The organism is uncultured Methanobrevibacter sp., from assembly GCF_902769175.1.
Classification (GTDB): domain Archaea; phylum Methanobacteriota; class Methanobacteria; order Methanobacteriales; family Methanobacteriaceae; genus Methanobrevibacter.
In genome coordinates this window covers 39,825-93,146 of the sequence record NZ_CACXNW010000021.1, presented here as the reverse complement: position 1 = coordinate 93,146, position 53,322 = coordinate 39,825, and the positions used below count along the sequence as shown (strand labels likewise).

The following is a 53,322-nucleotide window of genomic DNA, read 5'->3' as shown; positions in this document are numbered from 1 at the left end:
AGATTTTTTTTTTTGGGATTTTGGAAAAAATTAAAAAAAATTTGGGGTCATGGATTTGATTTTTTTTTTTTTTAAATTTGTGACACCCTCTCAATTTTTATTAAAAAAATTTTTGGGGATGTGTATGGATTTTAAGGTAAAGGATTTTAATGTAAGATTGAGAACAATCACTCTTTTGGAAGCAGCAATAGCCATTATTATAGCTATTTTCTTATCTGGATACATCTATAATTTTATTGGTTTTCGAAATGAGGAGTTCTTTTCAATAATCTTTGATGTATTGATAATGCTCTTTTTTGTCATAGCTTGTAGTGGAACTCGAGGATTTTCAAGGGATTTGGATCAGGTCTTTGAATTTTCAAGCATTTTTAAAATAGTAGGGCTTGCTATAGTGGATTTTCTTTTTTGTGGGATTTTAATGGGATTTTGTTCCGCTTTAGGACTTGGCTTTCATATTGACTATTCCAGTTTTCTCATGGCAGCAGGACCTGGGCTTGGAGATCCAATCAGCTTATTCCTTGGATTTATAGCAGCAGTATTCATTGCTCCTATTGCGGAGGAATTGATGTTTAGAGGTGTATTATTCAATAGATTGAAAATCAGAATGGGAGCGCCATGGGCTATACTCATATCTTCAGCCATATTCGGTTCCCTTCATTTTTATGGTGGAGCTCCATTTTTGCATGTTTTAACTGCAACCACATTTGGTATGCTGATGTGCGTATTTTTCATGAGATACGATAATATATTAATGAACATTGCAGTTCATTTTTTAGGAAAACCTAATGGTTTACATTAATGATTACACTCCTTTAATGTCTATTATAAATTATTATCCATTTTCAGACATATTTGGATTTTTATGTTTGTTTTCAGTCGTTTTTGTTCCAACATACATTATTTATTATGCCCGAAAGTATAATCATTAACTTAAAATCCTTTTTTTGGTCGTTTAGACTGTGGAATATAATTTTTTTTAGTTGATGGATTAGGGTAAATTTTTTATAATAGTATTTAGGTAAATATAAATAATCGTTTAAAAGATATGTTTAGAATATTCAGAAATATTTTAATTTTAAAGTATTTTAAAAAAAGAATGAAGATTATTCATAAGATTTTCATTTTGATGTCAGGTGCATAAAATGGATTTTAATGGTACTGACTTTAATGTAAGACTTAGAACTATTAGAATTAGGGATTTGCTTGTAGCCTGTATTATTGGCTTTATCATTGCAGTGATTATAGCAGCAATATTTCCTATAGGGAAAGATGATAATGTAGTGGTGTTGCCCTTTGCGATTTTCATTGTCCTTTTCTTCATATGGGCTTTAAGGGGTACTACTGGATTAAGTGAGAATTTTTCAAAGATACGTGAAGAAGACAATAGGAAAGAAATCATTTACATATTCCTGATAAATCTTCTGTTTGCATTTATAATTGTGGCCATATTCTCAAACCTGGATATATTCTATGGCTCTTTATACCCAGATTATGTTCCTATTATGGGTATGACTCCAAATTCTTATGACCCATATACCTTTTTCGTGGAAGTGCTGTCTTCAATCATATTTGCACCTATTATTGAAGAGCTGATATTTAGAGGAATATTGTTTAACAGATTGAAAATAAGGATTGGAATAATTGCTGCTATGATTATAAGTTCTGCAATTTTTGCTATTGGTCATGAATTCGGCGGAATCATAAGTGCATTCCTTTTTGGAATGTGTATGTGCGTTATTTATTTGAAGACTGACAATATTCTCATGTCCATGTCAATCCATTTCTTAAACAATCTTGTTGCAGTGTTTTTGGAAACAAGCAATTTAGACTTATACCTATTCCAAATGCCTATGGCGCCGATTACTTTACTCGTTTCAGTCATTTCAGGTGTTTTAATCATTCTATATATTTACAGGAATGTTAAGAAGTTAACGGCTTGACCTTAAATTAACTTCTTCTTTTTTATAATTTTTCTTATTTTTTCATTTTTTAATTATTTTTATTTTTTGTGGCTGTAAATTTTAATGCTTATTTCAAATTTTATTTTTTTACAGTTGAAATTTCACTTTTATGAAAAAACGGATTTAATTTTTTTATTTTTTCAAGAAACTTCTTATTTTTTCTATTTTTTCTATTTTTAATTATTTTTGTCCATGAACTCCTTATTTTTTCATTTTTTAATTATTTTAATTTTTTATCAATATTCCTTTATTTTTTATTTTAATTATTTTAATAATTTATTTTTTCATTTAAGTAATTTAAATTAATCTTTATCTAATTTAATTAATTTTTTTTATTTATTTTTATCAATGCTTAATTTCAAATGCTTTTTTAAATGATGATTAATTAACAAAAATCATAGAAACATTTATATAGGATGTAATATAATTTTTACATATGGGAATGTAAAATAAATTTTACATTTGGAATTTATTTATTACATATGGAATGTATTTATAACATTTCTTACATTTGGAATTTATTTATTACATATGGAATGTATTTATAACATTTCCATTCTTTGATAAAATAGGGCTTAAGTGATTATATGAAAACAATTATAAGATATTTAAGGCAGGAAATTAAGATGAGCCAACAGGATTTAGCTGAATCTGCAGGTGTGACTCGTCAAACAATCAATGCCTTAGAAAACGGACGGTATAATCCTTCTTTACTTTTATCATATAAAATAACAATGATCTTGAATGAGGCTACTTATGGCGAAGATACGGATTCTTATTTAAGTATAGAAGATATTTTTAAATTTAGTGATGATGAACTTTAATTAGTTTAGGGGATGATGAAAAATGATTTTGGATATTTATAAAGATTCTTTCGAATATTCTGCTAAAGACTTAAAGACTTTATTGATATTGGGAGTAACATACTTTTTAACTTTCCTTGTGCTTCCATTATTCTTGGTTTACGGTTATTCCTACAGAGTTACAAAAGTCTCTGTAGAAGGTATGATAAACGGAAATGATCCATTGCCAGAATTTGACAATGTGATTGACATGTTTGTTGATGGGATAAAGGTTGTAATAACATATGTAGCATATATATTGATACCATTCATAATATTCTTCCTGTTTGCTGTTGGAGCTAATGCAGTTGGAGGATATGGTGAAAGCGTATTGATGGCTATAGGAATACTGATAACTGTTGTGCTCACAATCGCTGCCTACATCATGAGCATGTTTGGTGTAGCGAATATGGCAAACTATGGAGACTCATTCTCTAAGGCATTTGACATTAATGAAATAATTGAAATCATTAAGTCAATAGGAGTTGCAAGAACCGTAGGTGCTTTCCTTGGAATGCTCATAATCACAGGTGCAATTTGCCTTATTGTATTCCTATTAATTTGGTTTGTATTTGGATTCTTTGGAATCATTACAGGAATCTTAGGATTTAATATGGCAGCAGGAGGAATATTTGCTGCAGGATTCATTTTAAGCTACTTTGTAATGTTATTAATTGTAGGTCCTTATACATTGATTTACCAATCAAGAACTACTGGATTATTATATTCACTTCATTAAATGGGTTAATTGGGTATGAAAATTTAAGTTTTTTATGATTAAAATTATAAGTTAATATTTTATTAAAAAAGGTGATTTTGTGGCTAGTATTACTGATGTTGTAAAAGAAGGATTAAAGTATCCTTTCAATGATGGGAAAAAGGTTTTGACTTTTGGTGTAATATTCCTTATATCAAGCATTATTTCCTTGTTTATGAATTATTTTATTTATGATAGCTTAATGGTTATTGAAAGTCGTGCTCCTTTAGAAACTTATCAAGCACTTATGGGTGCGATTCCTCCAAGCAATATGGCTTTGATTGTGATTTCATGGATTTTGACATTTATAGTGATGATATTCTGTGTAGGATACATTTATAAAGTGATCCAATATGGCATAGACCACAAATATGAACTTCCAGGCTTTAATGACATTAAAGGATTATTTGTTAATGGTCTTAAGATGTTTATAGTTGGATTGGCTTATTCCATCTTGCCTATGATTCTATTCTTCCTTGGATTGATGTTGGCTATTAATCAGGCTGTCGGACCTTCTGTAAATGCAATTGGCGGAATCATACTCCTCATTGCACTTATATTTGGAATCTTCATGAGCTTAATGGAAGTAATGGCATTAGGCCATATGATTGCAAAAGATAATTTTAAGGCTGCATTTGAGTTTAAGGAAATCTTAGCCCTCATCAAAAACATTGGATGGGGAAGATACATTGGAATCCTATTGTTCACAATTATTGTTATCATGGTTCTTTCAGTATTCCTTGAATTCATATTTGGCGGTATCACTGTACTATTAAGCATGATATTAAGCTCTGCAATAGTAATGGCTATAGTCAGCATAATTTTACAGTCCCTATTCCTTAGTCCTTATATAAGCATTGTAATTGCAAGAATTTATGGATCAATTTATAGGGAAGCTAAAGGTGTTGAAGCAGAAGCTCCTAAAGCTGAATTCGAAAGTGCTGCTGAATTATAAATTATATTTAAATTCTGACTTTGAAAGATAAAAAATCATATTTAAAAGTTTTTTAAAGAAAATAGTTTGACCTCGAAAATTAGATTAAGGATATTTTTATTCTTTTTCTAATTTTTTATTCATTTTAATTGATATTATAGATAATAAAAAAAATAAAAGGTGATGATCTTGAAAAATAATTCAAAATTTATTAAGCGTTTCTCTTCATTATGCATTATTGCACTTATGATTTTTGGCGTATTTGCAGTAGCTACAACTGTAAGTGCAGCAGACAGTTTAGTAAAAAGTGATTTCAACAATACAAATTTTGCAATAGACATTCCTTCAGGAAGTGATTTTGCAGAAGAAGCAACAACTAACTTTAATATAGGGGATTTTTCTATGGGCATGGATATTTTTTCAAACCATGGAAACAATGCTAAAGATGTAAATACAATCATGTATATGAAAGATTCCTCTTCAAATTCAACAGTTATTCCAGATGTCCTTACTGATTTGAAAAAGGATGGTCCTATCGTTGAAGAAAACGATAAGTATTTTGTAGTGGACACTAAAAATTCCAACAATGGAGGTTTCTTCAATTGGGATATTGGAAATGATTTAAATGGTTTATGGACACTGTAAATGGAATTTTCTCCTCTGATTCAGATGTCAATGTTTCCACTTCAGATGCTGATGTACAGGTTTCCGCTGATAATGGAATAAATATAGTTGATGATAACGGCACTTCTGTTTCATTATCTGATAAGGGATTCTTTGTTTCAGATGCAAATGGTGATAATGTTTCCATTGATACAAATGGTGTAAAGGGCACTGACAACAATGGCAGTGGAGAAGCTACTGAAGGAAATATATCAATCAATGGAGATATGATTTCAAGCATTGAAAATTCAGATTACGCTCTCTGCATGGAAAGTCCTGATAACAATCAAGTGATTATCCTTGCTGGAAACAATTTGGATTTATTGAAATCCATGGCAGAAACTGCTTCTTTTAAATAGAATCAGTATTAAAATTATTTCATTTATTTTTAATTCTTTTCTCTTTTTCTTATTTTTTTAACTTATTAGTTCTTCAATTGATTTATACAACTCTTCTAAAACAGAAAATATTTTATCTCCAATAACTATTTTAGGCTCTATATTGGCACCATAGCTATTGAGTTCCCTTGAATCGTAAATGATTTTTACACTCCAAGTAAATCCTCCTTCCAATGTACAGCCCATATATTCTTCTTCAAGGTCCCAAATGCCTATTTTTTCAATATTTTCCCAAAATTCAATCCATTTTTCTTCCCTTACCCGGCCTATATCAATCAATTCAGGATTTGGATCATTTACTAAAAGAGTATTATTTATCAATTTGATTGATTTTGTTCCATTGAATTCATGCTTATAATTGATTTCAAACACTTCTGGGAGGTAATTGTCTGTCATAATCTGATTTCCTTTTAGTTATAAAATAACATCAAAAAGTTTAACTTTTTTAAATAATCTGATTTCCTTTTAGTTATAAAATAACATCAAAAAGTTTAACTTTTTCATTTAACAGTATCTTTAAACTAAAATATAAATTTAACTAGGGTATAATATGTTTATTTTTAATTTAAAGATTTATTTATAGCTAAAAAAATTTTTGAGTGTGTAAGGGCTAAAAATGAAATAAATAAAGTAAAATTTCACCTTTAATTAAAAAAATTCTAGAATATTTTGCAGCATGTTTAATGAAGTTGTTTTGATTCTTAAGAAGCTGTATTTGCTTTATTTATATTTGTCATCATATTCTTTTGTTTTGGTTTATTTTTATCGGTCATTCATAAAAATATTTGTCATTTGCAGGATAGGAGTGGGTATGTAAGCAAGTGCTTACATGCAAATAAGTATATAAAAGGCTTCTAACTAATAATTTAAATATCGAGAGGAGATGATATAAAAAAATGAGGAAGAAATATGAATCGAAATATAATTATTGTTTCTATAATATTAGGGCTTTTTCTATTAAGTTAAGTTCTGTTAGTGCAAGTGATAATAATGGCACTACACTTCAACATAACGATATAAGCCCTCTAGACAGTAATTCTGAAAAAATAAAACTAATAGACACTGATATTAATCAGGTAAATGAATGCGACAGCAATGAAAATATTGCTGTTGATGACTTAAATGCCAATCAATCAACAAAGGATGTTAATGGCAGTCTAGTTATAAATCAATCTGAAAATGAAATTAATGGCAATGGCTCACAAATCAATGAGACTAATTTAAATACCCTTCAAGGACTCATCAATGATGCACCTAACGGGTCAACCCTTGATTTAAGTCACGATTTTGATACTGTCAGCGAAAAGTTGATAATCAATATTACTAAAAGCATGACCATAGATGGTCATGGTCATACAATTGATTTGGCTGGAAGCAGCAGTCATGATCATTATTTCAAAGTTACCGATGGATCAGTTACCTTTAAAAACATCAGATTCATCAATGGATACAACAAGGATGATGATAAGGGAGGTGCAATCTTCTTTAAAAGTACTTTATCTTGTATTTTAATCAACTGTAGCTTTGAAAAATGTTGGGCAGAAAGTTATGGTGGTGCAGTTTATTCCGTTGGGAATTTACATATATACAACTCTACATTCTTCAACAACCATGTTGAAAACGACGGAGGAGCAGTATACGCTGAGGGTAATTTAATCGCTGAAAATACCATATTTGAAAACAACTCTGCTAAGGACTGCAGTGGAGCTGTTGATGTTGAAGGTTCCAACGCTGAATTAAATAGCTGTACTCTTAAAAATAACCGTGCAAAAGATGATGGTGGAGCATTATGGATTAAAGGCGATTTAATCGCTAATAATACCATATTTGAATGCAATAGTGCTGGTGACTGCAGTGGTGCTGTTGATGTTGAAGGTTCAAATGCTAAATTTGATGGTTGTACTTTTAGAAATAACCGTGCAGAAAATGATGGTGGAGCAATATGGGCTGACAATAAGCTAACCGTTAATAACTCACTATTCCATCACAACATTGCTAAGGATTGTGCTGGGGCTATCGAAGTTGAAGGCTCTGATGCAGCGATATATGGCTGTATTTTTGAAAATAATCGTGCAGAAGACCAAGGTGGAGTAGTATGGGCCAAAAATAATCTCATAGTTAAAAATACAACATTTAAAGATAACACTGCTGCTAAGGCAGGGGGAACACTTTATGTTAAAGGAGACTTGATTTTAATTAACAACCCTATCCTTTTTTCTGTTTCTGAAGATAAAAAACCAATTATATGTAAAGGCAGTTTGAAGATAAATGACTCTAGCGCACCTAACATAAGCTTCCACAGTTAATTGCGAATACTGGGAAAGATTCAATTTTAGACTTGTATTCTGATTATTCAACTATCGTTGATAAGCTAATAATCAATATTGATAAAAGCATGACCATAGATGGTCATGGTCATACAATTGACTTAGCTGGAAGCAGCAAGCATGACCCTTATTTCAAAGTTACTGATGGATCAGTTACCTTTAGAAACATCAGATTCACTAATGGATACAACAAGGATGATGATAAGGGAGGTGCAATCTTCTTTAAAAGTACTGGAGTTTGTACTTTAATCAACTGTAGCTTTGAAAACTGTTGGGCAGAAAGTTATGGTGGTGCAGTTTATTCCGTAGGGGCTTTACATATATACAACTCTACATTCTTCAAAAACCATGTTGAAAACTACGGAGGAGCAGTATACACTGATGGTAATTTAATCGCTGAAAATACCATATTTGAAAACAACTCTGCTGAGGACTGCAGTGGAGCTGTTGATGTTGAAGGTTCCAACGCTGAATTAAATAACTGTACCTTTAGAAATAACCATGCAGAAGAAGATGGTGGAGCATTATGGATTAAAGGTAATTTAATCGCTAAGGATAGCATATTTGATGGAAATAAAGCTGATGACTGCAGTGGAGCTGTTGATGTTGAAGGTTCCAACGCTGAATTTTATGGTTGTGCTTTTAGAAATAACTATGCTGACGATGATGGTGGTGCAGTATGGATTAAAGGTAATTTAATCGCTAAGGATACCTTATTTGAAGGCAATAGTGCTGGTGACTGTAGTGGTGCTGTTGATGTTGAAGGTTTCCAAGCTGAATTAAACAACTGTACTCTTTATAATAATCATGCTAATGATGATGGTGGTGCAGTATGGATTAAAAATAACTTAAAAGTCCAAAACACAACATTCGAAAATAACAATGCTCCTAATGCAGGAACAATTTATACTGGTGGAGACTTGACTTTAGTTAAATCCAATGTTCAATACAGTACTAGAGAAGACAATAAAGCAATTGTATGTAAAGGCTCCATTGCAATAAAAGATTAAATAAGTTGAATAAATCAACTTATTTTTCTTTTTTTTTTTAATTTAGATTTATTTTTTTTTTAATCTATAAACTGGGTTTTTTTAGGACTTTTTTTAATTTAGATTTATTTAATTTTTAATTTATAAAATAGGTTTTTTTAGGACTTTTTTTAATTTAGATTTATTTAATTTTTAATTTATAAAATAGGTTTTTTAGGACTTTTTTTTTAATTTTATTAAATATGTTCATTCCTTCGGATTAAACTTTTTTTTTAATTTTATTGATGATAAAAAAGGTTATAGGCTTAAACTAATTTTTAATTTATTATTTATACTTTAAGCCCAGATTTTTTTACAGTCTCTAAATTTCCAATAATCATTATTATCATATTTACCCAATAGTTTAATAAAATAAAATTATATAATATAAATTAATAAGAAGTTTAAAAAGGGGTTATATGATTAGATTAAATGATTATTTAGATAAATTATCAATAATAAAAGTGTTATCATTCTTTTTATTGATTTTGTTACTTCTAACATTAATTCCAATGCTTTTTAACTTTAATTTAGGAAGTTTATTATTTAAATTCATTTTATATGGGATAATGCTTCTGTTTTGTTTATAAATTTATGAAAATTGATTTAAATGATCATTCATCTAATTCCTTTAGAAATGCTTTAAGAAATGATGTTGATTCGCTATTTAAAGTGGCTGACCTTTCTCAAATTTCCTTTATTTTCATAGCGAATATCTTTTTTGTTTCAGCTATTTACTTTATTTTGGAATATTTAAGTAGATTATTCTTTATTCAGTTCAATTCTCCTCTTTTTGGAGATTTCAGCTCTTTAAGCATAGAAATATTGATTCTTTATCTCTTGACAATAGTTATTTTGTCTCCAATTATAGAAGAGATTCTATTTAGAGGACTATTTTTAAGAAGATTTAACAAGGAACTGGACAATCTAACATTGGCTATTTTAATCTCCTCTGTTTTATTTGGTATTTGCCATAACTTTGGAGGAATTTTAGGAGCTATTTTATTTGGTATTTGCGTATCAATCCTTTATATTAAATCAAGGAACATTTTAGTGCCGATATTTGCTCACTTTCTGAATAATTTCATTTCATTTTTGCTTGCAATCTGGGGCATTGAACATTTTATTCAAGGGAATGTGATTGTGATTGCTTCAGTTATTGTTTTAGCTATTGTATCCAATTTAGTACTATTTAGGGCTATATTAAAAGAATGGCCAAATGAAATGATTTAATTTTTTAGAATAATTTTTCATTCTTTTAGCTATTTTTAGTTTTTTTTTTTTTTTAACTGATTTTTTCATTGTTTAAGTTATTTTAGTTTATTTTTAATTTTTTTTTAGAAAAATTTCAATGATAATTTTATAGATAATATTAATTTTTAATAATATAATCATAAACTATATAAAAGTTTAAAATATAATTTAAGTTATGTTTAAATTTACAGGTAAAGAAATTAGAGATTTAATAATATCCTTTATAGTAATTGCTTTAGGATTTACTATTCTTTACTCTCATGGTGATTATAGCCATGTAACCCTTATTTTCCCAGTGGTTATGATTGGAGTAGGAGCAGGATTTATTTTCCACGAATTAGGACATAAATTCGTTGCTATGCATTATGGATATTATGCAGAATATGAATTATGGCCTACTGGATTGCTTATTGCATTGGTCAGTTCCTTTTTCGGATTCATATTTGCAGCTCCTGGAGCAGTTGTTATTTACCGCAATGGCATGGAAGAGAAAACAAATGGATTGATTTCTATTGCAGGGCCGCTTGTAAATATTGCATTAGGTTTTATATTTTTCTTAATATTAATATCTCTTGGAGATTTTGTTTATACCGATACCGGAGCAATTGTTTACCTAATCTGTATGCTCGGTACAAGAATCAATTTCTTCTTAGCTGCATTTAACCTATTGCCAATACCTCCATTGGATGGATCTAAAGTAATGGCTTGGAGCCTTCCTATTTGGTTAATTACATTTTCAGTTGCTGCAATTTTAGCCTTATTCTTCGGAGGATTCCTTGGATAGAAAATTAGAATATATTTAAAATTAGTGGGAGGTATAAACCACCCATTTACTTATTTTTTTTTAAAATCAGATTATTTATTCCATTCTTATTTTTTTAACTTTTTACAATGATGTATTGAACAGTTTATAGATTTTTAAACATTTGTCAAATAAACCATTTCATCAGGATTCATATTCTCTTCTATTTCCTTGTTTTCCGCTTTTGAAACATGCCATCTAAAAATGCAATATGAAAAGACGGATTGGATTGAATCGGCAAGCACTAAAGAAAGGAAAACTCCATTATGTCTTCCTAAACCTAAGACTCCGCATATGATAAAAATCAAAGCTGCCAATGAGCTTAACTTTAAAAGCACTGATAGGAAAGAATATGTACTTTGTCCAATAGCAACCAAAGATTGATTGCAGTTATAAATGATTGAATAAACTGCTAATTCATATATCACCAAGAAAATTATGTTTCGCACCTGTTCCAAAACAACATATTCAGTTGTAAAGAATCCAATGATCTGTTTTGAGAAAAATAGCAAAATCACTGCCATTATTCCATTTATTAGAAATGAAAATAAAATGGCTCTGTTAAGTTGTTTTTTAACCATTTCAAATCTTTTAGCACCAAATAAATACCCTACAACAATATTGCATGACCTTGAGAAACCTTGAGATGGAGTGAACAGGAATAGCTGAATCCTAATAATCAAGGTATAAGCTACAATTGCAGTTCATTGCTGGTAGTTTTTCATTGCGGTAACCACCATCAATCCGACTAAAGTCACAATCAGGCTGTCAAGCATTATTGGGATTGCATTAACCAAAATTTCTTTAATGATTGAAAATTTGAATTTAAAATCACCTAATCTGAATTCCACAATCTGTGATTTTCTAATTGCGTATATGTATAGGAATATTGAACTGGTAATCAGATATGCACAGGATGTTGCCAAAATTGCACCCAGGATATTCAGATTTAAGACAAAAATAAATAGGTAGTCTAAAACAATATTCAAGACAACTCCTAAAGACATGACTGCTGTGGATAATCTTGTGTTTCCTTCCCCATTCAATATTTCAGCAAGATATTCGGAAAGGAAGAATAAAAATATGAAGCCTATTAAAACCATCAGATACTTTTTTATAAGTCCATATTCTGAAATTCCAAGTATGGTTTTAAACAGGAAGTCTGATCCAAAAAAGAATCCCATTTGGATTGTGACGGTTAATATTAAAATCAAAAGAACTCCATGCAAGGCTATATTGTTTATGTTTTCATAATCCTTAGCACCTATTAACCGTGCAATCATTGACGAGACCCCTCGCCCAACACCTTTGCCTGTACGATTGAGGAAATATACAAGCTGTGAAATGTAGCTTATGGCAATAATGACTGAATTACCTAGCTTTGCTAAAAAATAAGTGTCTAAAATAGTATAGGATTCATTGAAAATCAATAATAGAATAATTGGAAGTCCCAAAATAATAAATGCCTTTAATGGATTTTCTTGTATAAATTCGATATTTCTTTTCATTTAATCCCTTTTTTAGATTTTTTTAAATTGCCATCTTTATTTGAAATGGCTTTGTAAATATTTTTTTTGTTCAATTAATTTGTATATAACTATTATGTTAATATAGTTAATTAATATTATCGAAAAAAATTCACAAATTTTAAATTATCATTTTTGACTTTTTCTTTTTTATAAATTATATGTCAAAATTTTCATATTAAAAACTAAAAGTTTTAATATAAGAAATGATAGAAATAAATAATACTTATAAAAATTATACTAATATTATAATTTATTAATTTAAAAAAAATTTTATTAATTCAATTATTCTAATGTGATATTATGGCTAAGAAAAACGATAAAATCAGCATGCCTATGAGTGGGGCAGGTTTAGTAAGATACTTTGACGACGAAAGTGTAGGTCCAAAAATAGCTCCAGAAATAGTTATTGCTATTACTGTAATTTTAGGAATCTTCTGTTTCATTTTAAGATTCTCTGTATAGATGAATATTAAAAAAAAGTTTTTGAAAACTTTTTTCTTTTTCTATTTTTTTAATTATTCTATTTTTTAAAAGCATAGTCTATTTTGCTTTATTTATTTTAGTTTGTCAATATGCTAACATTCTTTCATTTTTAATTTAACTATTTTTTAAACATTAATTATTTCCTTAATCCATGATCTTATTTTAAAAAGGGGGTCTGTTGAAAACCTTTTTTAAAATTTTATTTTAAATCTTTTTAACAGTAATTTTTAAAAATTTTTATATAAATTTATAGGATTTCAACAAAGCCTAAAAATTATTAAAAACCAAAAGGAATATGTAATTTTTTTCTAATTTTTTTTAGATTCCATAAAAAATTTTATATTGAAATTTAACATTGTAAAAAAATTTTTAATATTTTTGAAAATTATTTAAATATAAATATATATAAGTATTGAAATATTAATAGATAAATAATTTTTAATACAAATATCAAAAATGATATAAAAATGAGGGGAAGTTTATGAGGAAATTTTTATTTTTTATACGGCTATTTCTTATTAGTTTTATGATTATTTCATCTGTTGCAGCAACGGATGTGACTTAGGATATTGGTCTTTGTGAATATTCTGATAGTTTATCATCCACTTCAAGCATTAGTGTAGATGATGATCATATATTTATTGACTCTACAAATACGAATGATGTTTCAAGGGACTCTTCAAGTCCAGACACTTTTTCTGCAGATTCTTCAGCTTCAGATGCGGTTTATGCAGATTCATTAAGTCCAGGCACTGTTCATATAGACTCTTCTACTTCAGACACCTTTTCTGCAGATTCTTCAGCTTCAAATACAGTTTATGCAGATTCTTCAAAAGAAAAGATTTTATCAGCAGAGGAAGACTTAAACAATGAAGTGTCTGCTGAAACATTCCATGGAAAAAATTCAGATGTTGAAGTGGCTGATGATTATCAAAATGAAATTTACATTGGAAAAGACTCAAGCATAGAAACAATCGATGATGCTGTTCAAGATGATAATTCAAATATCAATGACATATACATTGAACCTTTATTTGATGGTTTAAATGGCGATTGCCATTATGGATATTGGGCCAATGGTCGTTTTTTGACACTTCTCAATTTCACAGACCTTGCTAATCATGGTGTGACAGATATACTGCTAAACTATTTCGTATATAGGGAAAATACTATGGAAGTGATTGCAGACGTTGTTGCCGATGCAAGGAGACATAATATCAATATTCCTATTTGGACTCAAATCTTTTGGGAATCTGGAGTATGGACATTGCCTGTAAAAGAAAATGGAGAACCAAATCAAGAATTTTTTGATACAAAAATTGAAGAGCTTAAAATGATTGCCAGCATACCAGGGCTTTATGGAATTAATTTTGATTACTTTAGATTTTCAGGTTCAAAGGAATACTCTGGTCAAGATACATGGGATGCTGCTGAAGACCCTCCTGGAGGTTTGGAAGCAATGAGCTTATTTAGAACACAAGCAATAAGCGCCATCAGAGAGATAAATCCTGATATAAAAATATCTTGCTGTGTAGGTCCTGGTAGGGATCATTATGAGGATTGGTTTGGTTTTAGATATGATGAACTTACTGCAGCCTTTGATATGGTGCTTCCAATGCTTTATACAGGAACTTTCCACAAAACTCCTGAATGGGTATATGATGAGGCACTATGGCATCTCAACAATACAAAAGGTGCTATTGTCTGGATAGGTTTATTGGCTTATATAAATGACGATGATATGGTACCGGTTCCTAGGTCTCGGATAAGTACTGAATTTAACAAGGTAGTGGAAACAAATCCAGAAGGAATAATGGTATTCAAATGGAATTGGAGTGAATACCTTGATTTCAATAATGTTACAGTTGATGAAGAGGAATTCAATTCATTGAAATACCTGGATTATGAAGTAAGGGTAACAGAAAAAGAGGTGAACTTAACACATGATTATGCCTTTGATGGAAGATATGATATGGAATTGATAAATGGGATAAATTTACTCAATAGAACGATAAATGGAAATAATCATACAGTTGATTTCAAAAGCGTTGCAGAGGGTTTCGCAATAATTGCCTCCAATGTAACGATTAATGATCTGACAATTCTTAATGCCAATTCCGCTATGATTAGGGTATTTGGCAGTTCCAACGTTATCTTTAACAATGTTCATTTTATTGATAACAGTAGCATAAATACAGCAAATAAGATTTTTCTCTACCTTGGAAATCAGCATTCTACTAAAGAAAAATTTTTATCTTCAGTTGCCTATATAAGCAATTGTACTTTCACTTCCAACATTCTCCACAGAAATGACATAGCATCTGAAGGTTTTAATCTTGTAATCAAAGATTCAACATTCTCTGGAGGAGAAACCATTTATGGACATGTTTATCTTAGGAATGCTTTTTTAGATATGGACAATAGCATTTTTAGAGATTTGACTTCAAAATACGCAACAGCAATCTTTGCAGAAACAGCTCTTTTTGCACTGAACAACACCAAATTCTATAATTTAAATGCAAATTTAACTGCCGGTGCAATAGCAATTAAATATGTGAAAAATCCTTATTTCAAAGCTTCCTATAATATTGAAAACTGCATATTTGAAAGCATTTCCTCTAAAAAAGATGGTGGAGCACTATACATTGATAGTGGTGGACGTGGAGGTCCAGAAGAAAACCTGACAATTAACGTTAGAAACTGCAGTTTCAATAATTGTGTAAGTGAATTCGGTGGAGCTATTGTTCAATTAAACTCTAATCTAAAGGTAATTGACTCTAATTTCACCAACAATTTTGCTGAAACTGCCGGTGGTGCAATTTATGCATCTCTGGCAAATCTAATTGTTATTAATTCCAGTTTAATTAACAATGGAGCGAACTTCGATGCAGGAGCAATATTCTTTGATGAAGGTGAATTGAATATCTCAAAATCCAATTTCACTCAAAATTATGTTACATACCTTATAGATGGCGTTGCCAACACAATTTATTTATATAATGCAGAAGCTTATGCTGAAGATTCATTCTTCAACAATACTGGAACAAGCATATTTGGATATTTCTCAACATTTGGCAGCAGTAATACTGATTTTGTCAATGATGAAATATCCGTAGATAATGAAGAGTATAAATTTGAGAATTCCTGGGCTTCCAATGACCTCAATCTTATAAACAATACAATATATGTAGATACTATCCCATCAAAATTTGACCTAAGGGATTGGGGATGGGTGTCTCCAGTAGTTGATCAGGGTGTAAATGGGCCTGTTGGGCTTTTGCTTCAATTGCGGCTTTGGAATCTGCACTCCTTAAAGCCACTGGAGTGACATATAATCTTTCTGTAAATAACCTGCAGAATTTGGTATTGGCCTACTCAAAATACGGAAGCTCTAATCACCTTGAAGGAGGAAAGCCAACAACAGCCATTTCACATATTCTCAGTTGGTTAGGAGTTCATGAATCTAGCAGAGACGAGTATGATGAATTAGGTAAGATATCCAATTTACTCTACTATTCCAATTAAACTTTCCATATCCAAGATATAATAATGATTCCCGGAGGTATGAATGACACATATGAACGATTAAAAAAGCATTGATGAAATATGGGGCTGTAATGGTTCCATATTGTTCAGAAGGTGAATCAAGTCCTTATTTTAACCCTGCAACCGCTGCATTTTATTATGGAAATGACACTTATCCCGATGGTTCTCATCGATTTATGAATCATTTGGTGAGCATTGTTGGATGGGATGACCATTATTCAAAAGAAAACTTTATAATTAAGCCTCCAGCAGATGGAGCATGGATAGTTAAAAATAGTTGGGGAACTGCATTTGGAGATAATGGATACTTCTATATGTCCTATTATGAGCCTTCCATCTTAGATGGTGAAAATGAAGGTTTATTAAATTCTGCTGTGGCATTTAACCTTGAAAACAACATAAGATATAGTGTGAATTATGAGATGGACTTTGGAGATTTATCCGCTTATTTAGAAGACTTCCCATATTACTTTGCTAAATATACTGCCATAGTTGGGGAAAATATAGCTGCAATTGGTACCTACTTCAATGAAAGTGGAATTGAATACGAATTTACCATATATGTTAATGATAAAGAGGTTTATACTCAAAGTGGAGTAAGTGATTTTTCAGGATTTAAAACCATTAAGCTGAATAAATATGTTCCAATCAAAGAGGGAGATGAAATTAGGGTTTTGATGCATAGCAATGGCGTTCCATTGACCGATTTAACAAGACAACATTATCTTGATGACATGTATGGACTAAGCCCTGACGGTGTAGAGGTAACAACATACCCTGGAAAAGTCGTTTCACTAAAGGTCTACACAGATGCCGAGGACAAACCTGAAACTGGTAGACTTGCTACAAACTTAGAATACAAGGATATGGTCACTACTGCTGTTGCTAAAGAGGATGGCAGAGTTGGAAATTATTTTGTATTTACCTTAAAGGATTCCAATGGTAAGCCATTAGCCAATAAGCCAATGCAAATAGGATTCAATGGTGTTGTATACACCTACGAAAAAGATGGTATCTGCACTGATGAAAATGGTGTTGCTAAATTGCAAATCAACCTTGGATACAAAGGAGTCTACACCTTTGCAATATGCTTCCTTGGAGATGATGATTACAATGCATCATTTGCTGTAGCAAAGATCACTGTAAAAGAGCAAACCCCTACTTTAACTGTTCCTAACAAGTCTTACAAGGCAACTGCAAAAACCAAAGCATTAACTGCAACATTCAAAACAGCAAATGGAAAGCCTATAAGCGATAAAATGGTTAAATTTACTCTAAACGGAAAAACCTACTCTGGAAAAACCAATGCAAACGGAGTCGTAACCGTAAATGTAAGCCTAAACAAGAAAGGAACCTACAGTTTTACCGTAAAATACGGAGGAGACAGCACTTTTGCTGCAGTAACAAAAAAAGCAATATTAAAAATTAGTTAATTTTAACTAAATTTTAAGTTAAATAATTTGGTTAAATTATTTGGTTAAATTGTTTGGTTAAATTGTTTGGTTAAATTGTTTGGTTAAATTGTTTAGTTAAAATATTGTAAAATTATTTAGTTAAAATAGTTTGTAAAATTTTTTAGTTAAATTGTTTGGTTAAATTGTTTAGTTAAATTTAGTTAAAATATTGTAAAATTATTTAGTTAAAATGTTAAGCTAAAATATTAAAATAAATATAAAACTTTAAGAAAATTGATGGTTCATATTATCAATTTTCTATTTCTATTTTTTTAATTATTCTTTAAAAATCTCGATTTAAAATTAGAATTCATGTTAGATACGGCTTCTTTTGGATTATTTTTTTTTTCAAATTTTCATTTTCATATTAGTTTTTAATTGCTCTCTTAATATTTTTAAATAAGATAAAACATATAATAATATTAGACAAAATTTGATGAAAATGTTATATTTTATAACTTAATAATCATAGGTTAAAAACACTTTAAACACGATTTAAACCATCATATGATTTTAAATTATGTTTAGGATAAAATGAAGAATTTAAATTATGTTTGGGATTAAACAAAGAATTTAAATCAATTTGGGATTAAACAAAGGATTAAATAATATTTAATATTAAACAAAGAATTTAAATCAATTTGGGATTAAACAAAGGATTAAATAATATTTAATATTAACAAAATGATTTAAGTTATATTTAAGATTAAACAAATAATTTAAAAACAATATATGCAGAACAAAACAAATTTATTAGCTATTAGTGATTATAATGGATGATGGAATGGATTATTTTGAAAGATTGGAAAGTGAAACTCATAAGCTGTATGAGATAGCTAATGAAGCAAGGTCAAAAGGGCTTGATGTTGAGTTGGAAACTGAAATTCCATTGGCAAAGGACTTGGCAGAGAGAGTAGAAGGGCTTGTAGGTCCTGAAGGTATTGCAAAGCGTATCAAGGAATTGGAAAAAGATATGTCAAGGGAGGAGGTTGCATTTGAAATTGCTGCAGAAATTGCATCTCAGGAATCAACTGAAACTGGAGCTAAGCTTGAGGCTGAAAAACAGGCTTTTGCAGATCAAGGCTTAAGAACTGCTTTGGCTATTTTAACAGAAGGGGTTGTAGCAGCTCCTTTGGAAGGTATTTCTGGAGTGAAAATCAAAAGCAATTCTGATGGAAGCAAATATGTTGCAGTATACTTTGCAGGTCCTATTCGTAGTGCAGGAGGTACTGCAGCTGCATTAGCTGTTCTTTTAGGAGATAAGATTCGTGTAGCTACTGGACTTGATAGATTCAAGCCTACTGATGATGAGATTGAAAGATATGTGGAAGAGGTGGAGCTTTACGAATCTGAAGTCACTAACCTTCAATACTCTCCAACTGTTGAAGAGGTTAGGCTTGCTGCAAGAAGCATTCCTGTAGAAGTAAGCGGTGAGCCAACAGATCAGATTGAAGTGTCTCACAGGGATTTGCCTCGTGTAGAAACAAACAACATTAGAGGAGGAGCTCTTCTTGCTATGGTTGAAGGTGTAATTCAGAAATCCAAAAAGATCTTGAAATATGCCCATATCCTTAAGCTGGATAGCTGGGAATTCTTAGCAGAATATGCTAAGGGTGTTGGACCTGCTAAGGAAGAGGAAAGTTCTGATGATAGTGAAGAAGAGGTTGTTCAGGAAATTGATGACAACATCATCGATAAGGACGAGCTCTTTGAACACTCTAAATATGCTCACGATATTATTGGCGGAAGGCCTGTTTTAGGATATCCTTCTGAAAAGGGAGGATTCAGATTAAGGTATGGTCGTTCAAGAAATACCGGTCTTGCGACTATGGGGGTTCACCCTGCAACAATGGAACTTTTAGAGTTCTTGGCTGTTGGAACACAATTGAAGATTGAAAGGCCAGGTAAGGGTAACTGTGTAGTTCCAGTAGATTCCATTGAAGGTCCTACTGTAAAGCTGAAATCAGGAGAAGTCCGCAGATTGGATTCCATTGCAGAGGCAAGAGAAGTCAAGGGAAAGGTTGTTGAGATTCTTTTCTTAGGTGACATGCTTGTTGCATTTGGAGAATTCCTAAGGAATAACCAGCCAATGCTTGGAGCTTGCTGGTGTGAGGAATGGTGGATAGAAACAATAAGGAATTCAGAAAAGTACCAATCATTAAGTGATGGGGAAAAAGAGGCATTGGATTTGAATTCTCTTCAAACAAGGAAGTTTACTGCTGAAGAGGCATTTGATATAACTGAAGAGTACAATGTGCCTTTGCATCCTGAGTATACCTATTATTATAATGACATTTCCATTAAGGATTTGGTTGACTTAAGCCAGTGGCTTGATAGCCGTAGAGATTATCTGGAAACAGTCTATCCAAATGGGGAAGACTTGGAGCTTGATTTGTCTTATCAAAAGAGGATTCTTGAAGTTATGGGTCTTCCACATAAATTGATTGATGGAAAGGTTATCATTGAGAAAAACTATGCTTATGCATTGCTCAAAACCATAAATGTAGATTATTCAAAGTATCTTGCTGATGAGTACTATAAGTTCAAGGTTGTTGACATCATCAATGAAAACATTGACTTTGAAATCAAGGACAAGGCTCCATGCTATATCGGTACAAGGGTGGGCCGTCCTGAAAAATCAAAGGAAAGAATGATGAGACCTGCACCTCATGTCCTTTTCCCTATTGGAAACAATGGTGGAAACAGACGTTTAGTGGCAGAAGCAGCTAAAAAGAAAAAGATTAAAGTGGAATTTGCAAAAAGGGAATGCACTAATCCTGACTGTAATACCAGTTCTTTCCTAGCTATCTGTCCTAATTGTGGAGCTCCTACAACTATAGGGAAGGCAGGCTCTAAAGAAATCAATCTGGCTTACATGCTTTCAAAGGCTTCCAATAATATTGGTGTTCGTAAAGTCGATGAGGTAAAGGGTGTTGTTGGTTTGATTTCTGAAGACAAGCTTCCAGAACCTTTAGAAAAAGGAATATTAAGGGCTAAGAATGAGGTTTACACATTTAAGGAAGGAACCATTCGTCATGACTCTACTGATTTGCCTCTCACCCACTTCATCCCAAGTGAAATAGGGGTAACTGTTCCAAAATTATTGGAAATGGGATATGAGAAGGACTGTTATGGTCAGGATATAGTTAGTGAAGACCAAATTATTGAACTTAAGGTTCAGGATATTGTAGTTTCTGACATTTGCGGTGAATATCTTGTAGATGTAGCTAATTTCGTTGATGATCTGCTTGAGAAGTTTTATGGAATGGACAGGTTCTATAATGTAAGTGATAAGTATGACCTTATCGGACATCTTATTGCAGGTCTTGCTCCCCATACTTCTGCAGGAGTATTAGGCCGTATTGTAGGATTCACAAAGGCTTTAGGCTGTTATGCCCATCCTTATTTCCACTCTGCAAAAAGGAGAAACTGCGACAGTGACGAAGATTCTGTGCTTCTATTGCTGGATGCATTGATAAACTTCTCCAAATCATACTTGCCAAGTACTCGTGGAGGAAGTATGGATGCTCCTTTGGTTTTATCCACTCGTATAGATCCAGAGGAAATCGACGATGAATCCCACAACCTGGACATATTTGAAAGATTCCCATTGGAATTCTTTGAAAGGTCTCAAGAGCCTTTAAAGCCAGCAGAAATGTTAGATTTAGTGGACAATGTAGAAATGCATTTAGGTACTGATAGACAGTATCATGACCTAATGTTTTCCCACCACACTTCCAGTATTCATGCAGGGCCAAAGGTTTGCTTATACAAGCGTTTAGGCTCTATGAAGGAAAAAGTGGAAGCTCAAATCCATTTGGCAGAGCTTATACGTGCTGTTGACCAAAGAGGAGTTGTGGAAGGTGTTCTCTCTTCTCACTTCCTGCCTGATATTATGGGTAACTCAAGGGCTTTCTCCAAGCAAAAGGTCAGATGCCCTAAATGTGGTGCAAAGTATAGGAGAATGCCTCTTACAGGCAAATGCAAATGTGGTGGAGACTTGATTCTAAGTGTATCCAAGGGATCTGTAGTGAAATATCTTGAAATTTCCCAGGACCTTGTAAACAGATACCCTGTATCACATTATCTTGAGCAAAGATTGGAAATTCAGGAATTTGGTATAAATTCATTGTTTGAAAGTGATAAGTCTAAGCAAAGTTCATTGGATGTGTTCTTTGGAAAGTAATTCTTTAAATTGAAAGTGATAAGTCTAAGCAAAGTTCATTGGATGTGTTCTTTGGAAAGTAATTCTTAAAATTTATCATTAATTTCAGAGTTTTTGACTAATGGTAATATGAAATTTGTCATTACTTTAGATTGTATAGCTAATGATGAAAAAATTTGATTTTTTGGAATTATTTTTCATTAGAATTATTTGGATTTATTAAAATCAAGGCAATGATTTTTATTGGATTTTTAATTCCATCCTTTTAATTTTTAAGTATTTTCCTTAATTTTTAAGTTTAAATAAGGATTGTTATTTTGCCTTATTTTTTAATTTAGAAAAGTTTTAAGTATTTTTTTAATAGTCATAATTGATACTATAATTATTGTTCGCATAAAAACGAATGATTTATATACATCTTATGACATATATTATTTCGTGAAGTAACTAACTTTTTGTTAAGTTACTAACTTTCGTATAATATCGAACAGATTTTATACATGTAAAAACATATTATTTAGTAATCAATTGAATATTTAATCTAATAAAAATTTGGTGCAAATTTTAGGGTTTATAATTATTGATTCATTTATCATTACTTGCTTACTCTTACTTTAATAATGACGGGTTTGTGAGATTTTTTAGAGGTGTTAAAGTGGAAAAAGTTGAAAATATTGAAAACGATATCCAAAGGGCCAAGATCACTGTTAAAAAGAACAACGGTGTCTCTGAGCCATTTAGTTATGAAAAATTGTTGAAGTCTTTAGTTATGGTGGAAGCTCCAATCGGTGAATATGAAAATATTCTCTCAACTGTTGTTGCAAACTTATACGATGGAATCACCACTAAAGAAATCAAAAAAATTGTTTACGAATGTTTAGAATGTGTAGATTCTGAAGCAGCTAACAAATACTTAGCTAAAAATACTTTAAAAGTACGTTCTTCAAGAGATAAAATTGAACCATTCGACATGGCTAAAATTGCAAGCACTTTAGTTGAGGAAACCGGTGCTTCCCAAGAAACTGCTTTTGAAATAGCTACTGAAGTTTGGAAAGAACTTAAAAAACTCAATGTAGAATACCTTACTGCTCCTATGATTAGGGAAATCGTAAACACAAAACTTGTTGAATATGGATTAGAAGATTTAAGAAGCAGATACACTCGTTTAGGTATTCCTGTTTACAACATCACTTCCTTAATTGAAAGCGGTTCAAGAGACAATGCAAACATGATGCATAACCCAGAATCCATTCACAAGTATGTTGCTGATGAAGCATTAAAACAATATGCACTCTTACACATGTTGCCAGCTCATTTGGCAGATGCACACATGTCTGGTGACATTCACATTCACGACTTGGAGTTCTTCGCAGGAAGACCATTAAACTGTCTCCAACATGATATAAGGGCATTCATTAAATATGGTCTTAAAGTGGACGGTACCGGTGACCACACTTCCGTTGCTGCACCTCCTTCCCATATGGAAACATTAATGAACCATACCGGAGAAATCATGTTAGCAGCACAGCAAAACATGTCTGGTGGACAAGCTATGTCCTTATGGAACGTATTTGTTGCACCATTTGCAACTGGCAGATCTTATGAGGAAGTAAAACAATCCATTCAAATGTTGGTCTACAACTTAAACATGGCTTACGCTGCAAGAGGTTCTCAAGTTCCATTTACAAGTATGCAATTAGAATTCGGAGTTCCAAAATTCTTGCAGGACGTAACTGCATACGGTCCAAGAGGGGAAGTTGTAGGAACTTACTCCGACTTTGAAGATGAAACCAGAATGATCCAAAAGGCATTTACTGAAATCTTGCTTGAAGGAGATTCTGAAGGCAAACCTCACTTATTCCCAAATACCATTTACACATTACGTGAAGAAACCTTAAAAGGTGACTATGACGATGACATCCGTTTAGTTCACGAACTTTCTGCAAAATACGGTTCATCCTACTTCGTAAACATGTTGCCTAAATACAGAGGTCAAATGGCTAACTATATGGGATGCAGAACCTGTCTCCAAGACACCTGGACAGGTAATTGGGAACAAGACTGTTTAAGAACCGGTAACTTAGCTTACGTAACCTTAAACTTACCAAGAATCGGATACCAATCCAGAAATGAAAATGATGTATTCGAATACTTAGACAACTATATGGATTTAGCTGTTGAAACTTTAATGATCAGAAGAAACCAAGGTCTTAACTGTTTAAACAACTTTGACATCTTGCCATTCTTAAATCAGGATGTTGACGGTGAAACCTACTACAGAATTCAAAACTCAACCTTATCCTTCGGTTTCTGTGGTCTTAATGAAATGTTGCTTGCATTATTCGATGAAGGTATCGACAATCCTGATGCAAACAAATTCGGTATCAAATGTTTAGAATACATCAATGCAAGAGCAAAAGCATTGCAAGAAGAAACTGGACTCAGATGGTCTGTATTGCAAACCCCTGCTGAATCCACTGCATACAGATTCGCAACCTTAGACAAAGAGCAATTCGGAAACAAAGCAATCTTACAAGGTGACAACGGAGCTAACTACTACACTAACTCCTCACATGTACCTGTAAACTCTGACATTTCCTTTGCTGATAAGGTTAAGATTGAAGGACAATACCACAAGCTAACCCCTGGTGGACACATATTCCATGCATTCATGGGTGAGTCCTACTCTGATCCTGATGCATTAATGAGCTTAACCAATAAGATTGCAAGAAAATCTGACATTGGTTTCTGGGCTTACAGTTCAGCATTCTGTAGAATGGTATGACAGAATTACTGGTTACGTACAACAAGTAGGTCACGCTAAATCTGCAAACGGTGGTTGGAACGCAGGTAAACGTCAAGAATTAATTGACAGACGCAGATTTGAACAATAAGCTTAAATTTCAGTAGAATCTTCCTACTAATTTATCTTATTATTTTTATTTTTTTAATACTATTTTTTAACATAATTTTTGTGTTAAAAAAAAAAAACATTCGGGCTTATGCCCAAATTTTCCACTTAATAGGATTCTTTAATTAGAATCCTATTAACATCTTTATTTTGCTGTTTTTTATTTTCAATATATTTTCAAAAGTTTTCTATCATTTCATTTCCCTTATTTTTGTAATTAGTTTTTTATAATATGATAAATAAAATATTATTATAATAAATTATTAAGATATTTAATATCGAAATTAGGATTGAAAGAATCGCTGATGAATTAAATGAAATGGATGTAGAAAAACATGTCATAGCAAGTGGTACATCTATATCAGGTTCTATACATATTGGAAATTCATGTGACGTATTCATAGCAAATGCTATTGGAAAGGCATTACGTGAATTGGGAAATGATGCAGAAACCATCTGGATTGCAGATGACCATGACCCTTTAAGAAAAGTTCCTTTCCCACTTCCTGAATCTTATGATAAGTACCTTGGTATGCCTTACTCTATGATACCTTGTCCTGAAGGATGCTGTAAAAACTTTGTAGAACACTTTGAAAAACCATTATTCAATGTTCTTGACGCTTATGGTATTGAAATAACCCCTAAATCAGGATTTGACATGTACAAAAATGGAGATTATCTTGATTATATTAGGCTTTCCCTTGAAAAGCACAATGAAATCAAAGCTATTTTTGATGAATACAGAAGAGAGCCATTAGCAGACCATTGGTTACCTTATAACCCTATCTGTGATGAATGTGGTAGAGTAAACACTACAGAAGCTTATGATTTTGATGGAGACATCATCAAATACAGATGTGAATGTGGTCACGATGGTGAAATGGACATCAAGTCAGGTAATGGTAAGCTTACTTGGAGAGTTGAATGGGCAGCAAGATGGAAAATCTTTGGAACCACTTGTGAACCATTTGGAAAGGACCATGCAGCAGCTGGTGGATCTTATGATGTAAGTAGCGTAATCTCTGAAGAGATCTTTGATTACCCTGCACCATATCCAGTTCCATATGAATGGATTACATTAGATGGTGAAGCAATGAGTAAGTCTCATGGTGTATTCTTCACTCCAGAGCAATGGTTGGAAATCGGACCTGCTGAAAGTCTTAACTACTACTTATTCAGAAGCAAACCAATGAAATCCAAAGACTTCTCTCCAAAAATGCCATGGTTAGACTTTATGGACACCTTTGATAAGGTGGAAAAAGTATTCTATGATGAAGAGGAAGCACCATCTGAAAAAGAAGGCAAAAAATTCAAAAGCATCTATAAGATGGCTCAAATCAATGCAGATGCTCCATTGCCATTTAGACCTCCTTTCAGATTCTTGGTTAACGCTTATCAAATCGTTGGAGAAAAAGACCTTGAAAGAATCTTTGGCATTTTGAAAAAGAATTCCCAATTAAGCAAAAGCTTTGAAGATAAGGAATTTGCAGACTTGACTGAACTTGAAGTAGAGCAATATGGAGAAAGAGTGGATAATGTTATCGCTTGGTTAGATAAATACGCTCCTAAATTCGTCAAGTTCCAAGTTCAATATGATTCCATACCAAACTTGCCTCTTCCAGATGAACAAGTTGCTTTCCTAAAGGACTTGGCAGATTTAATGGAAGAAAAAGAGTTTTCATCTGCAGAAGAATTGCATGATGCTATGTATGAAGTTTTAGAAAGCCATGGATTAAAACCGCAAAAGGCTTTCCAAGCTATTTACAAAATGATTCTTGGTCAAAAGCAAGGTCCTAGAGCAGCTTCATTCTTGCTCTCATTAGATAAGGACTTTGTTGTTAAAAGGTTAAGACAAGAAGCTTAACTCAAGCTTTTTGACCTTCGGTTGAAAACCTTGACCAAAATATTTTCACTGGTTGGGAAAAATATCCCTTTCTTTTCTATTATTTTATTACTCTTTTCTTTTTATTTCTTTATTCTTTTTATTTTTCTATTCTTTTTATTTCTTTTTATTCTTCTATTCTTTTTACTTCTCTATTCTTTTTATTTCTTTTTATTATTTTATTTTGTGCTTTATTTTATTAATTGCATATTATTTGTCCTTATTTTCTTATTTAAAGATGTAAGTAAGCACTTACATTCGATTATCTTTATATATTTTCTTTTTCATATTATGATATAAGTCCATTTAATTAAGAAAAGTGGGATGATTTTTAATGAGAAAAACTTTATTTATTTTACTATGTTTATTTGTTTCTATTGTAGCTGTTAGCTGTGTTTCAGCAGCTGACATGAATGATAGTGCTGTAACTTATTTGTCTGATTCAGATAAATATTTAGATGTTGAAGATACTGTTTCTATGTCAGATTCTGGCAATTCTGATATTAAAAGACATTTGATGGAACTTCCAGGAGGTTATGAATCTAAAAAATCAGAAGTTTCTGATGAATCAAATGATGAAATCGATTTGTCTGATGCTGGTTCTGATCTTTCCGTTAAAAACGATACTTCTTCTGTTGAATCTAATGGCACTGTAAGAAAAGCTCCTCCTATTTCTTCTGATAGGATTGTTATTGAATTGAAGAATAGTACTTCTTTTGTTGATGTTGGTGTTTATCAAAAGAAAGGCTCTTTAAAAGATCTTCAATCATTAGTGGATAATGCTATGGATGGTTCAACTGTACATTTGGATTGCGATTATTATGGGGTGAAAAATTCAAAGGTCATCCTAAATAAAAATTTAACCATTGATGGTCATGGCCACACTATAAATTGTAATAAGGCTGACAAGTGTTTTGCTTTCTATTCCACAAAAGGAAATGTTGTATTGAAGAACCTTAACATAAAGAATGGTCACAACAATGATAATAAGAAAGGCGGTGCAATCTTATTGGAGGATCTGCTTCATACACTCTCGTAAACTGTAACTTCACCGACAATTGGGCTGAAGACTATGGTGGGGCAATATATAATGATGCACCTAACGATTTGATCATTAAAAACTGTTGCTTTAGAAAAAACAGCATTAGTGATGATAAGGGTGGTGCCATTTATTCAAAAGGTAAAGTGTGTGTTGAAGACTCTACATTTGACTCTAATAAGGCTAATGTTGATGGTGGAGCTATATTCTGTGAAAATGATGTAAATGTGACTCGTTGCTTATTTAAAAACAACAAAGCTGAAGGTGCAATTTTGCTTCAGTGTTATGGTGGTGCTATACGTTCTTATCAAAATGTCTGGATTAATAATTCCACCTTTGAAAAAAATACAGCAGCAGATTATGGTGGAGCGGTATATGCTAAAAACATTTATGTAAACAAATCCTTTGATCCAATCCAAAATCTAACTACTGTTTCTCATTTCTACAACAATTCTGCAAAAGACAATGATGGCGGTGCATTGTACTCTGAAGAGGACACTATAGCATATACTGCAAGATTTGAGTATAATGAGGCCTATGATGATGGTGGAGCAATATGCTGTAAGAATACATGGGTACACAATTGTTTGTTTTGCTACAATGCATCAAAGGGAGCACATTTTTCAAAGTGTAAAGGTGGATCAATATTTGCAAAAGGTGATATCCACCTGGATGATACAAGTTATTATAATAATCTTGAAGATTATTTACAAAGTTCTATCGTTTTCGGTGGATTTTGGTGTAATGGTAAGTTGTATGTTTTAGGTACATTCAGGACCCTTCAATCTTTGGTGGATGATGCTAAGGTTGGTTCAACTTTATATTTGCGTTCTGATTATTATGGTGGGGAAAATTCTAAGGTTACAGTGAACAAGAATTTAACCATTGACGGTCAGGGTCATACTATAGATTGTTTATGTTTCCCTAACTGTTATGCATTCTATTCAACAAAAGGAAATGTTGTATTAAAGAACCTTAACATTAATAATGGTCGCAACAATGATAATAAGAGGGGTGGTGCAATCTATATTGGTGGATCTGCTTCATACACTCTCATAAACTGTAACTTCACCAACAATAGGGCTGAGGATTATGGTGGTGCAATCTGTAATGATGCAACTAACGATTTAGTTTTAAAGAATTGCTTGTTTAAGGATAACTGGGTTCGTGATGATAATGGTGGTGCCATTTATTCAAAAGGTAAAGTCTATGCTGAAGACAGTATATTTGATACCAATAGTGCTGATCTTGATGGTGGAGCCATATCCTGTGAAAAGGATGTGAATGTAACCCATTGTATATTCAAGTCCAATATGGCAGGATATGGACTATTTTATCAATGTCGTGGTGGGGCTATACGTTCTAAGCAAAATGTCCATATTATTAATTCCACTTTTGAAAATAATCTAGCTGCAGATTATGGTGGAGCGGTATATGCTAAAAACATTTATGTAAATGCAATATTTGATTCACTCGACAATCCGGGTAATTTCTCTCATTTCTACAATAATACTGCAAAAGATAATAATGGTGGTGCATTGGGTGCTGATAATGACATTATAATAGCTTATACAATTTTTAAGAATAATAATGCAAATGATAATGGTGGAGCAATCTATAATGATGCAACTAAAAATTTAGTTTTAAAGAATTGCTTATTTAGAAAAAACAGTGTTAGTGATGAAAATGGTGGTGCCATTTCTTCAAAAGGTAAAGTGTGTGTTGAAGACTCTACATTTGACTCCAATAATGCTAATGTTGATGGTGGAGCAATATTCTGTGAAAATGATGTAAATGTGACCCGTTGTTTATTCAAATACAATAATGCAGAAGGTGCAAAAATGCATCAATGTTATGGCGGTGCTATATGTTCTAAGGAAACTGTATGGATTAATAATTCAACCTTTGAATTAAATGAGGCAGCAGATTATGGTGGAGCTGTATATGCTAAGCATATTTATGTAAGGTCATCATTTGATCCAATATTAAATCTAACTACTGTTTCTCATTTCAATGCCAATTCTGCAAAGGATAATGATGGTGGTGCATTGTACTGCGAAAATGATGCTAAAATAGATTCTGCAATATTTGAATATAATTATGCAAATGAAGATGGTGGAGCAATATGCTGTAATAATGTAAGTTTAAGAAATTGTCTCTTTTATCAAAATGTAGCAACTGGAACACACTTTTCAGCATGTGAAGGTGGAGCAGTATTTGCAAAAGAGGATGTTCACTTAATGGATAATAATACATTTGGCAACAATTGTACAGGAACTGGTGGAGCAATTTCTTGCGATATGTTATATTTCCATGAGCCATCCGTTAACTTCTCGGGTAATGGTTGGGCTGATAGAAATCCAATTGTTGTTCATACTTGCCATTATAAGGGTATTGAGTTCAACAAAGATTTGGATGTTGATGGAAATTATACTTTTGAATTTTAAATTTTTATTATTTGGGGTTTCTTGAAAACCCTTTTAAAATTTTATTTTTAATCATTTATAGTGATTTTAAGAAATTTTGTCATATATTGTTTATAATAAATATCTAGAATTAGGTAATGACTATAAACACTTCTTTTTTTAATTTTTAATTTCTGCCAAAACTATAAAAATTATTTCATTTTGGCGAACACTCTGAATGATTATTTAAAATAAGATATTTTGATTATTAAAAAACAGATATTTTGTCTAAGGAATTAGTTTTTTTAGAAAGAGGCTTATTTTATAAATAAAAATGTTTTAAAAAAAAGAAAAGATGATTAATTAATAATTAAAATTTAATTAATAATTAATCTAAATTGACAATTATCTGCCTCTTAGTTTGCTGAAGAAACCTTTGCTGGATTCTTCTTTAAGCTGTTCAGATAATTGGTTGTATTTATGTTTAAGAGAGTTGATTTCCTTATCCTTACCGTTTAAGGTAGTGCTTAACTTATCATAATCTCTCTTTTTATTATCTAATTTGCCGTTAAGGTCTTTTATTTCCGCTTCTAATTTAGCGATTCTTCCTCCAACTCCGGATTTTTCTTCTTCATATGCTGCTGCATTAGCTTTTATTTTAGCGTTAAGTTCAGCGGATTCCGCTTTGAGTTTAGGAATTAAGTTTTCTTTCAAGTCAGCAATTTCAGAGTCTTTGTCTTTTAATTGGCCTTGTTTCTTTTGGATTTCTTTTTCCTTATTGTCAATTACTCTGTCTTTTGCATCTAACTCTTTATTCAAGTCGCTAATTTCTTGTTTAAGTTCATCTATCATTGATTTTTCTTCTTCAGATAAATCATCGATAGCATCTAAGTCAACTTCATTTTCTTTAGCTTTTTCCTCAAGTTCAACAACTATTTTTTCAATTTCTTCAAGTCTTACTTTTGCAAGCTGAAGGCCTGCACCTTTTTTAGCTACACTTTCACTTAAGTCTGCATTGATTTCCAATTGATCAAAGTATTTTTTTGTACTGGTTTCCAATGCATCAGTAAGTTCTGCCTTAAGTGCTTTTAATTGCTTGTTTTCTTTCTTCAATTCAGGAATGACTTCATTGGTTAAATGATTTAATTCATTTGCCTGATTTTTAAGTTTTTCATCTTTTTCAGCTAATTGGCTTTTTAAAGTTTCAATTTCTTCTTCGGAAATAAAAATCACCATCCGATACTTTTTAATTATCCAAAAACTCATTGAATCTTCAGATAACTAATCTTTTTTCTTAAATTTCGTATACAATTTAATTTAACCATTAATGTCTTAACAGCTAAATATCATTCAATGTTAATCATTTTTTTAAAATTTTTAAAAAAATAACTATACATATAATTTGATAATTTTATATTAATAAGTTTTCATATATAATACTTAATATCCTAACTTAATATTGTTGTAATAAAAAAATGTTTTTTCTACTCAAATTCATTGTATAAAAATAGATTTTTGTGGCTACTTATCTTGTAAATCAAACTCAAGTATGTGACCACCTTGTTTTTATTAAAAAAATATATTTGGATTTTATTTGCTGTAAAACAGCTTATTTAATAACTTTTATCCTATGGGTAAAGACATTAGCTCCATAAAGTCTAGTTGATTTAAAGCTTGCTTTTATGGTATAAAGTCCTAACTTAACATTTATCTTAAGCTTAGCCAATCCTTTAGAGTTAGTTGTTCTAGTGTATGTTTTTCCTCTAAATCTCAATTTGACTTTTGTCTTTTTTATTGCCTTTCCGTTTTTATCTTTAAACAGGACATTTAAGTATGATTTTCTTTGGACTTTCCTGTTTTTTATCACGACTTTTGCAGATTTCACATAAACCTTAATGCTTTTTGAGGAACTTAAGTAGCAGTTGTCTCCATTAAATGTTAGTTTGGCACTGTATGTTCCTACCTTATGGTTTATGGTAAATGTTGCAATTCCATTTTTGTTTGTTGTCCTATAGTAGTTTTTACCCTTAATGGTCAGTTTAATCTTTTTAGATGCCAAAGCTTTCTTATTGTTGTCTTGTAGCTTTACAGACAATTGGGTTCCGTTCTTATAATATTTTATAAGATTTTTTGCAACAATTGATATATTGTTTTTCAATACAGTTATCTTGACTGATTTTTCCTTGTTCTTATAGTCGGTATCTATAAAGCTTACTTTAACATTATATGTTCCAGGATACAATCCAATGACAAATTTAGCGATTCCATCTATATTTGTTTGAGCGCTGTAGGTTTTTCCGGAGATGATTAGATTAACTGTTTTATTGCAGATTCCTAAATTGTCCTCATCAGTTAACTTAACTTCCAGATCCTTATTTTCCTTATAGTGTTTATTCAAATCATTTACTGTAAGGTTTGCTTCGCTTTTCTCTTTAACATCTATTTTCAATGTTTGATTGTTTATTTTAGCATAAACTGTTTTGGTATTTGCATCAGGAAGGTAATTTATGCTTGCGCTTCCATTGACTAAAGTCACTTCTTTTATTGTTTTTCCCAAATTGTTGTAGAACTTAACAGTCAAAGGCAAATTGATGTCCTTGTCATAGTCATATGTTTCCTTTGTTTCGTTGTCGAAATAATGCTTTAGATTCACATTCAATATATTAGTGTTTTCACGGTCAATCATGCCATTGCTTGAAGTGAATTCCATTACAAGCCATCTGCTTGCATTTATTTTCCATGATTCGTATTTGTCGCTATGAGGTGAATAATAGTAAGGGATTATTTCATTTTGTCTCCACCAGCAATAAAGAACACTTGCATTGTCATCTAAAGCTATGTCTCCATATATTTTTCCTCCTTGCTCCAATACTATGACATTGTCAACAATAGCACAGTTTTCCATTTTAAGTTCAGTGTCTGGGAAATTGTTTGATACTGCACCATGTGCCCCTACTTGATTTCTTTCAAATATGGTGTTGTAGACTTCAGTAACAACATGCTGTCCGCTTGGAGGTGCAAGAAGTGCTGCTGCATAGAATCTGGATTTTCCGCCACTGAATATGCTGTTGTTTATTATCATGTAATTATGGTTGCTGATTGCTCCACCTGTATAATTTGTGGTTTGATTTATAAAGCTGCAGTTGTTTATTGTTGCATTTGCCAAATTGAGAATTGCACCTGCAGAATAGATTGCATAGTTCATTAGGAATAGGGTGTTGCTGATATTTGCAGTTCCTCCACATGCAACAGCTCCCCCCACTCCCTTTTCAGCGATTATATGATTTTCAGTAAAGCAGGACTTATCAATAGTGGTTATTCCTGCAGAGTATATTCCTCCACCATATTGGAGGGCAGAGTTATTTATAAGGTTTGAACTGATGATGTTTAGCTTTCCAAGATTATTGTAAATTGCTCCACCATTTAGGCTTGCATAGGAATCCTTAATTGTACAATTGATTAATGTCAATTCTCCTTCATCGTTGTAAATGGATCCTCCAAGGCCATCATTTCCCTCACTTGTAAAGTTTCCATTGATTAGGATCAATCCAATAAGTGTTAATTTTGCATTGGATTTCAAAATAAATATCCTATCCCTATTTTTAGCGTCAAGAGTGGTCTTATCCTTTTCCCCTTGGATTGTCAATACCTTATCTATAGTCATGTTCATTGCTTCAAAGCTTCCTTCTGATAAGTGAATGTTTGATTCATTAGCGCTGTTTTCGATTCCATGTTTAATTGTTCCATAAGGTTTTTCAGCACTTCCATCTCCAGTTGAATCATCACCATCTGCAGAGATATAAATATCGGCATTTCCATCATTTGATTCTTCTAAAGCGTTTCTTAAATCTTCATTCAAATTTAAATCTTCAATATTTTGATTATTATCGATATTATTAACTATATTATCATTAGTATATTGGTTAATATTGTCATCAGATAATTCTAATGCATTAATTGGTGATATAAGACCTAAAATAAGTAGTAATAATGATAATATGATTAAAATATTAGTAATTCTCTTAATATTTTTCATATAATCTTCCTCATTTTAAAATTAATTTATCAATATATATGTATATATATATATATATATTTAATTTCATGTCGTAATATAATTTTATTTTAAAATTTAATGATTATATATTTTTCTTTTTAAATTTTGTTTATGATTTTATTTTTAGGTAAGTTCTAAAATTTTGTTTAGAGCTTTTAGTTTTTTTAGATATTTCTTTTTAAATTTTGTTTATGATTTTATTTTTAGGTAAGTTCTAAAATTTTGTTTAGAGCTTTTAGTTTTTTTAGATATTTTATCAGCATTGAAAATTTTTTAAAATATTTCTTTTCAAATGCTATCGCAAGTTAAAATTATTATAAAAATAAAACATTTATTACTTAATATTTTTTCAAAATTGATGGATTTTTTAAAAAATTTTTTTAAAATTTATTTTTTTCAATCCATAGGTTTTTCTATTTTTTCTTTAAAAAATTAATGGAAATTCCAAAAAAATATTATTTTTCAGGTGGGAAAATTATAGGTTTTTATTGAATTTTTTAACATAACATGTGTTAATAAAAATCATTAAATATGGTGAAGTCCTAAAATAATATTGGTACTAATTTTAGAAAAAATATTCTAATTCGATAATATTTAAGCTTGAAATTTTCTATATTTTAAAGTTCTAAATATTATTTATTTGATTAATAAGAGGATTTATGTATTTATTGAGATAAATACGGACTATATCTAATCTTATTTTACCTGAAAATCATTAATTAAGTTTATTTGCTATACTTTTTTATTGATTTTTCATTAACAGTTAACAGTTAAAAACAAGAGAAAAAAGGTTGATTTATTTGAGTATTAAAAAAGATATTTTAGCAGTTGGACATACTGCATTAGATTATATCATTACGGTTGATGAGTTTCCTAAAGCCAACAACTCCGCACCTATGAAAACCATGAAAAACTTGAATGGTGGTGTTGCAGCAAATGTTGCTATGATTGGTGCAACATTAGGAATGAAAACCGGTTTGATTTCTGCTGTAGGATGTGAATTCATAGACTCCCATTATCATAAGAACATGCAGAAGTTAGGTGTTGACACTGAAGCATTAATCATTTCTCAGGAAGAAAACACTCCTACTGCATTTGTTATGACCAATAGCAATCAGGATCAAATCAGTTATTTCTATTGGGGAGCTGCAAAGGAGTTCCATGACAGCGAAGTCCCAAGGGATAAGGTAAAGGAATTCAAAGCGGTTCATTTGGCTACTGGAGATCCTCATTTCAATTGCAAGACAGGAATTGTTGCTAAGGAAGAGGAAAGATTGGTTTCCTTTGATCCAGGTCAAGACCTTGGAATGTACAGTCCTAAAAAATTGAAGGAAGTCATCGCCAATGTAAATATATTATTTGGAAACCATCATGAAATTAAAAGGATTCAGGATTCCTTAAGTGTTGACATCAATGGATTAATGGAAATGGGTCCTGAAATTGTTTTAATGACTTGCGGTAAGGAAGGCAGCCATATATACAGTGTTGATGATGGCAAATTTGAAATAGAGTCTATTTACAGACCTGCTGTAGACCCTACTGGTGCAGGAGACTCTTATAAAGCAGGATTTATATCCCAATTCATTAACGGCGCTTCATTGGAAGAGTCTGCTAAATTTGCTTCTTCAGTTTCATCATTTGTTGTTGAAAAGCAAGGATGCCAAACAAATATGCCTACTCATGATGAAGCATATAATAGAATGGTTGAATTCTATAAATAAGTTATTTTCTTTTGGAATTATTGATTTTTATCTAAATTCCATTTCTACTTTTTTTCTTTTTTTAAATCTTTATTCGGTTGAATTATTCTTTTTTTTTAATCTTTATTTGGTTAGCATTATCCTTTTTTTTAAATCTTTTTCTATAATTTAATTGTTTATCTAATTTTATCATTTTTATTTGTTCTTTAGGTTTTAGATGCTTTTTTTTTATTGGTTTTTATTATCTCTTTTTTTTAAATTTTCATATATAATTTACTTGTTAATCTATTTTAATTATCCTTATTTTTTCTTTAGATTTCATATGCTTTTTAAGGAAAATTAAAAAAACTTAAAATTTAATAAAATGTATTTGATAAAACTCAAAGCTATTTGAAAAAAAGCCCTTAGAATGCTTATTTTCTTGAATAAAGCTCTAAAAAAATAGATAGATTTATATTATATTAGTATGTAAAATAAGAATATAAAATCAATCAAAATAGAATTAAATTAAATTTTACTTTAATAAAATATATTTGAATTTAAATTAATCATTCCTCAACATGATTTATACAAATTGAGTGATTCTAAGAACTTGATTTTATTTTATTCATTCATATTATTGTTTTTTAATAATAATTGAATTATATTAATCTAGCATTATCAAAACTAAATGGAGATAAACTAAATGACACAAATTAGTGATGCAAAAAAAGGCATATTAACTGAAGAAATGAAACATGTAGCTAAGATTGAAAATGTTTCAGAAGATTTTATCTTAAGATCTGTTGCAAATGGTACCATTGTAATACCAAGCAATGTGAACAGAGACATTGAAGCATCTGGTATTGGTGCTGGACTTAGAACAAAAGTAAATGCAACAGTAGGAACTTCCACTGATATTGTAAACTTTGATGAAGAAGTATACAAGGCACAAGTCGCTATTGACCATGGTGCAGACTGTTTAATGGAATTAAGTATTGGCGGAGACTTGGATGTTATCAGAAACAGAGTATTGGACATGTCTCCACTTCCTGTAGGTTCTGTACCTGTTTACCAAGCAGCTATTGAAAGCATTAGAGAACATGGTTCTGTTATTTACATGGATGAAGATGACTTATTCAATACCATTGAAAAACAAGCAAAAGACGGTATTGACTTTATGGCTGTTCACAGTAGTATCAACATTGAAACATTAACCAGACTTAAAAGACAAGGTAGAGTAACTGGCCTCGTCTCTCGTGGAGGATCATTCATGTCTGGTTGGATTGTAGAAAATGAAAAGGAAAATCCATTATATGCTAACTTTGATTATGTCTTGGAAATTGCAAAGGAACATGATGTAGTTCTTTCCCTTGCAAATGGTATGAGAGCAGGATCCATTGCTGATTCAACTGATAGGGCTCAAATCCAAGAATTGATTATTTTAGGAGAACTTATTGACAGATCCCGTGATGCTGGAGTACAATGTATGATTGAAGGACCAGGTCATATTCCTATCAATGAGATTCCAACAAATGTAATGATTCAAAAGAAAATGTGTTCCAACGCTCCTTTCTATATGTTAGGACCTATTGTATGTGACGTAGCACCTGGTTATGACCACATAGTATCTGCAATTGGTGCTGCATCTTCTGCAAAAGCTGGAGCAGACTTCATCTGTTATGTAACTCCTGCAGAGCATTTAGCTCTTCCATCTCCTGAAGATGTAAAAGAAGGTGTAATTGCAACTAGAATCGGTGCATATGCTGGTGACTTAGCAAGCGGTCAAATCGACGGTTCACAAGACCTTGCTATGGCTGAAGCAAGAAAGAAATTAGATTGGGAAGCTCAATACGAATGTGCAATGTTCCCAGAAGCTGCACGTGCAAAAAGAGATGAAAGACCTCCTGAAGAAGAGGACACTTGTACCATGTGCGGTAACTATTGTGCTGTAAAAATAGTAAATCAATGGTTAGACCAATCTGATTCTGATTTAATCAAATAACCACCAAACTTTTTCTCGCCTTCGGCTCGTAAAAGTTTGATCAAAATATTTCCACTTGTTGGGAGTATTTGATCTTTTTTCTTTTTTTTAATTATTTTATTATTTTTATGTTTTTTTAGATAATTTATTTAATGAATCCTATTGAAATATCATTCCCAAATTACATTGGAATCTAAAAAACAATTAATAATAAACACCTTCTGTTACATTTGCTATTTTTTTGATAAGTTCTCTTTCTTTTCCATCATATGGGCAGATTTCAAGGAAGAAATATTCCTCTTTTTTGAATAAAAAATTTTCAAAATCCTCATATTTTTCATTATATTCAGTTAAATCTTTTTTATTGAGTTTTAATTCTAGTTTTAAACTTAAAAAGTCATCAAATTTTTTACAAAGTTCTTCAATTAATGGAAAATGTTGTATTGATAATTCTTTTTTCTTTAAGATATGCTCGCTTATTTCAATGATTGTTAAAAAATCCAAAAATTCCTTATTTTTGAATAATGGATTTCTTTCAAGTGAATTGCTAATTTCTTCCATAAGACATAAAATCTTTTTTGCTCCTTTTTCATACTTTGAATGTTCATACTTTGTTTTTAGTTCAATGCATTTTTCTTTGATTGCATTAAACGCTCTTTTAAGAAAATTTTTTGTTTCCATTATCTCATTTGGGTTTAAGTTTTGCATTGTATCTTCATAGGTTTCCATCATTTTTCACCTCTTTTCTCTTTATTTGTCTTTAAATTAACTTTATGTTATTTTATTATTTAAATTTTGATTCTTTGTTCTTTATTTTTACTATTTGGCATAAATAGTAAATTTTTATTTAAATTAGCTTCTTTGATGATTTATTGATTATGATTTTTTAAAATCATTTTGTGTGCTTAGTTTGTTTAAAAAAGTATTTAAATATTTTATTTCAACGATTTGATTATAATATAATCATTTAAATTAATTTTTTAACATAATTATAATTTTTTTAAGTGATTAGAATATTTAAAACGCTTTGTTAAATTATGATTATCTTTTAAAAATTTTAGATTTTGTAATTTAAAATAAGTTGATTTATTTGTTGAATGAAAAAGTTTATTGGCGTTTTTTTTTTTAAAAATAGTTGCTTATTCGCCATTTTTTTTAAAACCGATGTTGGTTATTTTTTTAAAAATAGTTTCTTATTCGCCATTTTTTTTTTAAAAAAATAGGGGGTTGGTTATTTTTTTAAAATAGTTTATGGAATGTTTTTTAATATTGTTTGGTGATAATATTTAATTATCTGCTTTTCCAAGGTTTCATTGGTACAAATCCTTGCTCGCCTATTTTGGTTTGACCATCAAATAGTAGATATTCAATTAAATTATAAATGTCTTCTTTTGCATCACTGATTTGAACCAAGCTTATAATGTGACGTGTTTCATTTTTTAGGATTTCATTTCCATTGAAATAACTGGCATTTAGGAATGTGTAGTACTTTTCAGAATTTCTGACAATCTTAAATGCATCAAATTGGGACTTGACTTCCCTTTCTATGGAAAAGTTTATGTTTGCCTGTCTTAATGTGCTCCATGCAAGCCTTTGTGCACTTCCTTTGACTCCTATAAATTCCAATCCTTCCAAATCTTCGATTTTTTCCACAGATTTTCCATTTTTTGGAGGAATAAGCACTAAATGGTCATAGGCAATTGCAGTGAAATTCAAGTCATTTTCAAAAGCAAGCAATGGGTCATCCAATGCCAAAATATCTACCAAATCCTGTTTTGCAAGTTCATATGCACTTTCGTCATCACTGCTGTAGATTAGGGTTTTAAATGGCAAGTCATAGCTGATTGCCTGTAGAAGACCTGTAATGATGTGTCCTCCTGCAATGATGATTTCTTCCCTATCTTCCAGTCTGTTTTTGTATTTGTAGTAGGTATCTAAAAGCTCATATCCCTTTGGACTTAATTCTGATCCGGAACCGACAGTAATGACTAGTTTTTCCCCAAGTTTGTCTTCAGCATTTTTGATTCTTCTATTTAGAACTGAATGGGACACTTTCAATTCCTTTGCTGTTTTTCTTTGGGAATATGTCTTGGATAGTGATTCCAAAGTTTCAAAAAACTTATGGTTAAAGGACATTCCATCTATTTCAATCCCAATTTCAGGCTTGATGATGTTCTTTTCATCTCTTTCCATGTCCCCAATATTTTCATTTTCACGATTTGGCATTAAATCCCTCTTGAGCTTCTAACAGTATCATTTATATTTATATTTTAAATCATTTAAATAATTTTAAATATCTAAAAAATATAATATTATTATTGATTTTTAGGTAGAGATTCAAATGGAATATATGATATCCTCAATTGAGGCAATATTAGGCAATATTCGCGATGCAGAAGAATATTTAAATGAAGATGATATAGCAAAGTTTATTGAAATCATCACTACTGCAGATAACATTTTTGTAACCGGTGCAGGTAGATCAGGTCTTGCTGCAAAAGCATTTGCTATGAGACTAATGCACTTGGGTTTAAGCTCTTATGTTGTAGGTGAAACCATTTCTCCAGCTATCAATGCAGGAGATTGTATTTTAGCTATTTCCGGTTCTGGTGAAACCAACACTATTGTTACTGCAGCTAAAATTTCTAAAAAAAGAGGAACAAAGGTTTTAGCATTAACTTCCTATCCTGAAAGCAGTTTAGGACAATTAGCTGATGCAATTATCCATGTAAAAGGTAGGACAAAATTAGAAGTTGATGATGAAAACTACCTTAAAAGACAAATTAAAGGTAATTATACTTCTTTAACTCCTTTAGGAACTGCTTTTGAATTGACTTCATTAGTTTTCCTTGATGGTTTGGTTTCTGAATTAATGGAAACTATGGGAAAAACTGAAGAGGATTTAAAAAATAGACATACTGTTTTAGAATAGGCTTTTACTATTCTTTTAACTTTTTTTCTTATTCTATTTTATGCCTATTTTTATCTTTTTTTTTATTCTTTTTTCTGTTCTTCATCTATTTTTTCAATTTTTCTTTCATAGTGTTAATGTTATTTGAAAAAAATTTATTTCTATTTCTCCCTTATGCGAAAAAAATTGGAGATTTGATAGCTGTAAGCTATCAATGTTCTAATTCAATTTACTTACTTATTTTTAAAGTTGATTTTTTTGAAATTGCTTCGTAAGTTGAGTCTCCAGCCCATTTGGCTGTAACTGTGTAAGTTCCAGCTTTGGAAATGCTTACATCAACACTTGCAACACCTTTATCATTGGTTTTTGCCTTATAGGTTTTGCCGTTTACTGTAAATGTAATCCATTTATCGACAATCAATTTTCCATTTGCATTCTTAAAGGTTGCAGTAAGTGTCTTTGTTTTAGCGGATACCTTGTAGGACCTGTAGGGAACAGTTAAAGTAGGTTTTTGACATTCTACCTTAATATTAGCAACTGCGAAAGATGCATTATAGCTTTGATTACCTAAGAAACAAATGGCGAAAGTGTAATCTCCTTTGTATCCTAGGTTGATTTGGAGTTTTGCAGTTCCATTTTCATTAGTGCAGATTCCATCTTTTTCGTATGTGTATACTATTCCATTGAATCCGATTTCCATAGGAGTGTTTGCTATTGGCCTTCCGTTAACATCTTTCAATGTGAAGTAGAACCATTCACCTGTTTTTCCATCTAACTTCGGATCAACTGTTTCGGTTTGCATGTTTTCAAAGATGATTATGGTAGCGTTCTTAGCTATGTTGAAGTAAGAAGTTCCAGTTGACTTAATGTAATTTTCATCTCCTGCAAAGACAGCTACAACCTGGTAAGTGTCAGCGTCCAATGTGTCGTTGATGACAAGCTGCCCTTTACCATTGACGTCAGTAGTGACTTCGTATTCATTAGCTGCAACAGTTACATTAAGGGTGTTGCTTATTGGAGTTCCCTTAACATCAGTGAGCTTAAAGTCAATCACTGGTTTATCTCCATAGCTTATGTTTTCAACTGAAACAATAATTTCAGTTGCAATTAACTCAATTGGAGTTACAGTAATTTCTTTTGTAACTGTTTTTTCCTTGTGGACACCGTCATCCACTTTAACAGTGATTGTGTGTTCTCCTTCCTCTAATTCACCAAGGTTTACATTACCATCTTCATCAACAGATAATATTTGCTCTTCACTGCCATCAATTGTCACGATTACTTCAGTTACAGGGACATCTTGGCCTCTGCCGTCAGTAGCGATAACAGTAATGATTACATCTTCGCCAGCAATTGGGTTGTTGTCAGTTACTTCTATGTTCAATTCAGTAGATTCTGTGATGGTTAGTTTTGCAGTAGCGTTTGCTTCTGTGTAGTTTTCATCACCTAAGTATCTAACAGTAAGAATGCATTCGCCAACAGTTTCATCTATTCTGAATGTGACTTCTCCAGCACCTTCTTCAAGATCGAATAATTGACTTACTTCATCAGCTTCCCAGTCAACAGTAACAATAACAGTGCCTGTAGCAGTAATTCCTTCAACACCTTCAACAGCAATAGGGATTGTTACAGAAACATTCCATTCAGCAGTTGCATCCTCTACCTTGATGGTTGGGGTGATTTTATCCACTTCAAATTCAGTGACTTCTGAAGTCTTATTATAATACCTTAAATCATCAGACACAGTCCCACTAGCAAGATAAGTTCCTGGAACTAAAGTAAGGTTAGCTTGATAGCGGCCGTCAGAAACTTTCTCAGTAGCATAATCAGTACCTTAATTGTTAGGGTTACAGTTCCTGTCACATCCTCAGGTACAGTTACATCAATATGGGTATCGGCACCTTCAATACCTGGAACAACATTTAAGCCAATAGTGTAATCACTGATTTTAACGGTTACAGTTCCTGAATACACTTGACCAAATACATAATCAGTATCCTCATAATTAAAGTGGTCCGGTTCTAATCTGGCGATGATTAGGTAATCTCCTCCTTGTTCAAATGCATAATCAGCACACCAAATGCCTTCATTATATAATGCTTCGATTTCAGTGCCGTTTGGCAGAATCAGGAATAATCTTGCATTATTCGGATTAATGGTAATTGGTCTCATTCACAATACTTGCATTTATTTTCATTGTGATATTTTGATTTATATAAACTGTTTGATTATCTAAAACTATCAAATTGAATTTTGGAGGAACAATAAAGCTGCCCGTGTTTTCTATGTAAGTGTAATAACTGTCATCTGGATGGTAAGCCTTAAATGTGTAATCTCCACTAGGCAAACTGAGATAATCATAGACTGCCTTACCATTTGCATTTGTCATAACAGTTTCATTATCCACTAATTCATCTAGAGAGTTATAGGCTTCAACAATAATGTCAATACCTGCTTCAAGATCAGATCTAACTGGAGCAAAAACATCACTGTTAACAACAGCGCCATTCCAGTAAGTTACATTTATAAAGTTAACATTAGCAGAATAAATTGCATTGATATAATTTTCCTTAGCTGTAAAGGTAAATACTAACTTATTATCATTTACTGATGTTAAACTAGTGCTTTCAGCTTTATTGTTAATGAAATTAGAGTTTTTGACATTTAGTATATTTGAGGCATAAAGTGCACCGCCAATATATGCTTGGTTGCCGGTGAAATTACAGCTTGTCACAGTACTAGTCCTCATAAACCTAACAGCACCACCATCATTAAAAGCAGTGTTATTTACAAAATTACAGCTTGTCACAGTACTTTCACGATAGAAGAAAACTGCACCACCATACACAGCAGAGTTGTTAGTAAAATTACAATTTGCCACGTTACTATTATTATAGAAGTAAACTGCACCGCCATAAGTGAAAAGACCAGTTGCTTCGTTATTGGTAAAATTACAATTTGTCACTTCACCATCGCCGTTAAAGTAAACTGCACCTCCATTGAAGTTATCATAGTTATCAGTGAAATAACTGCTTGTCACAGTGCCCTCATTCCAGAAGTAAATCGCACCACCAGCCGCCAAAGGAGAGACATGATTATTGGTGAATATACAATTTGTCACATTACTCCTATAAAAGAAGTAAACTGCACCACCATTGGATTCAGCAGAGTTATCTGTGAAATTACCGCTTGTCAGAGTGCCCTCATTTTTGAACTAAATTGCACCCCCTTCTTTAGATGCAGTATTATTATTAAAATTACAATTTATGATTTCGCCTTTAGAATATAATGAGACAGCACCACCATGTTCTTCTGCGTGGTTATTGGTGAAATTACAATTTGTCAAACTGCTTTCATCCATGAAGTAAAATGCGCCACCATCTTTAGATGAGGTATTATTAACAAAATAGCAATCTAGAGCAGAACCATTATAGATTGCACCTCCATCCGCAGCAGTATTATTAAAAAAGGAGCAATTTACAGCAGAACTAATGGATATTGCACCACCTCTTTGAGCAGTATTATTAATAAAAGAGCAATTTACAGCAGTGCCATCCTATATTGCACCACCTTCTTTAGATGCAGTATTGTTATCAAAAGAGCAATTTATAGCAGAATTACTATTAATTGCACCGCCTTCTGGAGCAGAATTTCCAACAAAAGAGCAATCTAGGGCAGAACACATGGATATTGCGCCACCACGATTATTTGCTTTATTATTAATAAAAGAGCAGTTTTTAGCAGAAATTCCATCTATTGCACCACCTTCATATTCAGCAGTATTGTTGATAAAAGAGCAATTTGTAGCATGACCTCCTTCTATTCCACCACCATAATATGCAGCATTATTTATAAAAGAGCAATTTATAGCAGAATTACCATCCATTGCACCACCAAAAGATGCAGAATTACTAACAAATGTGCAATTCATAGCATAACCTTTAAATATTGCACCACCTCTTTGAGCAGTATTATTTATAAAAGAGCAATTTACAGCAGAACCATTATAGATTGCACCACCATTAAATGTTGCAGAATTATTAATAAAAGTACAGTTCAAAGCAGAACCATTATAGATTGCACCGCCATCATAGCTTGCATTATTATTTTTGAATGTACAGTTTATTGCAGTAACATTTCCTGTTCCATTATTCCAGACAGCAGCTCCAAATTCTTCATCATCAACCCATCCGTTTAAAAGGACCATATTTTTAAATGTAACTGCTGCATTATCAGTAACCTGGAAAATTCTCATTTTGCCAGCACCATCTATTTTATGACCCTGTCCATCTATAGTTATGGATTTGCTAATTTCAATCCCATTTTTCAAGTCAGAATCATCATCACTATAGGAATAGTCGTCATTTAGAATAATTGTCACATTTTGGGTACTGTCTATTGTATCTTTTAATTCTGTCATTGTTTTTGGTGTGTCTGTTATCAGATTTCCATCATCTGAAACACTTATTTCCTCAATTTGCTCAGCGTTTGAAATAACATCGTCGTTTACATCACTTGCAACAACAGTGTCATTCACATCACTTGCATTAACGCCAGCAACAGTAAAAATCACCAATATCAAGCATAAAAATGAAATTGTATTTAATTTCACAAGTTTTCCTCCAAAAATTATATTAATATTGTGCTGAACTATTAGTATTAACTATATTAAGTATATTTTTTTTAACGAATATATAATGGTTGGGATTGTAACAAATTGTGTGAAATTTCAACTAATGTGTTTCAGATCCAAAACTTAATCTGAGACTAAATCTTGAAATTAATTCTTTGTTTCTTGTTATTTTTCTCAATCTGTTTGCTAATAAAATCTATGTGTTTCTCATTTTTTTTTTTTTTTAATCTGTTTGGTAATAAAATGTATATGTTTCTCATTGTTTTTATTAATCTGTTTGCTAATAAAATCTATATTATATTTCGTTTTTTTTTTCATTCTTTTTTTTAATTTTTTTATCATTTCCATTGAGATATCTTTTTTAATTTATTTTATCAATTTTTCCTTTATCCATACAATTTCATGTTGTACATTTTCATTATATTCGATATATTTTTTCAATGATTTTATACTAATTTCTTATGCCATATGTATTATTTTTCTTATTTATTTAAACTTTAATTTGCCTATTATTTCAAATTCTGACTAATATTAAATTATTTAGAAAATTATTTATATAAATGAAATGAAAAATATTTCATGTTAATATGATTTATAGGTAATAGTATGGAAAAGAAAACAAAAATTATATTGCTTATTTTACTTGCCTTAATAGTTTGTGGAGTGGCCATTAGCTTATTTGCTTCTCCCTCTTCAGTTAGCTCATCTGGCAATCAGACAATAACTGACATGGCAAATAGAACAGTAAACATTCCAAGTGATATTAATAGGGTTATTGCTACAAGCCCTCCAATGACTACAATAATGTATATGCTTGCTCCTGATAAATTGGCAGGGGTTAACTTCCAATGGACAGATGAGAAACTCAAATATGTTCCAGACCAATACAAGGATAAGTTTCCTGTTGTAGGCGGATGGTTTGGAAGCCAAGACGGTAATTATGAAGAGTTCATTGCATCAGAACCTGATATTGTTGTAGAGGGAATCGATGAAGGAATGGGTGTTGATTTATCTGTTGTAGATGAAAGACAAGAGAAATTCGGATCACTTCCTGTTGTGGCAGTAACTGACAATACAAATGTCACAAAGATAGAGAATACAATCGGATTCATAGGCAAGCTTTTGCAGGTAGAGGATAAGGCAAATCAATTGATTGGCTTTAATGACAAATACTTAAGCGAAGTTCAATCCACTGCAAGTTCCATTCCAGAATCTGAAAAGAAATCTGTTTATTATGCTTCAGGTGAAGATGGATTATCCACTTATGCAAGTGGTGCTTCTCATGGACAGCTCATTTCTCTTGTTGGAGGTAAAAATGTAGCAGACACTGAAGTCAAAGACAGTGGGAGCGAATTGACAGTTTCAATTGAACAGATAATGAAATGGAATCCTGATGTCATAATAGCAACTGATGAGGACTTTTACAATAATGTCTACAAGGATTCAAAATGGGCTAATGTAAAGGCAGTGAAGAATCATCAGGTTTATCTTTCACCACAGTCTCCATTCAAATGGTTTGACAGGCCTCCAGGTGCTAATATTATTATAGGTGTTCCTTGGACTGCTAAGGTCATTTATCCAGATAAGTATTCCAATATCAATATGGTGGATGCAACTAAAGAGTTTTATAGCAATTTCTATCATTATGATTTAAGTGATGAGGAAGCAAAGGATATTTTAATATCTTCTGGATTAAAGGAATCTGATTTATAGTTATTTTAGATTAGCGAATTATATTTTCTGGATTTAAGGAATCTGATTTATAGTTATTTTAGATTAGTGAATTATTTTTATAGGTTTTTGAGTAGGATATTTTCCTATTCTCCTTTAATTTAATGATTTTAAGGATTTGTATTGATGAGTGAAAATTCTTCATTGAATATTGACAATTTTAATGATTTTAAGGATTTGTATTGATGAGTGAAAATTCTTCTTTGAATATTGACAATTTGCTTATATATCTGCTCTTGATTGCACTGCCAATATTTTTATTCTTTGTGTCCTTTATGTTAGGCAGATATCCGGTAGCTCCAATTGATGTGATAAAGACTATTCTTAGTCCTATTTTTCCATCTTTAGCTGTATCTCCAGAGTTGAATTCTATTGTTTTCACAATTAGATTGCCTCGTATCATTGCAGCATTGCTTGTTGGAGCATGCTTATCTCTTGCAGGAGCCTCTTTTCAGGGAATATTCAAAAACCCTCTTGTATCTCCAGATTTGTTAGGGGTATCTGCAGGGGCAGGATTTGGTGCAGCTATTGCAATCTTAGCAAATATGGGAAATGCATTGATTCAATTGTTTGCATTTGTATGTGGATTGGTTTCAGTTTCAATTACTTATGTGATTTCAAAGTCTTATCGGGCAGGAGGAATTCTTCTTCTTGTGCTTTCAGGTACTGCAGTTTCTGCATTCTTCAATGCACTGATTTCCGGTGCCAAATTTATGGCAGACCCTTATGATAAGCTTCCTCAAATTACCTATTGGCTTATGGGCAGCTTATCTGCAGTTAATTTCAATAAGTTATCTATGATTATCATTCCTTTGCTTATTGGAGTGATTGTGATAATGATCTTAAGATGGCATTTGAATGTTTTGTCAATGGGTGATGAAGAGGCACAGTCCCTTGGATTGGATCCTGGAAAGTTAAGGCTGATTGTCATTGTTGCATGTACCTTAGTGACTTCTGCAGCAGTTTCCATTAGCGGAATAATCGGTTGGATTGGTCTTGTTGTTCCTCATATGACACGTATTATAGTAGGTCCGGACCATAAGATTCTTCTTCCAGCTTCCTTAAGCATTGGTGCAAGTTTCCTATTGTTGATTGACAATATTTCAAGAACATTCATTTCAATAGAGATTCCTATTGGTATTTTAACAGCTATTATTGGTGTTCCATTATTCCTTTATTTGCTTAGAAGAGGATATTCTGAATGGAATTAGCTTGTGATTTATGGATGTTATTTTAAGTGTAATTACTGCATATTTATGAATTTTTGGATTATGGTGTTTTTATGACAAAATTAGTTGAAGTTAAGGATGTTTCATTTTCTTATGATAAGGATTCTCCAATCGTATTTGAAAACATTAGCTTTTCAATGGAAAGGGGGGATGTCTTATGTATATTAGGGCCAAATGGAACAGGCAAAACCACTTTAATAAAAACATTGAATGGTCTTCATAAGCTTAATTCAGGAATCATCTTATTGAATGGAAACAATATTGATAGCCTTTCATTTAATGATATTGCAAAGATAGTTGGATATATTCCACAGGGACATGTTCCATCTTTCCCATTCAGCGTCTTTGATGTTGTATTGATGGGCAGGTCTCCATATATCAATCTAACTGCTTCTCCTCGTGATGAGGACAAGGAAATAGCATTAAATGCTCTTAAAACTCTTGGAATTGAAGATTTAAAGGATAAAAGCTATACTAATTTAAGCGGAGGAGAAAGGCAATTGGTATTTCTTGCAAGGGTTTTGGCTCAAGAGCCTGACTTGCTTATATTGGATGAGCCAACTAACCATTTAGATTTTGGAAACCAGATTAAGCTTCTTGAAATCATTGAACAGTTGTCTAAACTAGGTCTTGCTGTTATAATGTCTTCACATTATCCGGACCATGCATTTTTAGCAGCTACAAAGGTGGCTATAATGAAGGACAAGTCATTCATTGACTTTGGAAAGCCTGAAGATGTCTTAACTGAAGAGAACTTGAAGAATGCATATGGAATTGATGTAAAACTTGTTGAATTGGAGAATGATAGGAAAATTTGTGTTCCTCAAAGAACTAATTTGGAGTTGGTTTTGAGGGATTATTCAAAGAAGTATTCTAATGATTAGCTATTATTTAAAATGAAATTATTGTTTCATTAATTTAAAGGATTATGGATTATTTTAAATATTTAAAAATTGTTGTTTCAACTAATTTATAAATAAAATCATATTCATAAAATAATTTAATATTTTTAATTGAATCAGAAATTTAAAGATAAAAACAATCAAAGGTGTAAAAATGGTAAGTGTAGAAGATTATGAAGAGCAATTGGCAAAAGCAAAAGAGTTTCACGGAGAAGTCTGTGGTGGAATAGCTATTGGTACCAAGCTTGCTATGTAGGGTATGGAATTGATGGGATTTGAATTGAACAAGCGTCATAAAAACCTTATTGTATTTTTAGAGATTGACAGATGCATGTCTGATGCAGTACAATCTGTCACTAAATGTACTATGGGAAAAAGGTCTCTAAAGCAAATGTGCTACGGCAAATTCGCAGTGACCTTTTATAATATGGACACTGGAGAAGCTATTAGGGTTTCAGATGCAGATGCTAACAAACAGGAAAAGATTAGGGAAACCAGAGATGAAATGATTGAAAGATTCAAACGAACTCCTGCTGAAGAACTCTTCAATGTGGAAAAGGTTCATGTTGAATTGAAGCCTTCTCAAATGCCTGGTAAACCACACACAAGCACATACTGTTCAATTTGTGGTGAAAAAATCACTGATGGACGCCACTTAAACCGTGGTGGAAAACCTGTTTGCATTCCATGTGCTGAAGGGGCATATTATGAGATAATTGATGAATAGTCCTTCATCATTTCATTTTCAATTTTCATAATTTTAAAAAAAATTTATTATTCAATTTTTGGAATTTTAGAAAAAATATATTCTTCAGTTTTTATAATTTTAAAAAATAGCATATTTTTGCAATTTTTTATCATTCCAAGATATGCAATTAATCAATCGTTTTTCATTGATGAAATTCTTTCAATTAAATTAAATATTCGATTGATTATTTAATAAGTTTATAACAAATCTATTAATTTAAATGGTGATTATTTATGGCAAATACAACAGGCATGTTACCTGCAAATGGACATCGCATTCAAGGTAGGTCAAGCGAGTCATTTTTGAATGCTCATGACATTATTATGGAATTAGGCCTTGAAGGCAATGAAGTGTTTATGGATGCAGGATGTGGAGATGGACATGCAGCGCTTGAAGCTGTAGAGATTTTAGATGATGATGCTATAATCTATGGAGTGGATATTTATGAACCTTCCATTGAAGACCTTCAGAAGGCTGCAGATGAAAAGGGTTATGATAACCTAATTCCGATTTGTGCGGATATTCCTGATCATATCGATTTGGAGGATGATGTGGTTGATGTCATTCTCCTAATCAATGTATGGCATGGATTTAAGGCAACCAGAAGAATGGATGAGGCTATTGAAGAGCTTAAAAGAATTCTTAAGCCAGGTGGAAAGATAGCTATCATGGATTATAAAAAGCAGGAAGCAAAACATGGTCCTCCTATTACTGTAAGAAGCAGTCCAGAAGATTTGGAAGAAGTCTTTAAGGAACATGGAATGAGTTTATTCTCATTAAATCCAGATTGTGGTGAAGATATTCCTCAAGGTAAATCCCATTATCTGATTGTTTTTCAAAAATAGTTAATTTTTATAATTTTTTCTATTTTTTCTTTCTTTTATTCTTTTTTCATAGTTTTTTTTTAATTTTTTTCTAATTTTTTTCTTTCTTTTATTCTTTTTTAATCCTAACTTTTTATTATTTTTATTACTTCTATAATCTCTAAATTTTTAGTGTTCTCATTATTTTTCATATTTTCAATTTTTTCCTATTTTGATTATTTTTATATAGTTTTTTCATCATTTCTCGTTATGCAAAATATTATATATTGTTAAACAATAAAGTTAATATTATTGATATAATTGAATTTTATTAGATTTAAAGTTGAATATTCGATTTGTAAGGAGGTGTATAAATCAAGGGAAAAGTTAAATGGATATCATTTAGCTTATTGTTAATTTTTCTGATTACCATTCCTTCAATTAGTGCAGAATCTATTGATGAAAATATTCTTGATGAAGATTTAACTTATGAAGACGATGAGTTAGAGTTTAATGATTTGGATTTAAGAAATGATGGCTTAAATTCTATAAGCGAATCCACTGTTTCCAGTTCTGATTCTTCTCTTAAAAACTCTAATTCCAAGGGGAATTCAGAAGACTCTTCACAGGATTTGATCAATAGGATAGAAAATGCAAATGATGGAGATGTCATTCTAATTGAACCCGGTACATATAAGGTTCATGGAATCAATATCACTAAAAGTATTTCGCTTCAAGGTAATGGAGATCCACGTGACATCATTATAGACGGTGAAGAATTGTCAAGCATATTTTTCATTCAATACATTGGAATAACTGCCAAATTTAATAATTTGACCCTCATAAATGGGAAAACAGATAATTTTGGTGGTGGAATTTGCATTGAAACAGGAAATGCTTATGTTGGCAATTGCATTTTCATAAACAATACTGCATTGAATGTCACTAATGGAGGAGCTATTTCAAATTATGGAAATGAAACGGATAGAAGTTATTTGTTTGTAAACAATTCCCTATTCATAGGCAATCATGCCGATCATGATGGCGGTGCAGTAACTACCTGTTACGCAATTTCAGATATTTATAATTCAGTATTCATAAATAATTCAGCTCGTCGTGACGGTGGAGCTATTCGTGTTAGCATTTTTGGATATGGTAATGTTCAAGATTGTATTTTTATGTATAATCATGCAGATGAGTGGGCCGGTGCCTATTACAGTTGGGCTGGAAACTCCAGTCTGGACAGATGTATCTTCATCAACAATACAGCAGGCACTAATGGTGGAGCCATAATGGTTTCCGGAAGCATTAACCTCACAAATTCGATTATCGTAAATAATACAGCTGATGAAACTGGAGGATCATTTTATATCCAAGAGCCTATGTTCAATGCTACAACCATCATAAATGTGCATGACAACATAATTACAAATAATTCTGCTCCTTTAGGAAAAGAGTTATTTGTCAAATGGCCTGATGCAAAATATCTGTTCCCTAAGTTCAATGATAACAATTGGGGAGATGAAGATCCAACCGATTCTTCTGTTTTGGATCCTAATAATGTTTCAAGCAGGATAAAGCCAACTACAACCAATCAAAAGATGGGATTATTTGACCTTTTGGACTTTTCATTGCTAAACAGATATTCTGATGTTTTACAGGATTATTATGCGAGAGATTTCAATGAACATTTTGAACGTTTCAATTTAAGTGATGATGGATTTAAATTTGATGATGATAAAACAGATGCAGATACTTCCAATGGAAAAACAGATAGTGGAACAGATTCCTCTAATTTGAAAGACCAAACAAATGATGCATCCAATAATATATTGAAAAATCAATCAAATGTTGTATCCAGCAACTTATTGAATAATCAGTCAAAAGCCAGAGCATATGGCAAATCCGCTAAATCAGATGAAATGAATTCTACATTTGTTAGCGAGAATTCTAATAATGATAAGAAAATGGTTGAATTATTTGAAGACAATCCTATTAGCCAAAAATCTTTTGACATCCGATACATATTGGTTTTAACTGTTGTTTTGCTAATATTTGCATTTGGATTATTAAGAAAAAGAGATAGGTTAAACTAATGTTTTATTTTTATTTTTTTAGTCTTTTGACTAAATTTTTTTATTTTTCTATTTTTAATTGTTTTTAGTGCTTTTTATAATTTATTTTTATTTTTAAAGCTTTTTTTTTTTTTTTTTTTTTTTTTTTTTTTTTTTTTTTTTTTTTTTTTTTTTTTTTTTTTTTTTTTTT

The 53,322-nt window shown here is 31.6% G+C and carries 40 protein-coding genes and 4 pseudogenes; 31 read left to right on the top strand and 13 right to left on the bottom strand.

Features of this window, described 5'->3' with window-relative positions; all coding sequences use genetic code 11:
* The first annotated feature begins 124 nt into the window (after positions 1 to 124).
* The 8 genes from QZV12_RS08640 (at position 125) to QZV12_RS08605 (ending at position 5,516) form a co-directional block, all read left to right on the top strand.
* On the top strand, positions 125 to 799 hold the full coding sequence (locus QZV12_RS08640) for a CPBP family intramembrane glutamic endopeptidase (protein ID WP_295620328.1): 675 nt from the start codon (positions 125 to 127) through the stop codon (positions 797 to 799).
* Positions 786 to 929: a hypothetical protein gene (locus tag QZV12_RS08635; RefSeq protein WP_295620324.1), complete on the top strand. Its 144-nt coding sequence runs from the start codon at positions 786 to 788 to the stop codon at positions 927 to 929. Before QZV12_RS08640 ends, QZV12_RS08635 begins: the two co-directional genes overlap by 14 nt.
* A gap of 213 nt (positions 930 to 1,142) precedes the next feature.
* Positions 1,143 to 1,940, top strand: coding sequence for a CPBP family intramembrane glutamic endopeptidase (locus tag QZV12_RS08630; protein ID WP_295620321.1), 798 nt, complete (start codon positions 1,143 to 1,145; stop codon positions 1,938 to 1,940).
* Positions 1,941 to 2,548: 608 nt separating this feature from the next.
* Complete coding sequence (locus QZV12_RS08625; RefSeq protein WP_295620317.1) at positions 2,549 to 2,785, top strand: helix-turn-helix transcriptional regulator; 237 nt, start codon at positions 2,549 to 2,551, stop codon at positions 2,783 to 2,785.
* Positions 2,786 to 2,807: 22 nt separating this feature from the next.
* Positions 2,808 to 3,542, top strand: coding sequence for a DUF4013 domain-containing protein (locus QZV12_RS08620; protein ID WP_295620314.1), 735 nt, complete (start codon positions 2,808 to 2,810; stop codon positions 3,540 to 3,542).
* Between the two features lie 79 nt (positions 3,543 to 3,621).
* The gene (locus tag QZV12_RS08615) at positions 3,622 to 4,515 is read left to right on the top strand and encodes a DUF4013 domain-containing protein (protein WP_295620312.1); all 894 of its coding nucleotides are present in this window, start codon (positions 3,622 to 3,624) and stop codon (positions 4,513 to 4,515) included.
* A gap of 168 nt (positions 4,516 to 4,683) precedes the next feature.
* Positions 4,684 to 5,139 (top strand): hypothetical protein, encoded by a 456-nt coding sequence (locus QZV12_RS08610; RefSeq protein ID WP_295620310.1) that lies wholly within the window; start codon positions 4,684 to 4,686, stop codon positions 5,137 to 5,139.
* Positions 5,127 to 5,516, top strand: coding sequence for a hypothetical protein (locus tag QZV12_RS08605; protein WP_295620306.1), 390 nt, complete (start codon positions 5,127 to 5,129; stop codon positions 5,514 to 5,516). Before QZV12_RS08610 ends, QZV12_RS08605 begins: the two co-directional genes overlap by 13 nt.
* A gap of 57 nt (positions 5,517 to 5,573) precedes the next feature.
* Here the strand turns inward: QZV12_RS08605 and QZV12_RS08600 are convergent, their stop codons facing one another.
* On the bottom strand, positions 5,574 to 5,951 hold the full coding sequence (locus tag QZV12_RS08600) for a hypothetical protein (protein WP_295620303.1): 378 nt from the start codon (positions 5,949 to 5,951) through the stop codon (positions 5,574 to 5,576).
* 500 nt (positions 5,952 to 6,451) lie between these two features.
* On the opposite strand from QZV12_RS08600, the gene QZV12_RS08595 reads away from it, so the two are divergent.
* From QZV12_RS08595 to QZV12_RS08580, 4 genes are all read left to right on the top strand, one after another.
* A complete protein-coding gene (locus QZV12_RS08595; RefSeq protein WP_295620299.1) occupies positions 6,452 to 7,861 on the top strand; it encodes a hypothetical protein in 1,410 nt (469 codons plus the stop codon).
* Positions 7,862 to 7,893: 32 nt separating this feature from the next.
* On the top strand, positions 7,894 to 8,892 hold the full coding sequence (locus tag QZV12_RS08590; protein WP_295620295.1) for a hypothetical protein: 999 nt from the start codon (positions 7,894 to 7,896) through the stop codon (positions 8,890 to 8,892).
* A gap of 612 nt (positions 8,893 to 9,504) precedes the next feature.
* The gene (locus QZV12_RS08585) at positions 9,505 to 10,143 is read left to right on the top strand and encodes a CPBP family intramembrane glutamic endopeptidase (protein ID WP_295620292.1); all 639 of its coding nucleotides are present in this window, start codon (positions 9,505 to 9,507) and stop codon (positions 10,141 to 10,143) included.
* Positions 10,144 to 10,339: 196 nt separating this feature from the next.
* Positions 10,340 to 10,948, top strand: coding sequence for a site-2 protease family protein (locus tag QZV12_RS08580; protein WP_295620289.1), 609 nt, complete (start codon positions 10,340 to 10,342; stop codon positions 10,946 to 10,948).
* A 134-nt stretch (positions 10,949 to 11,082) separates the two neighbouring features.
* Here the strand turns inward: QZV12_RS08580 and QZV12_RS08575 are convergent, their stop codons facing one another.
* Positions 11,083 to 11,649, bottom strand: coding sequence for an MATE family efflux transporter (locus tag QZV12_RS08575; RefSeq protein ID WP_295620286.1), 567 nt, complete (start codon positions 11,647 to 11,649; stop codon positions 11,083 to 11,085).
* A 21-nt stretch (positions 11,650 to 11,670) separates the two neighbouring features.
* On the bottom strand, positions 11,671 to 12,474 hold the full coding sequence (locus QZV12_RS08570) for an MATE family efflux transporter (RefSeq protein WP_295620283.1): 804 nt from the start codon (positions 12,472 to 12,474) through the stop codon (positions 11,671 to 11,673).
* A gap of 321 nt (positions 12,475 to 12,795) precedes the next feature.
* Here QZV12_RS08570 and QZV12_RS08565 point away from each other — a divergent pair, with 321 nt between their 5' ends.
* The 10 genes and pseudogenes from QZV12_RS08565 (at position 12,796) to QZV12_RS08525 (ending at position 30,422) form a co-directional block, all read left to right on the top strand.
* Positions 12,796 to 12,957 carry a preprotein translocase subunit Sec61beta gene (locus QZV12_RS08565; protein ID WP_295620280.1) on the top strand — a complete coding sequence of 54 codons (162 nt, stop codon included), beginning with the start codon at positions 12,796 to 12,798 and terminating at the stop codon, positions 12,955 to 12,957.
* 895 nt (positions 12,958 to 13,852) lie between these two features.
* On the top strand, positions 13,853 to 16,306 hold the full coding sequence (locus tag QZV12_RS08560) for a hypothetical protein (RefSeq protein WP_295620277.1): 2,454 nt from the start codon (positions 13,853 to 13,855) through the stop codon (positions 16,304 to 16,306).
* Positions 16,273 to 16,503 (top strand): hypothetical protein, encoded by a 231-nt coding sequence (locus QZV12_RS08555; protein ID WP_295620274.1) that lies wholly within the window; start codon positions 16,273 to 16,275, stop codon positions 16,501 to 16,503. Before QZV12_RS08560 ends, QZV12_RS08555 begins: the two co-directional genes overlap by 34 nt.
* Positions 16,504 to 16,595: 92 nt before the next feature.
* Positions 16,596 to 17,957 (top strand): Ig-like domain-containing protein, encoded by a 1,362-nt coding sequence (locus QZV12_RS08550; RefSeq protein ID WP_295620271.1) that lies wholly within the window; start codon positions 16,596 to 16,598, stop codon positions 17,955 to 17,957.
* Positions 17,958 to 18,762: 805 nt separating this feature from the next.
* Positions 18,763 to 22,164, top strand: coding sequence for a DNA polymerase II large subunit (gene polC / locus QZV12_RS08545; RefSeq protein WP_394350731.1), 3,402 nt, complete (start codon positions 18,763 to 18,765; stop codon positions 22,162 to 22,164).
* A 634-nt stretch (positions 22,165 to 22,798) separates the two neighbouring features.
* Positions 22,799 to 25,037 (top strand): annotated as a pseudogene (gene nrdD, locus QZV12_RS08540) (anaerobic ribonucleoside-triphosphate reductase).
* A gap of 294 nt (positions 25,038 to 25,331) precedes the next feature.
* Positions 25,332 to 26,918 carry a lysine--tRNA ligase gene (lysS, locus tag QZV12_RS08535; RefSeq protein WP_295620334.1) on the top strand — a complete coding sequence of 529 codons (1,587 nt, stop codon included), beginning with the start codon at positions 25,332 to 25,334 and terminating at the stop codon, positions 26,916 to 26,918.
* Positions 26,919 to 27,270: 352 nt separating this feature from the next.
* Positions 27,271 to 27,975 carry a hypothetical protein gene (locus QZV12_RS08530; protein WP_295620264.1) on the top strand — a complete coding sequence of 235 codons (705 nt, stop codon included), beginning with the start codon at positions 27,271 to 27,273 and terminating at the stop codon, positions 27,973 to 27,975.
* Positions 27,945 to 28,028: pseudogene (locus QZV12_RS13700) on the top strand (hypothetical protein); the annotation flags it as partial. The gene QZV12_RS08530 and the pseudogene QZV12_RS13700, both read left to right, overlap by 31 nt.
* Before the next feature lie 15 nt (positions 28,029 to 28,043).
* A complete protein-coding gene (locus QZV12_RS08525) occupies positions 28,044 to 30,422 on the top strand; it encodes a right-handed parallel beta-helix repeat-containing protein (RefSeq protein ID WP_295620260.1) in 2,379 nt (792 codons plus the stop codon).
* Positions 30,423 to 30,785: 363 nt separating this feature from the next.
* On the opposite strand, the gene QZV12_RS08520 is transcribed toward QZV12_RS08525, so the two are convergent.
* Both QZV12_RS08520 and QZV12_RS08515 read right to left on the bottom strand, forming a co-directional pair.
* Complete coding sequence (locus tag QZV12_RS08520) at positions 30,786 to 31,646, bottom strand: hypothetical protein (protein WP_295620257.1); 861 nt, start codon at positions 31,644 to 31,646, stop codon at positions 30,786 to 30,788.
* A 343-nt stretch (positions 31,647 to 31,989) separates the two neighbouring features.
* Positions 31,990 to 34,416, bottom strand: a complete 2,427-nt coding sequence (locus QZV12_RS08515) for a hypothetical protein (protein ID WP_295620253.1) — start codon at positions 34,414 to 34,416, stop codon at positions 31,990 to 31,992.
* An 821-nt stretch (positions 34,417 to 35,237) separates the two neighbouring features.
* Here QZV12_RS08515 and QZV12_RS08510 point away from each other — a divergent pair.
* Both QZV12_RS08510 and thiC read left to right on the top strand, forming a co-directional pair.
* A complete protein-coding gene (locus QZV12_RS08510) occupies positions 35,238 to 36,158 on the top strand; it encodes a carbohydrate kinase family protein (RefSeq protein ID WP_295620250.1) in 921 nt (306 codons plus the stop codon).
* Between the two features lie 664 nt (positions 36,159 to 36,822).
* Positions 36,823 to 38,121: a phosphomethylpyrimidine synthase gene (thiC, locus tag QZV12_RS08505; protein ID WP_295620247.1), complete on the top strand. Its 1,299-nt coding sequence runs from the start codon at positions 36,823 to 36,825 to the stop codon at positions 38,119 to 38,121.
* Between the two features lie 183 nt (positions 38,122 to 38,304).
* Here the strand turns inward: thiC and QZV12_RS08500 are convergent, their stop codons facing one another.
* Together QZV12_RS08500 and QZV12_RS08495 are read right to left on the bottom strand one after the other, a co-directional pair.
* On the bottom strand, positions 38,305 to 38,829 hold the full coding sequence (locus QZV12_RS08500; protein WP_295620244.1) for a hypothetical protein: 525 nt from the start codon (positions 38,827 to 38,829) through the stop codon (positions 38,305 to 38,307).
* Positions 38,830 to 39,390: 561 nt separating this feature from the next.
* Positions 39,391 to 40,326 (bottom strand): LysR family transcriptional regulator, encoded by a 936-nt coding sequence (locus QZV12_RS08495; RefSeq protein WP_295620241.1) that lies wholly within the window; start codon positions 40,324 to 40,326, stop codon positions 39,391 to 39,393.
* Between the two features lie 115 nt (positions 40,327 to 40,441).
* Between QZV12_RS08495 and hxlB the strand changes: the two genes are divergently transcribed.
* On the top strand, positions 40,442 to 41,032 hold the full coding sequence (hxlB, locus tag QZV12_RS08490) for a 6-phospho-3-hexuloisomerase (protein ID WP_295620238.1): 591 nt from the start codon (positions 40,442 to 40,444) through the stop codon (positions 41,030 to 41,032).
* Positions 41,033 to 41,240: 208 nt separating this feature from the next.
* Here the strand turns inward: hxlB and QZV12_RS08485 are convergent, their stop codons facing one another.
* From QZV12_RS08485 to QZV12_RS08465, 6 genes and pseudogenes are all read right to left on the bottom strand, one after another.
* Complete coding sequence (locus tag QZV12_RS08485) at positions 41,241 to 42,755, bottom strand: Ig-like domain repeat protein (protein ID WP_295620235.1); 1,515 nt, start codon at positions 42,753 to 42,755, stop codon at positions 41,241 to 41,243.
* Between the two features lie 29 nt (positions 42,756 to 42,784).
* Positions 42,785 to 43,183, bottom strand: a complete 399-nt coding sequence (locus QZV12_RS08480) for a hypothetical protein (protein WP_295620232.1) — start codon at positions 43,181 to 43,183, stop codon at positions 42,785 to 42,787.
* The gene (locus QZV12_RS08475) at positions 43,164 to 44,207 is read right to left on the bottom strand and encodes a right-handed parallel beta-helix repeat-containing protein (protein ID WP_366925555.1); all 1,044 of its coding nucleotides are present in this window, start codon (positions 44,205 to 44,207) and stop codon (positions 43,164 to 43,166) included. The genes QZV12_RS08480 and QZV12_RS08475 overlap by 20 nt, the downstream gene beginning before the upstream one ends.
* 18 nt (positions 44,208 to 44,225) lie before the next feature.
* Complete coding sequence (locus QZV12_RS08470; protein WP_295620226.1) at positions 44,226 to 44,372, bottom strand: hypothetical protein; 147 nt, start codon at positions 44,370 to 44,372, stop codon at positions 44,226 to 44,228.
* A 3-nt stretch (positions 44,373 to 44,375) separates the two neighbouring features.
* Positions 44,376 to 44,552, bottom strand: a pseudogene (locus QZV12_RS13695) (hypothetical protein); the annotation flags it as partial.
* A 15-nt stretch (positions 44,553 to 44,567) separates the two neighbouring features.
* A complete protein-coding gene (locus tag QZV12_RS08465; RefSeq protein WP_295620223.1) occupies positions 44,568 to 45,623 on the bottom strand; it encodes a pectate lyase-like adhesive domain-containing protein in 1,056 nt (351 codons plus the stop codon).
* 627 nt (positions 45,624 to 46,250) lie between these two features.
* Between QZV12_RS08465 and QZV12_RS08460 the strand changes: the two genes are divergently transcribed.
* The 6 genes and pseudogenes from QZV12_RS08460 (at position 46,251) to QZV12_RS08435 (ending at position 53,153) form a co-directional block, all read left to right on the top strand.
* Positions 46,251 to 47,357 carry an ABC transporter substrate-binding protein gene (locus QZV12_RS08460; RefSeq protein WP_295620220.1) on the top strand — a complete coding sequence of 369 codons (1,107 nt, stop codon included), beginning with the start codon at positions 46,251 to 46,253 and terminating at the stop codon, positions 47,355 to 47,357.
* Positions 47,358 to 47,560: 203 nt separating this feature from the next.
* Positions 47,561 to 48,586: a FecCD family ABC transporter permease gene (locus QZV12_RS08455; protein ID WP_394350730.1), complete on the top strand. Its 1,026-nt coding sequence runs from the start codon at positions 47,561 to 47,563 to the stop codon at positions 48,584 to 48,586.
* Between the two features lie 71 nt (positions 48,587 to 48,657).
* Positions 48,658 to 49,488, top strand: coding sequence for an ABC transporter ATP-binding protein (locus tag QZV12_RS08450; protein ID WP_295620217.1), 831 nt, complete (start codon positions 48,658 to 48,660; stop codon positions 49,486 to 49,488).
* A gap of 172 nt (positions 49,489 to 49,660) precedes the next feature.
* Positions 49,661 to 50,233: pseudogene (locus QZV12_RS08445) on the top strand (FmdE family protein).
* A gap of 254 nt (positions 50,234 to 50,487) precedes the next feature.
* Positions 50,488 to 51,099 (top strand): class I SAM-dependent methyltransferase, encoded by a 612-nt coding sequence (locus QZV12_RS08440; protein ID WP_295620210.1) that lies wholly within the window; start codon positions 50,488 to 50,490, stop codon positions 51,097 to 51,099.
* Between the two features lie 368 nt (positions 51,100 to 51,467).
* Positions 51,468 to 53,153, top strand: coding sequence for a hypothetical protein (locus QZV12_RS08435; protein WP_295620207.1), 1,686 nt, complete (start codon positions 51,468 to 51,470; stop codon positions 53,151 to 53,153).
* Positions 53,154 to 53,322: the final 169 nt, after the last annotated feature.

What these genes read in the sequence shown, in the direction of transcription:
- QZV12_RS08450 (WP_295620217.1), top strand. Translation starts at nt 48,658, where the DNA reads ATGACAAAATTAGTTGAAGTTAAGGATGTTTCATTTTCTTATGATAAG.
- QZV12_RS08500 (WP_295620244.1), bottom strand. Translation starts at nt 38,829, where the DNA reads ATGGAAACCTATGAAGATACAATGCAAAACTTAAACCCAAATGAGATA.
- QZV12_RS08605 (WP_295620306.1), top strand. Translation starts at nt 5,127, where the DNA reads ATGGACACTGTAAATGGAATTTTCTCCTCTGATTCAGATGTCAATGTT.
- QZV12_RS08640 (WP_295620328.1), top strand. Translation starts at nt 125, where the DNA reads ATGGATTTTAAGGTAAAGGATTTTAATGTAAGATTGAGAACAATCACT.
- QZV12_RS08625 (WP_295620317.1), top strand. Translation starts at nt 2,549, where the DNA reads ATGAAAACAATTATAAGATATTTAAGGCAGGAAATTAAGATGAGCCAA.
- QZV12_RS08595 (WP_295620299.1), top strand. Translation starts at nt 6,452, where the DNA reads ATGAGGAAGAAATATGAATCGAAATATAATTATTGTTTCTATAATATT.
- QZV12_RS08495 (WP_295620241.1), bottom strand. Translation starts at nt 40,326, where the DNA reads ATGCCAAATCGTGAAAATGAAAATATTGGGGACATGGAAAGAGATGAA.
- QZV12_RS08515 (WP_295620253.1), bottom strand. Translation starts at nt 34,416, where the DNA reads ATGAAAAATATTAAGAGAATTACTAATATTTTAATCATATTATCATTA.
- thiC (WP_295620247.1), top strand. Translation starts at nt 36,823, where the DNA reads ATGACACAAATTAGTGATGCAAAAAAAGGCATATTAACTGAAGAAATG.
- QZV12_RS08440 (WP_295620210.1), top strand. Translation starts at nt 50,488, where the DNA reads ATGGCAAATACAACAGGCATGTTACCTGCAAATGGACATCGCATTCAA.
- QZV12_RS08520 (WP_295620257.1), bottom strand. Translation starts at nt 31,646, where the DNA reads ATGAGTTTTTGGATAATTAAAAAGTATCGGATGGTGATTTTTATTTCC.
- QZV12_RS08580 (WP_295620289.1), top strand. Translation starts at nt 10,340, where the DNA reads ATGTTTAAATTTACAGGTAAAGAAATTAGAGATTTAATAATATCCTTT.
- QZV12_RS08570 (WP_295620283.1), bottom strand. Translation starts at nt 12,474, where the DNA reads ATGAAAAGAAATATCGAATTTATACAAGAAAATCCATTAAAGGCATTT.
- QZV12_RS08630 (WP_295620321.1), top strand. Translation starts at nt 1,143, where the DNA reads ATGGATTTTAATGGTACTGACTTTAATGTAAGACTTAGAACTATTAGA.
- QZV12_RS08470 (WP_295620226.1), bottom strand. Translation starts at nt 44,372, where the DNA reads ATGGATGAAAGCAGTTTGACAAATTGTAATTTCACCAATAACCACGCA.
- QZV12_RS08530 (WP_295620264.1), top strand. Translation starts at nt 27,271, where the DNA reads ATGAGAAAAACTTTATTTATTTTACTATGTTTATTTGTTTCTATTGTA.
- QZV12_RS08460 (WP_295620220.1), top strand. Translation starts at nt 46,251, where the DNA reads ATGGAAAAGAAAACAAAAATTATATTGCTTATTTTACTTGCCTTAATA.
- QZV12_RS08585 (WP_295620292.1), top strand. Translation starts at nt 9,505, where the DNA reads ATGAAAATTGATTTAAATGATCATTCATCTAATTCCTTTAGAAATGCT.
- QZV12_RS08620 (WP_295620314.1), top strand. Translation starts at nt 2,808, where the DNA reads ATGATTTTGGATATTTATAAAGATTCTTTCGAATATTCTGCTAAAGAC.
- QZV12_RS08455 (WP_394350730.1), top strand. Translation starts at nt 47,561, where the DNA reads ATGAGTGAAAATTCTTCTTTGAATATTGACAATTTGCTTATATATCTG.
- QZV12_RS08550 (WP_295620271.1), top strand. Translation starts at nt 16,596, where the DNA reads ATGGTTCCATATTGTTCAGAAGGTGAATCAAGTCCTTATTTTAACCCT.
- QZV12_RS08600 (WP_295620303.1), bottom strand. Translation starts at nt 5,951, where the DNA reads ATGACAGACAATTACCTCCCAGAAGTGTTTGAAATCAATTATAAGCAT.
- polC (WP_394350731.1), top strand. Translation starts at nt 18,763, where the DNA reads ATGGATTATTTTGAAAGATTGGAAAGTGAAACTCATAAGCTGTATGAG.
- QZV12_RS08565 (WP_295620280.1), top strand. Translation starts at nt 12,796, where the DNA reads ATGGCTAAGAAAAACGATAAAATCAGCATGCCTATGAGTGGGGCAGGT.
- QZV12_RS08480 (WP_295620232.1), bottom strand. Translation starts at nt 43,183, where the DNA reads ATGAGACCAATTACCATTAATCCGAATAATGCAAGATTATTCCTGATT.
- hxlB (WP_295620238.1), top strand. Translation starts at nt 40,442, where the DNA reads ATGGAATATATGATATCCTCAATTGAGGCAATATTAGGCAATATTCGC.
- QZV12_RS08635 (WP_295620324.1), top strand. Translation starts at nt 786, where the DNA reads ATGGTTTACATTAATGATTACACTCCTTTAATGTCTATTATAAATTAT.